46 protein-coding genes (2 of these 46 cut by a window edge) are annotated in these 57,671 nt (G+C 73.7%); 22 read left to right on the forward strand and 24 right to left on the reverse strand.

Annotated features, from left to right (window positions below; genetic code table 11):
- Positions 1-696, forward strand: the 3' portion of a protein-coding gene (locus Vau01_RS19060; protein WP_203994425.1) for a phosphotransferase enzyme family protein. 279 nt of this gene lie to the left of the window's left edge; the window shows 696 of its 975 coding nt (coding positions 280-975); its start codon lies beyond the left edge, outside the window; the stop codon is at positions 694-696.
- A 2-nt stretch (positions 697-698) separates the two neighbouring features.
- Here Vau01_RS19060 and Vau01_RS19065 read toward each other — a convergent pair whose 3' ends face one another.
- Positions 699-4,007 carry a diguanylate cyclase gene (locus Vau01_RS19065; RefSeq protein ID WP_203994428.1) on the reverse strand — a complete coding sequence of 1,103 codons (3,309 nt, stop codon included), beginning with the start codon at positions 4,005-4,007 and terminating at the stop codon, positions 699-701.
- Between the two features lie 185 nt (positions 4,008-4,192).
- On the opposite strand from Vau01_RS19065, the gene Vau01_RS19070 reads away from it, so the two are divergent.
- Complete coding sequence (locus Vau01_RS19070) at positions 4,193-5,767, forward strand: S8 family serine peptidase (RefSeq protein WP_203994430.1); 1,575 nt, start codon at positions 4,193-4,195, stop codon at positions 5,765-5,767.
- Positions 5,768-5,932: 165 nt separating this feature from the next.
- A complete protein-coding gene (locus tag Vau01_RS19075; protein WP_203994432.1) occupies positions 5,933-7,141 on the forward strand; it encodes an EAL and HDOD domain-containing protein in 1,209 nt (402 codons plus the stop codon).
- Positions 7,142-7,150: 9 nt separating this feature from the next.
- Here the strand turns inward: Vau01_RS19075 and Vau01_RS19080 are convergent, their stop codons facing one another.
- From Vau01_RS19080 to Vau01_RS19090, 3 genes are all read right to left on the reverse strand, one after another.
- Complete coding sequence (locus Vau01_RS19080; RefSeq protein WP_203994434.1) at positions 7,151-7,840, reverse strand: glycosyltransferase family 2 protein; 690 nt, start codon at positions 7,838-7,840, stop codon at positions 7,151-7,153.
- A 43-nt stretch (positions 7,841-7,883) separates the two neighbouring features.
- Positions 7,884-8,255, reverse strand: coding sequence for an STAS domain-containing protein (locus Vau01_RS19085; RefSeq protein WP_203994436.1), 372 nt, complete (start codon positions 8,253-8,255; stop codon positions 7,884-7,886).
- 111 nt (positions 8,256-8,366) lie between these two features.
- On the reverse strand, positions 8,367-9,170 hold the full coding sequence (locus Vau01_RS19090) for an endonuclease/exonuclease/phosphatase family protein (RefSeq protein WP_203994440.1): 804 nt from the start codon (positions 9,168-9,170) through the stop codon (positions 8,367-8,369).
- A 158-nt stretch (positions 9,171-9,328) separates the two neighbouring features.
- On the opposite strand from Vau01_RS19090, the gene Vau01_RS19095 reads away from it, so the two are divergent.
- Positions 9,329-11,563 (forward strand): catalase, encoded by a 2,235-nt coding sequence (locus Vau01_RS19095; protein WP_203994443.1) that lies wholly within the window; start codon positions 9,329-9,331, stop codon positions 11,561-11,563.
- A gap of 45 nt (positions 11,564-11,608) precedes the next feature.
- Here Vau01_RS19095 and Vau01_RS19100 read toward each other — a convergent pair whose 3' ends face one another.
- Complete coding sequence (locus tag Vau01_RS19100; RefSeq protein WP_203994446.1) at positions 11,609-12,793, reverse strand: zinc-dependent alcohol dehydrogenase; 1,185 nt, start codon at positions 12,791-12,793, stop codon at positions 11,609-11,611.
- 6 nt (positions 12,794-12,799) lie between these two features.
- On the reverse strand, positions 12,800-13,993 hold the full coding sequence (locus tag Vau01_RS19105) for an MFS transporter (protein WP_203994456.1): 1,194 nt from the start codon (positions 13,991-13,993) through the stop codon (positions 12,800-12,802).
- Between the two features lie 93 nt (positions 13,994-14,086).
- Here Vau01_RS19105 and Vau01_RS19110 point away from each other — a divergent pair, with 93 nt between their 5' ends.
- Positions 14,087-14,548, forward strand: coding sequence for a pyridoxamine 5'-phosphate oxidase family protein (locus Vau01_RS19110; protein WP_203994468.1), 462 nt, complete (start codon positions 14,087-14,089; stop codon positions 14,546-14,548).
- A 110-nt stretch (positions 14,549-14,658) separates the two neighbouring features.
- Positions 14,659-15,549: a hypothetical protein gene (locus Vau01_RS19115; RefSeq protein ID WP_203994470.1), complete on the forward strand. Its 891-nt coding sequence runs from the start codon at positions 14,659-14,661 to the stop codon at positions 15,547-15,549.
- 49 nt (positions 15,550-15,598) lie between these two features.
- On the opposite strand, the gene Vau01_RS19120 is transcribed toward Vau01_RS19115, so the two are convergent.
- The 4 genes from Vau01_RS19120 to Vau01_RS19135 are packed head-to-tail and all read right to left on the reverse strand — an operon-like array spanning position 15,599 to position 20,590.
- Complete coding sequence (locus tag Vau01_RS19120; protein ID WP_203994472.1) at positions 15,599-18,661, reverse strand: TIR domain-containing protein; 3,063 nt, start codon at positions 18,659-18,661, stop codon at positions 15,599-15,601.
- A gap of 3 nt (positions 18,662-18,664) precedes the next feature.
- Positions 18,665-19,723, reverse strand: coding sequence for an LLM class flavin-dependent oxidoreductase (locus Vau01_RS19125; RefSeq protein WP_239151703.1), 1,059 nt, complete (start codon positions 19,721-19,723; stop codon positions 18,665-18,667).
- A gap of 38 nt (positions 19,724-19,761) precedes the next feature.
- Positions 19,762-20,127 carry a DUF2203 domain-containing protein gene (locus Vau01_RS19130; RefSeq protein WP_203994478.1) on the reverse strand — a complete coding sequence of 122 codons (366 nt, stop codon included), beginning with the start codon at positions 20,125-20,127 and terminating at the stop codon, positions 19,762-19,764.
- Positions 20,128-20,152: 25 nt separating this feature from the next.
- Positions 20,153-20,590: a MarR family winged helix-turn-helix transcriptional regulator gene (locus tag Vau01_RS19135; protein WP_203994481.1), complete on the reverse strand. Its 438-nt coding sequence runs from the start codon at positions 20,588-20,590 to the stop codon at positions 20,153-20,155.
- 51 nt (positions 20,591-20,641) lie between these two features.
- On the opposite strand from Vau01_RS19135, the gene Vau01_RS19140 reads away from it, so the two are divergent.
- On the forward strand, positions 20,642-21,739 hold the full coding sequence (locus Vau01_RS19140; RefSeq protein WP_203994483.1) for an FAD-dependent oxidoreductase: 1,098 nt from the start codon (positions 20,642-20,644) through the stop codon (positions 21,737-21,739).
- A 3-nt stretch (positions 21,740-21,742) separates the two neighbouring features.
- On the opposite strand, the gene Vau01_RS19145 is transcribed toward Vau01_RS19140, so the two are convergent.
- Positions 21,743-22,369 carry a hypothetical protein gene (locus tag Vau01_RS19145; protein WP_203994486.1) on the reverse strand — a complete coding sequence of 209 codons (627 nt, stop codon included), beginning with the start codon at positions 22,367-22,369 and terminating at the stop codon, positions 21,743-21,745.
- Between the two features lie 75 nt (positions 22,370-22,444).
- On the opposite strand from Vau01_RS19145, the gene Vau01_RS19150 reads away from it, so the two are divergent.
- The 3 genes from Vau01_RS19150 to Vau01_RS19160 are packed head-to-tail and all read left to right on the forward strand — an operon-like array spanning position 22,445 to position 27,252.
- A complete protein-coding gene (locus Vau01_RS19150; protein ID WP_203994489.1) occupies positions 22,445-24,151 on the forward strand; it encodes an Hsp70 family protein in 1,707 nt (568 codons plus the stop codon).
- Positions 24,148-26,709: a hypothetical protein gene (locus tag Vau01_RS19155; RefSeq protein WP_203994491.1), complete on the forward strand. Its 2,562-nt coding sequence runs from the start codon at positions 24,148-24,150 to the stop codon at positions 26,707-26,709. Before Vau01_RS19150 ends, Vau01_RS19155 begins: the two co-directional genes overlap by 4 nt.
- A 51-nt stretch (positions 26,710-26,760) precedes the next feature.
- Complete coding sequence (locus Vau01_RS19160; protein ID WP_308440469.1) at positions 26,761-27,252, forward strand: VOC family protein; 492 nt, start codon at positions 26,761-26,763, stop codon at positions 27,250-27,252.
- Here the strand turns inward: Vau01_RS19160 and Vau01_RS19165 are convergent.
- A complete protein-coding gene (locus Vau01_RS19165; RefSeq protein ID WP_203994494.1) occupies positions 27,245-27,904 on the reverse strand; it encodes a class I SAM-dependent methyltransferase in 660 nt (219 codons plus the stop codon). The two genes, Vau01_RS19160 and Vau01_RS19165, sit on opposite strands and share 8 nt — an antisense overlap.
- A gap of 181 nt (positions 27,905-28,085) precedes the next feature.
- Here Vau01_RS19165 and Vau01_RS19170 point away from each other — a divergent pair, with 181 nt between their 5' ends.
- The 3 genes from Vau01_RS19170 to lepB all read left to right on the forward strand — a co-directional run bounded on the left by Vau01_RS19170 (position 28,086) and on the right by lepB (position 30,508).
- On the forward strand, positions 28,086-28,295 hold the full coding sequence (locus tag Vau01_RS19170; RefSeq protein WP_203994497.1) for a hypothetical protein: 210 nt from the start codon (positions 28,086-28,088) through the stop codon (positions 28,293-28,295).
- A 62-nt stretch (positions 28,296-28,357) separates the two neighbouring features.
- Positions 28,358-30,106, forward strand: a complete 1,749-nt coding sequence (locus Vau01_RS19175) for an ABC transporter ATP-binding protein (protein WP_203994500.1) — start codon at positions 28,358-28,360, stop codon at positions 30,104-30,106.
- Positions 30,107-30,508, forward strand: coding sequence for a signal peptidase I (gene lepB / locus Vau01_RS19180; protein ID WP_203994503.1), 402 nt, complete (start codon positions 30,107-30,109; stop codon positions 30,506-30,508).
- Positions 30,509-30,520: 12 nt separating this feature from the next.
- Here the strand turns inward: lepB and Vau01_RS19185 are convergent, their stop codons facing one another.
- Both Vau01_RS19185 and Vau01_RS19190 read right to left on the reverse strand, forming a co-directional pair.
- Positions 30,521-31,192 (reverse strand): response regulator transcription factor, encoded by a 672-nt coding sequence (locus Vau01_RS19185; protein WP_203994507.1) that lies wholly within the window; start codon positions 31,190-31,192, stop codon positions 30,521-30,523.
- Complete coding sequence (locus Vau01_RS19190) at positions 31,189-32,328, reverse strand: sensor histidine kinase (RefSeq protein WP_203994509.1); 1,140 nt, start codon at positions 32,326-32,328, stop codon at positions 31,189-31,191. The genes Vau01_RS19185 and Vau01_RS19190 overlap by 4 nt, the downstream gene beginning before the upstream one ends.
- 146 nt (positions 32,329-32,474) lie before the next feature.
- On the opposite strand from Vau01_RS19190, the gene Vau01_RS19195 reads away from it, so the two are divergent.
- Positions 32,475-33,143 (forward strand): hypothetical protein, encoded by a 669-nt coding sequence (locus tag Vau01_RS19195; protein WP_203994512.1) that lies wholly within the window; start codon positions 32,475-32,477, stop codon positions 33,141-33,143.
- Between the two features lie 17 nt (positions 33,144-33,160).
- On the opposite strand, the gene Vau01_RS19200 is transcribed toward Vau01_RS19195, so the two are convergent.
- Positions 33,161-33,703 carry an isochorismatase family protein gene (locus Vau01_RS19200; protein WP_203994518.1) on the reverse strand — a complete coding sequence of 181 codons (543 nt, stop codon included), beginning with the start codon at positions 33,701-33,703 and terminating at the stop codon, positions 33,161-33,163.
- A gap of 42 nt (positions 33,704-33,745) precedes the next feature.
- Between Vau01_RS19200 and Vau01_RS19205 the strand changes: the two genes are divergently transcribed.
- A complete protein-coding gene (locus tag Vau01_RS19205; protein WP_203994521.1) occupies positions 33,746-34,078 on the forward strand; it encodes a TfoX/Sxy family protein in 333 nt (110 codons plus the stop codon).
- Here Vau01_RS19205 and Vau01_RS19210 read toward each other — a convergent pair.
- Complete coding sequence (locus Vau01_RS19210) at positions 34,053-35,105, reverse strand: LacI family DNA-binding transcriptional regulator (RefSeq protein ID WP_203994524.1); 1,053 nt, start codon at positions 35,103-35,105, stop codon at positions 34,053-34,055. The two genes, Vau01_RS19205 and Vau01_RS19210, sit on opposite strands and share 26 nt — an antisense overlap.
- A 32-nt stretch (positions 35,106-35,137) precedes the next feature.
- Between Vau01_RS19210 and Vau01_RS19215 the strand changes: the two genes are divergently transcribed.
- On the forward strand, positions 35,138-36,334 hold the full coding sequence (locus tag Vau01_RS19215; RefSeq protein WP_203994526.1) for an MFS transporter: 1,197 nt from the start codon (positions 35,138-35,140) through the stop codon (positions 36,332-36,334).
- 1 nt (position 36,335) lies between these two features.
- Here the strand turns inward: Vau01_RS19215 and Vau01_RS19220 are convergent, their stop codons facing one another.
- Positions 36,336-37,208, reverse strand: a complete 873-nt coding sequence (locus Vau01_RS19220; protein WP_203994529.1) for a septum formation family protein — start codon at positions 37,206-37,208, stop codon at positions 36,336-36,338.
- A 173-nt stretch (positions 37,209-37,381) separates the two neighbouring features.
- Here Vau01_RS19220 and Vau01_RS19225 point away from each other — a divergent pair, with 173 nt between their 5' ends.
- Complete coding sequence (locus Vau01_RS19225; RefSeq protein WP_203994532.1) at positions 37,382-37,846, forward strand: SRPBCC family protein; 465 nt, start codon at positions 37,382-37,384, stop codon at positions 37,844-37,846.
- Here Vau01_RS19225 and Vau01_RS19230 read toward each other — a convergent pair.
- Both Vau01_RS19230 and Vau01_RS19235 read right to left on the reverse strand, forming a co-directional pair.
- A complete protein-coding gene (locus tag Vau01_RS19230) occupies positions 37,827-39,119 on the reverse strand; it encodes an alpha/beta fold hydrolase (RefSeq protein ID WP_203994535.1) in 1,293 nt (430 codons plus the stop codon). The genes Vau01_RS19225 and Vau01_RS19230 overlap by 20 nt on opposite strands.
- A gap of 29 nt (positions 39,120-39,148) precedes the next feature.
- Positions 39,149-39,781: a PQ-loop repeat-containing protein gene (locus tag Vau01_RS19235; RefSeq protein WP_203994538.1), complete on the reverse strand. Its 633-nt coding sequence runs from the start codon at positions 39,779-39,781 to the stop codon at positions 39,149-39,151.
- Between the two features lie 83 nt (positions 39,782-39,864).
- On the opposite strand from Vau01_RS19235, the gene Vau01_RS19240 reads away from it, so the two are divergent.
- Complete coding sequence (locus tag Vau01_RS19240; protein ID WP_203994542.1) at positions 39,865-40,359, forward strand: Lrp/AsnC family transcriptional regulator; 495 nt, start codon at positions 39,865-39,867, stop codon at positions 40,357-40,359.
- Here the strand turns inward: Vau01_RS19240 and Vau01_RS19245 are convergent.
- The 3 genes from Vau01_RS19245 to Vau01_RS19255 form a co-directional block, all read right to left on the reverse strand.
- Entirely contained in the window at positions 40,356-40,820 is a 465-nt protein-coding gene (locus Vau01_RS19245) for an SRPBCC family protein (protein WP_203994544.1), read from the reverse strand. The two genes, Vau01_RS19240 and Vau01_RS19245, sit on opposite strands and share 4 nt — an antisense overlap.
- Before the next feature lie 26 nt (positions 40,821-40,846).
- Entirely contained in the window at positions 40,847-42,211 is a 1,365-nt protein-coding gene (locus Vau01_RS19250) for a hypothetical protein (RefSeq protein ID WP_203994545.1), read from the reverse strand.
- A gap of 93 nt (positions 42,212-42,304) precedes the next feature.
- Positions 42,305-43,711, reverse strand: a complete 1,407-nt coding sequence (locus tag Vau01_RS19255) for an FGGY-family carbohydrate kinase (RefSeq protein ID WP_203994549.1) — start codon at positions 43,709-43,711, stop codon at positions 42,305-42,307.
- Positions 43,712-44,084: 373 nt separating this feature from the next.
- Between Vau01_RS19255 and Vau01_RS19260 the strand changes: the two genes are divergently transcribed.
- The 4 genes from Vau01_RS19260 to Vau01_RS19275 all read left to right on the forward strand — a co-directional run bounded on the left by Vau01_RS19260 (position 44,085) and on the right by Vau01_RS19275 (position 56,617).
- A complete protein-coding gene (locus Vau01_RS19260) occupies positions 44,085-44,966 on the forward strand; it encodes an LLM class flavin-dependent oxidoreductase (protein WP_203994552.1) in 882 nt (293 codons plus the stop codon).
- A 63-nt stretch (positions 44,967-45,029) separates the two neighbouring features.
- Positions 45,030-46,124, forward strand: a complete 1,095-nt coding sequence (locus Vau01_RS19265) for a thioesterase domain-containing protein (RefSeq protein WP_203994555.1) — start codon at positions 45,030-45,032, stop codon at positions 46,122-46,124.
- Positions 46,125-51,059, forward strand: a complete 4,935-nt coding sequence (locus Vau01_RS19270; RefSeq protein WP_203994569.1) for a non-ribosomal peptide synthetase — start codon at positions 46,125-46,127, stop codon at positions 51,057-51,059. It abuts the gene before it with no gap.
- Between the two features lie 2 nt (positions 51,060-51,061).
- Positions 51,062-56,617: a type I polyketide synthase gene (locus tag Vau01_RS19275; protein ID WP_203994579.1), complete on the forward strand. Its 5,556-nt coding sequence runs from the start codon at positions 51,062-51,064 to the stop codon at positions 56,615-56,617.
- Between the two features lie 12 nt (positions 56,618-56,629).
- On the opposite strand, the gene Vau01_RS19280 is transcribed toward Vau01_RS19275, so the two are convergent.
- Together Vau01_RS19280 and Vau01_RS19285 are read right to left on the reverse strand one after the other, a co-directional pair.
- A complete protein-coding gene (locus tag Vau01_RS19280; RefSeq protein WP_203994580.1) occupies positions 56,630-57,247 on the reverse strand; it encodes a hypothetical protein in 618 nt (205 codons plus the stop codon).
- Between the two features lie 18 nt (positions 57,248-57,265).
- Positions 57,266-57,671: the final stretch of a non-ribosomal peptide synthetase gene (locus tag Vau01_RS19285; protein ID WP_203994583.1), read on the reverse strand. It continues 3,674 nt past the right edge of the window; the window shows 406 of its 4,080 coding nt (coding positions 3,675-4,080); its start codon lies beyond the right edge, outside the window; its stop codon occupies positions 57,266-57,268.

The following is a 57,671-nucleotide window of genomic DNA, read 5'->3' on the forward strand; positions in this document are numbered from 1 at the left end:
ATGTCCGGCGCGCTGGTCGAGACCGTCGCCACCGCCATCGGCGACGTCCACGCCACCGCCGTGACGGCCGCGCCGGGCGGCGAGATCGAGGTCGACGCGCTCACCACGACCAGGGCCGCACACTGGGGCGCCGCCCTCGCCCGGCTGCACCGCGACGGCGGCGACGCGGCCGTGCGGCTACCCGGGCCGTTCCCGGAACTGGCCCGGGTGGCGACCACGTTCCCGGACGATCCGGAGTTCGGGTCCGCCGCCGACCGGATCGCGCGGGCCCTCGCCGCCCTCCCCAGGGACGCGGACCGGTTCGGAACCGTGCACGGCGACTTCGAGCTCGACAACGTGAGCTGGGACGCGGAAAGGGCCGTCGCCTTCGACTTCGACGAGGCGGCCCACTCCTGGTACCTGGCCGACATCGCGTTCGCGGTCCGCGACCTGGCCTCGCTACCGTCCGGCGAGCAGGAACTGTTCGCGGCGTTCCTGACCGGCTACCGGCAGGTCCGTCCGCTGCCGGCGGCCGACCTCGCGCACCTGCCGCTGTTCACCGCCGCGAATGCCGCCTGCTCCGCGGTGCGCGCCCGATCGGCCGTCGACCCCGCCCGGCCCGACGACCCACCCTGGCTGACCCGGCTCCGCGCGAACGTCCACGCCCATGCGGCCGGCCAACGCGCGATCGCCGTCGCCGGGTACACCTCGCCGTGAGGTCACACCGACACCTCGATGGCGTCGTCGACCACCGCGTCCAGGCCGACCCAGCGGCCCGTGTCCAGGGCCGCGCTCAGGCCGTCGGCGCCCAACGCCGTCCGGAGGTCGTCGACCAGCGACGTGCGGGCCACGCCTCCCGCCGTGGCCGGTTCGGCCAGCCGGTGCTGGTTGCGGAGCGCCGCGGCGGCGCCGAGGAGGCGGGCGGCGAGCACGGGTTGGTCGGCGCCGAGGAGCCACGCCAGCGCGTCGAGTGAGATGGCGAGGTCCTCGCGGTCGCCGATGTCGCGGCGCAGGGCGGTGGCGGCGGTCATGTGGGCCAGTGCCTCCCGCGCGTGCCCGTCCTGCGCCTCGACGACGCCGAGCTGGTGCCGGGCCATCGCCTCGCCGAACAGGTCGCCGAGGGACCGGGCCAGCGCGAGCGCCTCGGCCAGCGCGGTGCGGGCGGCCGGCCGGTCGCCCCGGAGCTGCTCGATCTCGCCCTGGCACAGGAGGCCGAGCATGATCCCGCGGGTGTTGCCCTGCGCCCGGTCCAGCGCCAGGCACTCCTCGGCGTGCCCGGCGGCGGTGCCGGTGTCGCCCAGCCGCAGGGCGACCTTGGTCAGGTTGCCGTGCGCCATCGCCGTTCCGAGCGGCTCGCCGAGGTCCCGCCACAGCGTGAGGGCCTCGGTGAAGAAGCCGCGCGCCGTGGGGTAGTCGCCGGCGGCGAGCGCCGCGATGCCCAACGCGTTGGCGGCCTGCGCCACCGTGCGCCGGTCGCCCGCGGCCCGGGCCAGGTCGTGGCTCTCGCCGGCGAGCCGGCGGGCGGTCTCGTGGTCGTCCTGTGCGGCGGCGAGCACCGCGGCCGCGTGCAGGACCCGCGCCCGCACGACGTCCCCGGGTCCGGTGTCGAGCAGCCGGTCCAGCCAGCGCCGCCCGTCGCCGAGGTAGGCGCCGCTGCGCCAGAACCGCCAGATGCCCAGCGCGATGCCGGCCGCGGTGTCGGAGCGATCGAGGGAGAGGGCATGGCCGAACGCGTGGCCCAGGTTCGCGTACTCCCGCTCCACCCGCGCCTGCCAGGCCCCCTGGTCCGGTCCGGTCAGCTCCGTGCCGGCCGCGGCCGCCAACGCGGCGAAGTGGGCGGCGTGGTGGTCGCGGGGGCCGCCCGCCGCGGCCGGCAGGTGTTCGGCGGTGTAGGCGACCATCGTCTCCAGCAACGCGTACCGGGTGCCGTCGGCAGTGTCGGGTTCGGCCCGGACCAGGCTCTTGTCGACGAGCGTGGCCAGTCGCTTGCCCAGTTCCGGTTCGTGCGGGCACACGGCGCCGATCGCGTCCAGCGTCGCGCCGCCGCGGAACGCGCCGAGGGACACGAACAGCTCGCGCTCCTCGGGCGTGAGCCGGTCCACCGACCACTCGATAGCGCCCCGGAGCGTGCGCTGCCGCTCGGGGACGCCGCGCAGCCCCGGCCCGGGCAGGTCCAGCCGGTTGGTCAGCTCGGCCAGCATCTCCGCCGGGTTCAGCGTGTCCGCGTGGGCGGCGGCGAGCTCGATGGCCAGCGGCAGGCCGTCGAGGCGGCGGCACAGGTCGATCAGCGTCCGGAGGTTCTCGATGGTCACCGCGAACTGGTAGGTCGCGGCGCGGGCCCGCGCGACGAACAGCGCCAGCGCCGGTGAGGCGGCCAACGCCACCGCGACGCCGGCCTGGCCCGGCGGCAGGTCGGCGGGGTCCGGCAACGCGAGCGGCGGCACGGCGTACACCTGCTCGCCGTACACGCCCAGCCGCTCCCGCGTCGACACCAGGACCGCCACGCCGGGCGCGGCGGCGAGCAGGTCGGCGATGACGTCCGCCGCGTCGGGCGACGCCTCGACGTTGTCGAGCACCAGCAGCGTCGACTGCTCGGCCAGGTGCGCGGTGAGCGCCTCGGCCGCCACCTGACCGGACAGTTGGGTGACGTCGAGCGCGTGCGCGAGCGCGGCCACCACGTCGTCGGCCGAGTGCGCCGCGGCGAGCGAGACGAACACCACGCCGTCGGCGTACGCGTCGGCGACCGTCGCGGCGGCCGCGAGGGACAGCCGCGTCTTGCCGATGCCGCCGGGTCCCACCAGCGTCACCAGGCGCCCCTCGGAGATCAGCCGCACCACCTGTGCCGTCTCCTGCTGCCGGCCGACCAGCTCGGTCAACGGGACCGGCAGCGGCTTGCGGGCGGGGCGGGACCGGCCGAGCAGCGCCGGCGCGACGGTCCAGCCGCCGCCGCTCTCGCGCACCAGCCCGCCGCTCTCGGACAACCGGTCGACCTCCGCGGCGACCCGTGCCGGCAGGCCGCCGGACCGGTTCAGCAACCAGTCCAGCAGGATCCGGCTCGGTTCGCCCCGGAGGCCGTTGCGCAGCCAGACCCGCAGCGCCGCCGACGACCAGGCGAGCAGTTCCACCGTTTCGACGAGCGGCAGCGGCGCGGCGTCGTCGGGCGCGCCGGCGTGGTGCACGACGCCCAGCGGTCCACCCGCACCGGCCACCCATCCGGCCATGACGTCGGCCCCGACCGGCCCGTCCACCACGACCAGCACGGCGCGGTCGGTGCGTGGAATCCGAACCTGTGCCGCGTCATCGGCCTCGACCACCTCGAACCCGCGCAACCGTCCGGAGCGGGCGACCTCCTCGAGGAAGCGGGTGTAGCCGGCACCGCGGTCGCCGGTGACGGCCATCGCGCCGCTCTGGTCGGCGATCAGCCGGGTGAGGAAGTCGCGGGCCGCGGTCATCGGCAGGTCGCGCTCCAGCAGCCGGGACGAGACCGGGCGGGCCTGGTCGGCGGTCTCCTCCGCGTCGTCGGCCACCGCGCACGCGCGGCCGCGGTGCTTGGCGAGGTAGTTGCGCCGGTCGGCGACGGCGATCAGCCCGTCCGGGTCCGTGGCGTCGTCCGGGAAGACGGCCACGCCGAGGCTGACCGACACGGTCAGCGGCGGGGTACCGGCGAACTCGGTGCCCTTGATGCCGTCGACCAGTCGTAGCGCGACGGCGACCGCGTCGGCCCGGGCGGTGTCGGGCAGGAGCAGGATCAGCTCGTCGCCGCCGTAGCGGAACAGGACGTCGTAGGCGCGCACCAGGCCGTGGACGCGGGCGGCCAGCTCGCGCAGCACCTCGTCGCCGCGCTGGTGGCCGTACGCGTCGTTGACGCTCTTGAAGTAGTCGACGTCGAACAGGAACAGGGCGCAGCCCGTGCTCGACCGGGACGCGCGGGCCAGCTCCTCGGTCAGCCGGGGCGCGAGGAGGCCCCGCGAGTACGCACCGGTCAACGCGTCGGTGATCGGCTCGTTGAGTGGCTCGTCGCCTGTCATTCCTGGTGCCTCCCTGTCCGTCCGTTGGGCACATCGGCACCCGCGCGGGGGGCATGAGCGCGCGGCTTGTCCCACGGACGGCCAGGTTCGGGCAACGGTCAGGTCAACCCGTCGTCATCGACTAACTACGGAACGTGTTCGCGCCGACATCGCCGGTGACAGAAACCCTGTGGCAAGGAGACGGCATGAGTCGGTGGAAGAGGGTCCGGACGGCGGGTGCCGGGCTGGCCATCGCGATCGGTGGAGTGTTCGGTGGCGCCCTGACGGTCGCCGCCCCGGCCGCGGCCGGCCCGCGGCCCGACACCCAGGACACGCGGCCGTCGTCCGCGCAGGCCAAGGGGAAGTGGCGGTTCGACGCCACGGCGACCACGATGACCAACGTCGGCGCGATCGTCGGCGCGGACGGCGCCTGGCGCTCCGGCGTCGACGGTCGCGGCGTCGGCGTGGCGCTGGTCGACACCGGCGTCGTCCCGGTGGACGCGCTGCGCGCCGGGCAGGTGGTGACCGGCCCGGACCTGTCCTTCGACAGCCAGGTTCCCGGCCTGCGCGACCTCGACACGTACGGCCACGGCACCCACCTGGCCGGCATCATCGCCGGGTCGCCCGGCCCGGACGGGTTCCGCGGCATGGCCCCCGGCGCGCGCCTGACCTCGGTGAAGGTCGGCGCCGGCACCGGTGTGGTCGACGCCGCCCAGGTGATCGCCGCGCTCGACTGGGTGGTCGAGCACCGCGACGACGACCCGACCAACCCGATCCGGGTCATCACCCTCGCCTACGGCACCAACTCGACCCAGCCCTACACGATCGACCCGATCGCGCACGCCGCCGAGAACGCCTGGCGGGCCGGCATCGTCGTGGTGGTTGCCGGCGGCAACGACGGCGCGGCACCGCTGACCAACCCGGCGATCGACCCGTACGTGCTGGCCGTGGGTGCCGCCGACTCGGCCGGCACGGTCCGGTCCGGCGACGACACCGTCATGGACTTCTCCAGCCGGGGCACCGCCGAGCGCCGCGTCGACCTGGTGGCACCGGGCCGCTCGATCGTGTCGCTGCGCGACGCGGGCGGCTACATCGACGAGACGTACCCGCAGGCCCGCGTCGGCGACGCGTACATCAAGGGCAGCGGAACGTCGCAGGCGGCCGCGGTGGTCGCCGGTGGCGTGGCGCTGCTGCTCCAGCAGCGGCCCGACCTCACCCCCGACCAGGTGAAGGGTCTGCTCACGGCCACCGCGTCGACGCTGCCCAGGGCGGACGCCGAGGGCCGGGGCGCCGGCGAACTGGACCTCGCCAGGGCGTTGCGCTCGCCGAAGGTCGGCGCCGCGCAGACGTGGGAACCCTCCCGCGGCACCGGTTCGCTGGAGGCCGCCCGGGGCAGCGCGCACGTCGCGTTCGGCGCCTCCGTGCTGACCGGTGAGAACACCCCGTGGGGTCCGTTCGACGGCGCGGCGTGGGCCGCGGCCAGCAGCGCCGGGACCGCGTGGAACGACGGCCGGTGGCTCGGCACCGAACTGGCCCGGCCGACCGTCGGCGGCAGCGGAGCCTGGTCCGGCCTGACCTGGTCGGGTCTGACGTGGTCGGGTCTGACGTGGTCCGGTCTCACCTGGTCGGGTCTCACGTGGTCGGGTCTCACCTGGTCCGGTCTCACTTGGTCCGGTCTCACCTGGTCCGGCCTGACCTGGTCCGGCCTGACCTGGTCGGGTCTGACGTGGTCGGGTCTCACGTGGTCCGGTCTCACCTGGTCCAGCGAGATCTGGGGCTGAGCGGCGGCTTGTATCAACGACGCTCGATCCGGTGTGGGTTCCGTCCGACGAACCGCACCGGATCGAGCGTCGTTTATGTCGGGGGACGGGGGCGGCACCCGGGTTGCAACCCGACCGCACCCAAAACCGGACACAACTGTCCCGTTCCCGCGCCAATCATGGGATGTGACCGTTGACGCACGTGGGATCCGTCCCGTCCATGTGGGCCGTCAGGCGATCTACGACCGGGAGGGCGTCGTCGTCGCCTACGAGCTCCTGTTCCGGGACGCCGCCGAGGCGGTGAGCGCCGCCGACCGCGGCAGCTACGCCACCAGCCAGGTCATCGTGGCCGCGTTCGCCGACTTCCACGTCGACGAGCTCGTCGACAACCGGGCCTGCTTCGTCAACGTCACGCGGGAGTTCCTCGTCGGCGAGCTGCCGGTGCCGTTCGACCCGGCCCGCGTCGGCGTCGAACTGCTCGCCGACGTGGTCGTGGACAACGACGTCGTCGCCGGCGTGCAGGCCCTGGCCGAGCAGGGCTACACCATCGCCGTCGACCAGTCCGGCACCGAACGCGGGCAGGAGTCGCTGCTCCCGTACGCCTCCTACGCCAAGATCGACATGCTCGTCGACGACCGCGACCAGACGCAGCGCGCCATCGAACGGTGCCGCCGGTACCCGCACGTCCAGCTCATCGCCGAGCGCCTGGAGACCGCCGCCGACGTCGAGGCGGCGATGTCACTGGGCTTCCAGCTGTTCCAGGGTCACGGGCTGGGACGACCGCACGTCGAGCGGACCACCACCGTCAACCCGGTGCGCATGCACCGCATCCGGCTGCTCGTCGAGCTCAACAGCGGCGAGGTGAGCCTCGACCGGGCGGCCGCGATCATCCAGCACGATCCCGGGCTCGCGATGCGCGTCCTCCGCCTGGTGAACTCCGCGGCGAGCGGCGTCCGCCGCACGATCGCCTCGATCGCCGACGCGGTGACGATGGTCGGCACCCGGAAGCTCCAGCAGTGGCTCACGCTCATGCTCCTCGCGGACCTCGCCGACGGCGACGAGGCCGCCCTCGAGGACACGATCATCCGGGCCAGGATGTGTCAGACCCTCGCCGAACGGCGCGGCGTCTCCGGCGACACCGCGTTCACCGCCGGCCTGCTGACCGGCGTCGGCGAGCTCCTCGGCCAGTCCACCGATCGCCTCACCACGCACCTACCGCTGGCCGTGGACCTGTCCGACGCGGTCACCGGGCGGCCCGGTCCGCTCACCGACATCGTCCGTACGGTCCGCGACTACCAGCAGGGCCCGACCGACAGCGACCTCGGCACCGACATGCTCGAGGCCATCAGCTGGACCACCAGCACCCTGCGGCCGATGGCGGGCGCGGCGGCGTAGCCGTCCTCGTCACCGACCGCCGGGCGTGAGGGCGTACCGCAGCAACGGCCGGTAGATGCGCACCGAGTCGGAGAGCGAGCCGAAGTGCGAGGACGCGTTGTCGGCGAGGTAGGTGGTGGCGATGTCGACCTGGTCGACCGGGTGACCGTCGCGGGCGCCGCGCAGCAGGACGTTCATCTCGTACTCGAACTGCTCACCCGGAACGGCGAGCAGCCACGGGAACAGGCCGGCGGGGTAGCCGCGCAGCCCGGTCTGGGTGTCGCGGACGTCGCGGCCGGTCGCGGCGCGGAACAGCAGCCGGGTGAGACCGTTGCCGAACCGGCTGCGCAGCGGGACGTCGGTGTCGAAGCTGCGCACCCCGAGCACCAGCCGGCCGGTGTCGCCAACCCGGCGGCCGACCCGTTCGATGTCGGCGACGCTGTGCTGACCGTCGGCGTCGGCGCTGACCGCGTCCTCTCCCGGGAACGCGTCGGCGATGTGCCGCAGACCGGTCTTCAGCGCGATGCCCTTGCCGCGGTTGGTGGCGTGGCGCAGCACCGTGCAGCCAAGGCCCTCGGCGGCGTCGAGCGGCTCCGCCGAGTCCGACCCGCTGCCGTCGTCGACGACCACCACCCCGGCCGTCGATCCGGTGCGGAGCAGCTCGGCGGCGAGCTCGGGCAGATGGAGACTCGGTCGGTAGACCGGTAGCAGCGCGATCACGACGAACGGGATACCCCGTGTGACACCTCGCGAAGCGTGGGGCTCACGTGACGACGTGTGCCTTCGGCACCTTCTCGATTCCGTCCGGCGCGAGCACGTCGAGCACTCCCGTCAGCCGCAGGACCTGGCAGACCATCGGCTGCGCCGCGACGACGACCAGGTCGCGGCCGTCCTTGGCGGCGCGCCGGCGGGCGTCGAGCAACGCGTGGATGCCCGAGGCGTCGAAGAAACGCACGCCGGCGAGGCTGACCTCCAGGCGCCGCCGCGGCCAGGACTCGATCGCGCCGGCCAGGGCCGCCCGGAGTTTCGGCGCGCTGGACATGTCGACCTCACCGGCGACGGATACCCGTACGGCGTCCTGCTGCACGGGCGTCACGGTGACCGTGACCACGGCGGTTTCGGGTTGCGGACGCATCGCACCTTCCCGGAAGGCATCCGGCCACGGTTCCCACCTGGACGTCGGCCGGCAGCCCACCATAACCCCGGCGATCGCTCTGCGGGGTCGCGCGCCACCCTACGGTGAGATTCAATGGCGGATCAGGTCGGCCGTGACGCCGAAGTGGTCACTGGCCCAGACCTCACCGACGGCATCGTCGAGGAAGCGGTCGCAGCTGTGGACCGCGAGCGTCGGCCCCCATCGGTCGTAGCGCACCAGGATGTAGTCGATCCGCCGGCCGATCTCGTGGCGGATCTGCTCCCGTTCACGGAGCGGATTCCAGGGGACGAAGGTGAGGCCGGCCGCCGTTCCGCGGACGCACTCCCACGAGTCGCGGTACACGACGCTGGTGTCACCGAGGCTCTGCCGGCCGGTCCAGAACCGCATCATCGACGAGTCCGGGGTCGAGTCGAAGTCCCCGGCGAGGATCACGTGGTCGGGCGGGTCCGCCGCCACCTCGTCCTCGATCATCCGGGCCGCGGCGACGGCCTGCAGTTCCCGTTCGTGGGCGAGGTGGAACTGCCACGACGGCTTGAAGTGGGCCAGCAGCACCACGCCCTCCGGCGCCTCGACCCGGGCCAGCACGACGCTGCCGATCCACGGCTCCGTCGCGTCGACGCGCGGCGTGACGTGCAGCAGTTCCCGCCGCACCACCCGCATCGGCCACCGGCTCGCGATCGAGGCGCCGGTGCCGTCCGAGTCGCGCCCGATCTGGTGGTCCACGTGAAAGCCGTCGCCGAGCAGATCGACCACCTGGTCGTAGCCGTCGTCGACGACCGTCTCCTGCAGCACGGCCAGGTCGGGCGCGAGCTCGCGCACCGCGGGCCGCATCGCCGCCCGCCGGGCCGGCCAGTCACCGTGCCGCCCGAACACGTTGTAGGTCAGTATCCGCATCTGGCGTTCCTGCCCGCGCGCGGCCGGTCTCACACGCGTGCGCCGCCCGCCGAGGTCCGGCATCCGCCGCGGTGAATCTGGAACGGTTCCGGTTTCGGGCCACCCGGGCCGGGTAGGCCGCGGGGGCTCGTCACGCCGTCGTCTGGAGGAACAGCTACATGGACCCCGTGCGCAAGGTCAAGGATGCCGTGGAGAAGGTCGCCGAGGCCCTGACCCCGGACGTACCCGGCTCGCCGGGCAGCGGCACGCCGACCGTCGCGGAGCCGACCGAGCCGCACGATCCGCTGCCGCCGAAGTCGGAACAGGGGACGCCGGAGACGCGCACGCCAACCGGCGACACCACCGGCGCGACGCCGGTCAGCCACGGCCAGCGGGGCACCTTCCTCACCACGGCACAGGGCACCCGCCTGCGCGACACCGACCACTCGCTCAAGGCGGGCCCGCGCGGCCCCGTGCTGCTGCAGGACCACCACCTGCGCGAGAAGATCATGCACTTCGACCACGAGCGCATCCCCGAGCGGGTGGTGCACGCCCGCGGCGCGGGAGCCCACGGCGTCTTCACCGCCTACGGCTCCGCCGAGCCGCTCACCCGCGCCGGGTTCCTCAAGAAGGGTAGGAAGACGAAGGTCTTCGTGCGGTTCTCGACCGTGCTCGGCTCGCGCGGTTCGGCCGACGCCGTGCGCGACACCCGCGGCTTCGCCACGAAGTTCTACACCGACGAAGGGACGTTCGACCTCGTCGGCAACAACATGCCGGTCTTCTTCATCCAGGACGCCATCAAGTTCCCGGACATCATCCACGCCGCCAAGTGGCACCCGGACCGGGAGATCCCGCAGGCGCAGAGCGCCCACGACACCTTCTGGGACTTCGTGTCGCTGCACACCGAGGCGCAGCACCACACGATCTGGAACATGTCCGACCGGGGCATCCCGCGCTCGTACCGGATGATGGAGGGCTTCGGCGTCCACACGTTCCGGCTGGTCAACGACGCCGGCGAGACGGTGCTGGTGAAGTTCCACTGGAAGCCGACGTTGGGCGTCCACTCGTTGACGTGGGAAGAGGCCCAGCTGACCAACGGCGTCGACCCCGACTTCCACCGCCGCGACCTCTACGACGCGATCGAGGCCGGCGCGTTCCCGGAGTGGGAACTCGGCCTGCAGGCGTTCCCCGACACCCCGGAGGAGACGTTCGCCGACATCGACCTGCTCGACCCGACGAAGCTCGTGCCGGAGGAGCTGGCGCCCGTGCAGGCGGTCGGGAAGCTGGTGCTCAACCGCGTCCCCACGAACTTCTTCGCCGAGAGCGAGCAGGTCGCGTTCCACCTCGGCCACCTGCCGCCCGGCATCGACGTCACCAACGACCCCCTGCTGCAGGGCCGCCTGTTCTCGTACCTCGACACCCAGCTGACCCGCCTCGCCGGGCCGAACTTCGGGCAGATCCCGATCAACCGGCCGCACGCGCCGGTGAACGACATGCTGCGCGACGGCTTCCACCAGCAGGCCGTGCACGGCGGCGTCGCGCCGTACCGGCCGAACTCGCTCGACGGCGGCAACCCGTTCGAAGCGACCGGGGACGGGTTCGTCGACGTCCCGGTGACCGTCGCCGAGGCGCCGAAGATCCGGGCGAACCCGGTCTCCTTCGACGACCACTTCAGCCAGGTGCGCCTGTTCTGGCTGAGCATGTCGCCGGTGGAGCGCGAGCACATCATCAACGCCTACACGTTCGAGCTCGGCAAGTGCTACGAGCAGGCGGTCAAGGAACGCCAGCTGCGGTGCCTGGCCAACATCGACCCGGTGCTGTGCGCCGAGGTCGCCGCCGGCCTCGGCCTGCCCGTGCCGGAACCGACGCTGCCGCTGGCCGACGTCGCGCCCAGCCCCGCGCTGTCCCAGCTCGGGAACCGGTGGCCGGTCGACGGCCGCCTCGTCGGGATCGTCGTCGACGCCGAGCCGGCGAACGGCGGCGCCGGGACCGACGGCGTCGACGCGGTGCGCCGGGAGGTGTTCGCCGCCGGCATGGTGCCGCTGGTGATCGCCCCGCACGGCGGCACGGTCGGCGACCTCGTGGTGCAGCGCTCGTTCGCCACCGCCCGGTCGGTCGAGTTCGACGCCCTGCTGCTCGCGGCCGCACCTGCGCTCGCGCAGGACGCGGTCGCCGGCCGCGACGCCAAGGTCGGCGCACCCGGCGCCGACGTCGTGGACCCGCGGGTGCTGCTCCTGGTGGAGGAGTGCTGGCGGCACGCCAAGGCGATCGGCGCGTGGGGCGCGGGCGTCACGGTGCTCGAACGGGCCGGCGTGGCCGACACGCCCGGCGTCGTCACCGGCAGGTCGGGATCGGAGACGCTGGCGGCCGTGAGCGCCCTGCTGGCCAACCACCGGGCCTGGGAACGCTTCTGATGGCGGCAGCGGAAAGGGGGCCCGCGGGCCCCCTTTCCGTCTCGGCTACGGCTTCAGGACGACCTTGATGCAGCCGTCCTCCTTCTGCTTGAAGATCTCGTACGCGTGCGGGGCCTCGTCCAGCGGCAACGGGTGGGTCATCAGGTCCTCGGTGCCGAGCGGGTCGCCGTCACCGGTGAGCGCCGGCATGATGTCGTCGATCCAGCGCTTGACGTGGGCCTGGCCCATCCGGATCGTCACGCCCTTGTCGAACAGGTCCATCATCGGGAACGGGTCGGCCTTCCCGCCGTACACGCCGATGATCGAGATCGTCCCCGCCCGCCGCACGCTCGCGAACGCGGTACGCAGCGCGGCCATCCGGTCGACGCCCACCTTCTCGACGGCCTTGCGGGCGATCGCGTCGGGCAGCAGCCCGGCGGCCCGCTGGGCGAACTCCTGCACCGGTGACCCGTGCGCCTCCATGCCGACCGCCTCGATCACGCCGTCGGCGCCGCGCCCGTCGGTGAGGTCGAGGATCGCGGCGGGGACGTCGTCGACCTGCGAGTCGTCGAGGACCTCGATGCCGTGGCGGCGGGCCATCTCCAGGCGCTCCGGGACGCTGTCGACGGCGATCACGCGTTCCGCGCCGAGGTAACGGGCGATCCGCGCCGACATCTGGCCGATCGGTCCCAGCCCGATGACCGCGACGGTGCAGCCCGGTTCGACGTCGGCGTAGGCGACCGCCTGCCACGACGTCGGCAGCACGTCGGACAGGTACAGGAACCGCTCGTCGGGGAACCCGTCGGGCACCGTGATCGGGCCGAAGTGGGCCTGCGGCACCCGCAGGTACTCGGCCTGCGCACCCGGCACCTGCCCGTACAGCTTGGTGTACCCGAACAGCGCGGCGCCCGTCCCCTGATCACGGACCTGCGTGGTCTCGCACTGCGCGAAGAAACCGCGTTTGCACATCCAGCAGTTCCCGCAGGAGATGTTGAACGGGACCACCACCCGGTCGCCCGGCTTGATGTGGGTCACCTGTGACCCGACCGCCTCCACGATCCCCATCGGTTCGTGCCCGAGCACGTCGCCCTCGTCGATGAACATGCCGAGCGTGTCCAACAGGTGCAGGTCCGAGCCGCAGATCGCGGTCGACGTCATCCGCACGATGGCGTCCGTCGGCTCGTGGATGGTCGGGTCCGCAACGTTCTCGACGGACACCTTGCCGGTGCCCTGGAATGTCAGTGCCTTCATGCCGGCCTACTGCCCGGAACCGACCAGATTACTCATCCTCGGCGCGACGACGGGGCGGCGCAGCGCCGGCGCGAGGAGCGCGGTCACCACCAGCGACCCCACCGCCATCACGGCCATCGCGGTGCCCACCGGCAGGAACTGCGCGACCGCGCCCGCCACCGTCGCACCGACCGCCTGCATCGTGAGCATGCCGGCCGAGTGCAGCGCGAGGGCCTGGCCGCGGATCGCGGTGTCGGTCTGCGCGAGGAGCCGGTCCTGCAACAGCAGGCTGCCGCCGTAGCCCACGGCGCCCAGCGCCGCCGCGGCCACCGCGACGCCGAGCGGCAGCGGCAGGGCGAACAGGACGAACGGCGCGGCGAGCAGCGCCTGCAACGGCGTGATGAACCGGTGCCGCACGGGCAGGATCCGGCCCACCAGCGTGTCGCCGACCAGCATTCCGAGGGCGGCGGCCATGAACAGGGCGCCGGCCGCGTCGGGGGAGTACGGGACGAACAGCGCCTCGGCGCCGACGATCAGGCCGTTCGGCAGCCACATCGCCGCGTACGTCGCGCGCCGCGCCGGCGACGACCACAGCATGCCGTTCACCCGCCACGTCCGCCGCACCGACGGCCGCCCGGGGGAGCGGGGCGGGCGCTCGGACAGTCCGAACCGCGCCACCGCCGCCGCGAGCAGATACAAGGTGACGGCGATGAGCAGCGTCCACCGTGCCGACAGCACCGCCACCAGCACCCCACCGACGGCGAACCCGGCGATCTGCATGACACCGACGGCCATGTTGAACACGGACCGGCCGAGCAGGTACCGCTCGGCCGAGACGATCTCGCCGAGCAGGCTCCAGCGCACCCCGCCGGCGACCGAGTTCACCAGTCCGATGCCGAGGATCACCAGGGCCGTCCCCCAGCCCGGCAGCCCGGGCACCGCGAGCATCGCCGTGCCGACGGCGAACAGCAGCGCGATGCCGGTCAACGCGGCCCGCGGCGGCAGCCGGTCGGCCGCGCTCAGCACGGTCATCGCGCCGATCATCTGCGCGAACGACGCGCCGAACATGCTGAGCGCGGCCAGCAGCGGCGACCCGGTCGCCGCGTACACCAGCGTGCTGAGCGCGAGGCCGCTGACCGTGGTTCCGGCGACGCCGAGCGAGGAACTGACGAACAGCGGCAGGAACTGCGGCGTGCGGAACAGGTCGCGGTAGGTGCTCATGATCCGAAGTGTCGACCGGCGGGCCGGCGCACGGTTAAAGATTCGCGTGGACGCGAAACCTCCGCCGGCGTGAGTGGTGGCAGGATCGCGGGCATGACGACATGGCGGGAGTTCGAACAGGCGGAACCGGAGTTCGCGGCGCGGGTGCGGGCGCTGTTCGACGCCCACCGGCACAAGACGCTGGCCACCCTGCGCGCCGACGGGTCGCCGCGGATCTCCGGGATCGAGACCGTCTTCGACGACGGCGACCTGGTCTTCGGCTCGATGCCCGACGCCCGCAAGGGCGCCGACCTCCGGCGCGACCCGCGGTTCGCGCTGCACAGCTCCACCGTCGACCCGGCCGAGGGCGGCGAGGCGCAGTGGCCGGGCGAGGCGAAGATCTCCGGCCGGGCACTGCTCGTCGACCGGCCCGCGCTCGTCGACGGACCGGAAGGCGACCGGTTCCGCGCCGACATCGCCTCGGTCGTACACACGCACCTGAACGAGAAGGCCACCCTCCTCGTCGTCGACTGGTGGACGCCGGCACACGGCCTCCGCACGCGCGAACGCGAATAGCCTGTCGGGTTGTCGACGTCCGGGCGTCCGCCCATCGGTTGCCCATCGTTTGTCCAGCGTCGTGTCTCACGGTTCTCCGCAGCCACAAGGGCTTCGACAGGAGGGCAGAGATGCGCGTATCAAGGATGTGGGCGGCGGCCGGCCTGGCCGTGGCCGCGGTGGTGGCGGCCGGGGCCGTACCGGCGCAGGCGGCGACGTTGCCGTTCGGCACGGTGCGGTCGATCGTCCAGCAGGTGCCGTTCAGCACCGCGAACCCGAAGACGTTCGCGCTCCCGTGCAACGCCGGCGAGCGGGTGCTCGGCGGCGGGGCGTTCACCGTCGGCGGCGTGCACGCCGTGATCACCGAGATGCAGCCGATCCACCCGGCCACCGGCCCGGACTCCTTCCAGGTCACCGCCGCCGCCGACCAGTTCGGCATCGCCGGGACCTGGAGCATGCAGGTGTTCGCGTTCTGCGCGGTGGTACCGGCCAGCGTGCAGCTGGAGATCAGGACGCTGACCAACCCGCCGACCTCGGCGACGGTCGACCAGGCGGTGACCCGGTGCTCGCCGGGCAAGGTGGTCATGAGCACCGGCGGCAGGATCGACAACGGCAACGGCCAGGTGGACCTCGGCACGGTCCCGACCAGCAGCGGCATCCTGGCAACCGGTAGCTCCGCGATCGCCAAGGAGGACGCCGACGGCTTCGCCGGCTTCTACACGGTCACCGGCTACTCGGTGTGCGGCCGGCCCAACCTGCTGGCCAGCGACTTCCAGATGCGGCGGGTGCAGGTCGCCGCGGCGGCGGGCGTGTCGAGCCTGAGCAACCTCACCTTCTGCCCGTCGGGGACGCAGTTGACCGGGTTCGCCGGGTACACCGACCTGTTCGGAACCCACCTGCAGCGGCTGACGCCGAACCTCGCGGGCGGCCGGACGGCGTTCGGTGGGACCTTCGGCGCCCAGTCGTCGGTGACACCGACGTTCGCGTGGAACATGGACACCACGATCTTCTGCGCGCAGTAGGTCCGGTCCAGCACCGGTCCGACCCACTGGCCGGACCGGTGCCGGGCTTCTACACCGGCGTACCGCTCTCGATGATGTTCCGCGCGGCGAGAACGGCGGGTTCCCGCCGGGAAATGCCGTACACCGACGTCACCAGGTCGAGCATCTTCCCGAAGTACCTCGACGGGTCGCGGAAGTCGATGTGGACCCGCCCCTGCAGCAGCGGGGGGAACGACTCCGACGGCAACCCGCGAAGGAGCACCGGATGCACCGTCTTCTTGGAGGTTTCCCCGCCGGTCATCCGCACGCCGATGAGGTCACCCTCCGCGGCCACCATCGTGCCCGCCTCGTCGCGGGTCTCGTGCTTCTCGCGGTAGCCCGGCGTGCCGATCACGATGATGCGGTCGGCGGTGGCGATCTCGGAGATGAACCGGGAGATGCTGGCGCCGGCCGCGGAGTTGTCCCAGACGTCGAGCAGCACGCTGACGCCCGCGTCGGAGAGGTCCACCGCCAGTTGTTCGACCCACCGGGCGTCGTCGGCCAGTCCCCAGGCATAGCTGATGAAGCAGGTCGGCGCGGCCAGTCCGTTGTCACGGGCCAGAGCCTTGATCTTGACCAGCGCGGCCTGGTAGGAAATTCGGATCCGTGCCGTCAGCTGCTCCTGGTCCACCATCGAGGCATCGTCGGCCGTGTGCCCGGAGAGCTCGACCGGTGTCGTCAGCTGGATCCTCGAGCCGCACTCCTCGCAGATCACGAACGTGCGACCCTCCAGCACCCGCCGCACCACCGTGCTGCGCTCCTGCGCGAACGAACACTGTCCGCACCTCGCGAGGGGATACCGGAGGACGTGGACGTTCCGGCGTCTGAGGAAGTCCTCGAACAGGCCCTGGAACAGCATTCGGACCGAGTCCGGCGAGCCGGCCGACTGGTAGATGACGAGTTCGACGAGACCGTCGGCATGACTTGACCGTCGGAACCCGCAGATCTCGCCGGGTCCGACCTCGTACTCGGCGTGGTCGCGCCACTGGTTGCTGCGCCGGAACGCGTTCGTGTACCCCAGCAGCACGACGAGTGCGGGGAAGACGTTCGCCACGTCCCCGGTGACCCGGTAGGTGGCGAACTCCTCGACGGGCACCGACCGCGACTCGGGTCGGCTCTGGTTGATCAGCGCCGGAAAGACCAGCAGCGCGTCCGCGCCCAGGGACTCGCGGAGACAGGCCTTGCGGCCGAGGAACAGCAGGATGACGGCGTCGAGCATGAGCCGCCGTTCATCCGCGCTGAGGCCGTCGAGCTCGGGAAAGCTGTACCTGCCTTCGAGAAGGTCGGCCTCCCGGAGCGCGCCCAGCCCACGCGGATTCCGCCGGGCCTCGAGGACGATCGACGACGCGAGGCCGACCAGGAGATCCGGCAGGAGCACCACGAAGTCGCGGCCGCGGGAGTCGGACACGAGTTCGACGTATCCGTGGTTCCGCAAGGCGCGCAGCGCCGACACGAAGACCGCGGCGTCCCGGGTCGCCGCCTCGTCCGTGTTGACGAGGGTGATCAGCTCGTCGACGGTCAGGATGGGCTTTCCCGATCCCTCCCGTTCGACCGCTTCCTTGATGCGCAGGACGGCGATCTTCACTTCCAGAAAGTGCTGGGACGTCACCGTCACGCGGGGTTCGCTCGCCGCGAGCGCCGACGCGGTCAACCGTTTGAGCTCCTCGATCCCCTCCCGGGTCTTGGCGCTGGTGCTGACGTAGCCGTGCGAGATGCCGTGCTCGGTGCAGAACCGCTGCAACTCGCCGTAGGTGAGGTTCGGGGTACCCCGATCGGCCCGTGCGCCCACCAGCACCGCCGGGGGCATGCTGTCGTCGGTTCTCCGCAGCTTGCGCACCCAGAACTCGACACCGCGCAACGGGTCCTCCTGATTCGACGCGTCGAAGAGGAGAAGCGCGCAGTCGAGGCCGTCCAGAAAGAGCGAGTGGACGAGGCGGTACTCCGGCTGGCCGGCGAAGTCCCACAACACCACCTCCACCGTGGTGTCGTCCTGATCCTCCGCGGCGAGGGCATCCAGGATCCAGAAGCGCTGTCCATGGGTCGACTCGTGCAGGATGAACTCGTCGTAGACGAGCCGGGAACCGAGCGTCGACTTCCCCACGCCGCTGTCGCCCACCAGGGCCACCTTCTTCGTGGCGTACCGGATGCTGAGGTCGCCGGTGACGGCGACCGGACGGTTCGGCAGGTTGAGGTCGAAGACGACGAGGCGTCCGTCCAACCCGGTCGTCACCAGGATTTCCCGGCTCGGATGCATCGACGCCGCGGGTTGCCGCCACAGTCCCCGGGCGTGCTGGTCGAAGAGCGCGGTGGCGAGGCGCCAGGTTGAACAGCTCCAGACATGGATTCCGCGGCTGCGCGCCACCAGATGCCGCCCGTCCGGCGTGAACGCCAGCGAAGTGACGCCGTCGACCGGTCCTTCGAGGCTGATCAGCGTTCTGCCGTTGGTCACGTCGAGCACGCTGACGGACCCGCTCGGCGTCCCGACGGCGATCGTCCGACCGTCCGGGCTGAAACAGATCGACTGCGTCCCACCCGGAATGGACATGTACGCGCCGTGGTCCGACGTCGCGCGGTAGACGACCAGATTCTGCGAGTCGGGACGGGGGTTGCCCGCCGCCCACCGCTCGCCGTCGGCCGCGATCGCGACGGCCGAGACGGGCTCGGAGAACGCGGCGAACCGCAGCACGTCCCGACTGCCGAACAGGTCCCTCAGGAAGACGTTTCCGTCGCTGCCGGAGTGGAGCAGGATGCGGGCACCGTCCGGTCGCTCGGCGGTGGCGATCGCGGTCACCTGGCCGGCACTCTGCCCGAGCGTGAAGTCGAGCCGTCGCCCGCTCTCCAGACTCCAGCCGTAGACCGATGCGCCGACGGCACCGCACACCAGGGTGCCGAGCGGATCGAACGCGACCCGACCGACAAAGTTCTCCGTGGCGAGACGCAGTCGCATGTCACCGGTCGGGAAGTCATAGATCTCTATCCCGGTATGGCCGGAGATCGCGAAGGTCGTTCCGTCGGGGGCCCAGGCGATCGCTGACGGATGCGTCCGGTCCTCCCGCTGGACGACCAGCAGTACCTGGGGTTCCTTCTCCGCCATCCGCTAATCAGAACGCGGACCCGTGCTCCGGAGCAACGGGAGCAGGTGCTCGCCCTGACGCCTGACCTCGGACAGGTACGGCGTGTCCGAGAGGACGAAGTGCGTGACGCCGAGCGCCTCGTAGCGCCGCAGCGACGCCGCCACCTCCGCCGCCGAGCCGACCAGCCACGTGGCGCCGGCGCCGACGCCACCGGACCGTCCCGGCGCGGTGTAGAGGTTGGTGTCCAGCACCTCGCCCCGCGCCGCGAGGTCGACCAGTCGCCGCTGCCCGGCCGCGATCTCCCACCCCGAACCGCTGGCCTCGGTGGCCGGCGCCATCCGGGCGACCCGGGCCGTCGCCTCGGCCCAGGCCTCCTCGGCGGTGTCGCGGACCACGGTGGTCACGCGCAGCCCGAACTCCAGCGGCGCGTGTTCGCGCCCCGACTCCCGCGCGAGCCGGGTGAGGCGCTCGATGCGCGCGGCCACGTCGTCGAGGGGTTCGCCCCAGAAGAGCTGGACGTCGGCCTCGGTCGCGGCCACCGCTTCGGCCGCGGCGGAGGCGCCGCCGAAGTACAGGCGCGGCGGTCGCGCCGGTCGCGGTTCGACGGTGGAACCGGTGACGTGGAAATGCTCGCCGCGGTACGTGACGCCGTCCTCGGTCCACAGGCGGCGCACGATGCGCATGAACTCCTTCGTGCGGGCGTACCGGTGGGCCTGGTCGCCCTCGCTGTCGCCGTAGGCGGCCAGGTCGTCCTTCCCGGACACGACGTTGACCAGCAACCGCCCGCCGGTGAGGTGGTCGAGCGTCGCGGCGGCCGACGCGAACTGGGCCGGCCGCCAGTAGCCCGGCCGCACGGCGACCAGCGGCCGGAACGTCGTGGTGCGGGCGGCCAGCGCGGTGGCGACGGTGAACGTGTCCGGCCGTCCCCAGCCGGTTCCGATCAGCGCGCCCGCCCAGCCGTGGTTCTCGATCGCGAGCGCCTGTTCGGTGAGCGTCGACAGGCTGTTGTGGCCGGTTCCGCCGTCGTCGCCCCGATGCCCGGCCCGGACCTCGTTCGGGATGTACCAGAGAAACCGCGCCATCAAGCCATCATAACGATCAAGAAGCTAGGACATCGAGGTCAGTCAGCGAGCCGGCGGCGGCCGGGGAAGCCGAGGTCGGTGCGGTGGTACCAGGTCAGTTCGGCTTCGCCCTCGAGCCAGCACAGCAGCACGGGCACGCCGTCGAGGTCGGCGGGAAAGTCGAGCAGCAGGGGTGCGACGCCCTTCAGGTCCGCGCCGGTCTCCTGGACCTCCGTCATCAGCTCGTTGAGCCGCGCCTCGGCCGCCTTGCGCTCCGGGAGCCCGCCGAGGTCCGTCGGCGGACCCCCGACGGCGAGCGCGGCGGTCAGCTCGACGAGGTCGGCCCGGACGACGACGATCTCGTCGAGCACCGGCCGCAGCCGGGTCAGCTCGGCGCGGGCCTGCGGCACCGTGAACAGTCCCATGGGTACACAGTCTGTCACCGCCGGGTCAGGACCTCGCGGCGGCGTACTCGATGAACCGGGCCAGCAGGTCGTGCAGGCGGCGGCGCTCCTCCGGGGTGAGCGGGGTCAGCAGGCCGGTCATCACCTCGCCGGCCGTGTCGGCGGCCGCGGTCAGGCGCTCGCGGCCGGCGTCGGTGATCCGGACGGCGTAGCTGCGGCGGTCGCGCTCGTCCTTCGTCCGGGTGGCGAGGTCCTGCCGTTCGAGCTCGTCGATGATGTAGACCATCGACGATTTGTCCAGCTGGAGGCGGTCGGCCAGGGCGCGCTGGCTCATCGGACCGGCCTCGGCGAGGGTTCCGAGCACGCCGAGATGGCGCAGTTCGACGCCGTGCGCCTGGAGGGCGCGGTTGGTCGCGGCGCGGGCGTAGCGGTGGGCGAGCATGAACTGCCCGCCGATGGTCCCGGCGAGGGGGTCGGTGTCCATGGACACATTATGGCCGATGACAGATCGTCTGAGTTCAGATAATCTCGGTTCATGAGAATTGTCGTCGTGGGGGCCGGGCTGTCCGGGTCCCTGCTCGCACAGGGCCTGTCCGGGGCCGGGGTCGACGTCGCGCTGTACGAGCGGGAGGCCCCCGGCCAGGCCCAGGGTTACCGGATCCACATCGCGCCCGAGGGCGACCTCGCGCTGCGGGCCTGCCTGCCGGCCGACCTCTACGAACGGGTCCTGGCCACCGCCGCCGGCCGGCGCGGCGCGGGATGGCGGGTGCTCGACCCGACGCTCAACGTCGTCCAGGAGACGCTCGTGCCGGAGACGGCGGGCGAGGCCGAGCACGGCCGCCACCTCACGGTCGACCGGCTGACGCTGCGCCGGATCCTCGTCACCGGCCTCGACGTTCAATACGCGACGCCGTTCCGGCGCTACGAACTGCTCGACGACGGCCGCGTGCGGGTCTTCCTCGGCGACGGCAGAGTCGACGAGGCTGACCTGCTCGTCGGCGCCGACGGCACGCACTCCCCGGTCCGCAAGCAGTTGCTGCCGCACGCCGAGGTGGTGGAGCTCGGCATCACGGAGATCTTCGGACGCACGCCGCTGACCGACGAGGTCCACGCGCTGGCACCGGCCGTGGCGATCGACGGCTTCTGCGCCGTCACCGGCACCGACGGCCGCTTCATGCCGCTCGCCGCGCACCGGTTCCTCCCCGGCGCCGCCGGGGAGGACTACCTCATGTGGGTCGTCGCCGGCCCGGCCGCGATGTTCCCGGCCGATCTGTCCACAATGGACAAACCGGCGCTGCGGAAGACCGCCGCCGACCTGGTGTCGGACTGGCACCCCAGCCTGTCCGCGATCGTCGGGCTCGGCGACCCCGGCAGCGTGCACACCACCACGATGCGCACCGCGCAACCGGTGCCCCCGTGGGACACGGTGCCGGTGACGCTGATGGGCGACGCCATCCACACGATGGTGCCGCAGGGCACCAGCGCCTCCGTCGCCCTGCGCGACGCCGCCCTGCTGTGCCGCCGCGTCACGGAAGGTCCGTTGCTCAAGGCCGTGCACGCGTACGAGGCCGAGATGCTCGAGTACGGCTTCGCCGAGGTGGAACGCTCCCTGCGGTCCGCGTCGAACCACTAGCGGTCAGGCGAACCGTTCCGTGGTGACGGGCACCAGGCCGTGCCGCCGTACCGCGGCGGTCAGGTCGCGCAGCACCGGGCCGACCGTGTCGTCGGCATCGTCGGCATCGTCGGCATCGCCGGCATCGCCGGTGTCGCCGGCCAGCAGGACGGTCACGTCGAGTGCCCAGGCGACTCCCCGGCCGACCCGCCGCACGTCCCAGGAGAAGTGGTCGCCACCGACCGTGCGCGAGCCGGCACCCGGCGCGGCACCGGCCGGTTCCTTGGCGAACAGCACCCGGTAGACGCGCTTCTCGCGGAAACCGGCGGGCGGGTCGGTCGGGCCGAGGCGCAGCGGCGGCGCGGTCGCGAACGGCTCGTGGCCGACGAAACGGGCGCGGAGGGCGGCTTCGTCCGGAAGCTCACCGCCGGCCAGGGCGCGGTACGCGCGCTCCGCGCCGGCGCGGTCGGTCGGCGTCACGCCGGCCAACAGGTCGGGATCCGTGCGCACGGCGCGGCCGAACGACGGTGTGCTGAGCCAGCGTGGGTCCGCTCGCGTCCAGGTCAGGACGCGCAGGCCGACCGTCGTGTGGTCGTCGCCGTAGACGAACTCCTCCACCAGCAACCCGTGGGACAGAAGGGAGTAGTCCACGTCGCGGGACTGTAGTGGCGCCCGGTGCCCGACACGGTGCAACCCGCCGTGGACTCCGCACGCTAAAGTTCCGCCATGTCGCGCAGTAGAACCGAGTCCACGGGGGCCGTGTACGGCATCGACCTCGGTACCACGTACAGCTGTCTGGCCGGCATCGGCACCTCGGGCCAGCCCGAGATCATTCCGATGCTGAACGAGGTGGCCACGCTCCCGAGCGTGGTCCTTTTCGTGGGGCCGAACGATTATCTGACCGGTGAGCCCGCGCGCGTACAGGCCCGCGCGTTGCCCGAAGACGTCTGCACGCTGGTGAAGCGTCGCATGGGCGACGGTGACTGGCGGTTCGTGAGCCACGGCAAGGCGTGGTCGGCACCCGCGGTCAGCAGCCTGATCCTGAAGGCGCTCGTCAACGACACGGCACTGGCCGCGCCCACGCCCGTCCACGATGTCGTGATCACCGTGCCGGCATACTTCGGTGACGAGGAGCGACGGTCGACCAAGCTCGCCGGCGAGTACGCCGGGCTGACGGTCGTCGACGTCATCAGCGAGCCGATCGCCGCCGCCCTGTCGTACGGGTTCGCCCGGATCGATCGCACGACAACGGAAGGCGCCGCCAACGAGGAGGTCGCGCTCGTCTACGACCTCGGCGGCGGCACGTTCGACGTCACCGTGGTGGAACTCGCCGAGAAGCGCGTCGCGGTCGTGTCGATCGACGGCGATCACGAGCTCGGCGGCGCCGACTGGGACGAGAAGCTCGCCATCCACCTGTCCCACGCGTTCACCAAGGCGCACCCCGACGCCGAGGACCCGCTCGACGACAGCGCCGGCTCGCAGGCGCTGATCCTGGCGGCGGAGAACGCGAAGCGGAACCTCACGCGGCGTCCGCAGACGACCGTCAAGGTCGCGCACGACGGCCGCGAGGTCGACGTCACGGTGACCCGCGAGGAGTTCGAGACGCTCACCCGCAGCCTGCTCGACCGCACGATGGAGCTGACGAAGCAGGCGATCGAGGCGGCCCGCAAGCGCGGCGTGCAGAAGATCGACCGGGTGCTGCTGGTCGGCGGCTCCAGCCGCATGCCGGCCGTCGCCGAGCGGCTCGCCGCCGAACTGGGCGTGCCCACCCAACTCGCCGACCCCGACCTGGCGGTCGCCAAGGGCGCGGCCGTCTACGGCCAGAAGAAGGCGATCGAGCGGCTGGTCGTCCGCGACCTCGTCACCCGCGGCCAGCTCATCGACGGCGCCGAGGTGGGCTCGGCGGCACCGGGCGCGCTCGACGCCGCCTGTGCCCGCATCGCGAGCGCGTTCGACATGACGCCCGAGCAGGTGCGCCGCACGGTCGAGATCCAGGTGCTGAACGTCTGCTCGCGCGGCTTCGGCGTCCTGGCGATCGGCCGGGGCGACCTCGAGGCGGTCTTCCTCGTGCACCGCAACGACCGGCTGCCGGTGGCCGTGCGCCGCTCGTTCGGCACGGTGCGTGACAACCAGGACGTGGTGACGGTGCGCATCATCGAGCAGGGTGGTGGCGTCGAGTCGACCGACCCGCTCGTCAACAAGATCATCGCGGAGGCGTCGATCACCGGGATTCCGCACGGCTACCCCGCCGGCAGCGAGATCGAGATCACGCTGGCGATGGGCTTCGACGGGATCCTGACGCTGAGCGCGGTGCACGAGGGCATGCGCGACCGACCGCTGCAGATCCAGATCGAGACGAGCGCGGCGCTGAGCCAGGCCGAGGTGGCCAGGGAACGGGCGCAGGTCGCGAACATGTGGCGCAAGAGCTCATGACGTTCGACGCCAACGACTACCGCAAGCGCGTCCTCGCCGCGGTCGAGGCGCGCGGCGGCATGCCGGCCAGCGATCCGTTCGAGTGGTACGACGTGCCGCTGGACAAGGCCGACCTCATCAGCGACGACGAGGTCGTCACGCAGGTCGAGGCGGTGTGGGCGTTCTGGCAGAAGAACCGGAACCACCCGAAGTACCGCGGCCTGGTCACCGCGCTGCTCGAGGCCCACGGCGAGATCGCGCCGGCCATGTGCGAGCGGCTCACCCGGCTGCAGCTCGCCGGGAAGACCCGCACGTCGCGCGCCGAACGCGACGAGGAACGGTTCGTCGACCTCGACGCCGCGATCGAGCGGCTGGTGGAACGGTTCGGCGGCATCCCCCGGTCGAAGCGGGCGGGTGTGCTCGCGTTCGCCGCGCAGGCGGGCGTCGACCAGGCCAGCGCCGAGGCGCGGATGGCCCGGCACCCGGTCATCGACGACGAGCCCACGGCGGGCCAGCCGGCACCGATGTCGGAGGTCGTCTTCCGGCAGGTGAAGGCGAACCTCGAGGAGCTGGGCCGGATCCTCGGCCGGCCCGCGTTCGTGAGCCTCTACGACCTGCTCGGGCTCGACCCGACCGCGCCGCGGCCGGTGCTGGCCAACGCGCGCGAGGTGTACGCGGCCCGCAACCGCGAACTGCGTCCCGACCGGCGCCGCGCGCTCGTCGACGACCTGCTCGCCTCCGTCACCGCGCTGCTGCTCGACAGCGACCCCGAGGCGTACCTCGACATGCTCCTCCAGGACGTCACCGCCCGGCTGCGGCCGCGCGTGTCGGCGGCGGTGCTGGTCGAGGACGAGCTCACCGCCGACGACTACGAGCACATGGTCAGCGAGGCGGAGGCGCTCGGCCTCGACCACGGCCGCGCCGTCAAGGCGGTGTCGACGCTGGCCCGCGAGCTCGGCGTGGCGGTGCCGCAACCGGCGACGCAGCCGGCCCGGACGCCGTCGTCGGGCGTCCCGCGGCCCGGAAGCGTGCAGCCGCCCGTCGGTCAGACGATCCGGCCGCCGTCGACGTACACCCCGGCACCGTCGACCCCGCCACCACCGCCGCCACCGTCACGGCCCGACCGGTTCGCCCGGCCCGGCCGCACGCCGGCCGGCGGCGCCGCGCCGACCGCCTCGCCGCGGGCGTGGCACGACAAGCTCTCCGAGGCGCGGGCCGCGCTGCGGGCCGGCCGCGTCACCGAGGCGCAGGCGAAGGTCGAGGAGGCCCGCCAGCTCGCCGGCGGCACGATGCCGCCCATCCGGGCCATCGCCGACGAGGCGGCCAACGTCCTCACCGAGGCCACCCAGCGCTGGGCGGCGGCCGTCGCCGCGCTCGCCGCCCGCCGGTACACCGAGGCGACGGGCATCCTCGAACGGATCCAGGCGATCGCGGTCGACGTCGCCGGTCCGAACGGACGCTCGGTGGCCGACGCCCTCGCGGAGGCCCACCGGGGCACCGAGACCGCGTCGGCCGCGCTGGAGCACGCGGCGACGCTGCCCGGGCAGGCCCGGGAACTGGCGCTGCTGTCCGCGCTCAACGCCGCGCCCGACCATCCGGGCCTGATCGCCGCGCTGCACGAGATCGGCGTCCAGCCGCCCGGTGACGTCCGCACCCGCATGGTGAGCGGCGGGCTGGTCATCAGCTGGGCTCCGTCGACGTCGCCGGGGCAGGTCGAGTACCGGATCCAGCGGGTCGGTCCCGACGGGAAACTGCTGCCGGTCGGCACCACGCACCGTCCGGAGCTCGAGGTGGCCGCGCCGCGCCCGGGCGAGCCGACGCCGGTGTACGTCGTGGTCGCCCGCCGGGCCGGGGTCGTGTCGGCCGAGGTCCGCTCGGACGCGCCGGGCCGCGCGTCACAATCCCCGGTGACGCCCGCAGCGTCCCCGGCCACGTCGACTCCCGCCGCACCGTCCGCCACCGTCGCCCAGGCGGCGGCGGTCGCCCCGGTGTCGGTGCCGCCCGGCCCGTTGCCGGTGCCGGTGGAGTCGCTGGCGGTGCTCCCGCACGGCAAGCGCGTGCGGCTGGTCTACCCCGTGCCCGCCACCGGGCACGTGGAGATCCGCCGGCTCCCCGACGGCGTGCGCCCGCCGACGGCCGGTTCCCTGGTGTCCGACCCGTCGACGTACGGCGAGGTCGTGCCGGGAATGGGGCCGGGGCTCGCGGTCGACCGGCGCCCGTCCGGCCCCACCCGGTACCTCGCGCTGACCGTCGACGGCGCCGCCGTGGCCGGACCCGTCACGTGGTACCTCGAACTGCCGCCGGTCACGAACCTGCGCGTCACCGACGCCCTCGTCCAGTGGGACTGGCCGGCCGGCTGCACCGAGGTCATGCTCGTGTGGCGGGCCGACGCACCACCGGAGAGCGCCGGCGACCCGGCCGCGGCCGGCACCCGCAAGGTCACCAACACCCGCTACACCCTCGACGGCGGCTTCGCCCTCCCGGCGGACCGGCCGCTGCACGTGGCGGCGTTCTCCTGCACCCGGATGGGCGGCACCCTGGCCGTGGCCACGAACGCGGCGGTGCTGAGCGTCAGCTGAGGGAGCATCGACCGACAGGCGATTGTGACCACGGATGTCGAGAATCGTCGGGTGGCTCCGTCCCCGGGGTCGACACCGCCGTACGACACCAGGGAGATCAGCATGGCGATCAAGCGGATGGACAACGTCCTCATCGTCGTCGAGGACCTCGACGCCGTCGTTTCGTTCTTCGTCGAACTCGGGATGGAACTGGAGGGCAAGGGGCCGGCCGAGGGGGAGTGGGTCGACAAGGTGATCGCGATCGACGGCACCCGGCAGGACGTCGCGATGCTGCGGACGCCCGACGGGCACGGCCGGATCGAGCTGACGCAGTTCCACGCGCCGAAGGCGATCCGCTCCGAGCCGACCGACGCGCCCGTGAACACGCTGGGCATCCGCCGCGTCATGTTCGCGGTCGACGACATCGAGGACACCGTGGCGCGGCTGCGCGGCACCGGCGTCGAACTCGTCGGCGAGATCGTGCGGTACGAGGACGTCTACCTGCTCTGCTACGTCCGCGGGCCCGAGGGCATCATCGTCGGGCTGGCCGAACAGCTCAGCTGACCCGGCGGGCGAGCAGCACCGTGTCGTGCGTGTGGTGGGTACCCGGCGGCGCCGGCACGGTCCGTGGCCGGGTCTCGTCGACCAGCACGGTCCAGCCGTCGTCGAGCAGCGCGGCGATCTCGTGCGGCTGGTAGAAGCCGGTCGGGTCGATGCCGAGTTCCGTCGCCGGCGGCAGGCCGGCCAGGTCGTGGCCCGCGAAGAGGAACGTGCCGCCGGGCGCCACGGTGTCGAGCAGGCGGCGCAGCGCGGCGTGGTCGGGCGTGCGCGGCAGCGGAAGATAGTGGACGGACACCAGGTCGAACGGTCCGGCCGGCGGCGCGTCGACGGTGAGGTCGGCTCGCACGCACACCATTCCGCCAAATGAGCCGCTGGCGCCGGCCGGGCCGTCAGCGCCGGCGCCGTCAGCGGAGCCGCCGGTCGCGGCGGTGTACGCGGCGGCGGCCCGGTCCAGCGCGACCTGCGAGATGTCCACCGCGGTCACCCGCCACCCGCGCCGGGCCAGCCAGATCGCGTCGCCGCCCTCGCCGCAGCCGACGTCGAGGGCGCGGCCCGGTGGCAGGCCGGCCGCCTCGGTGACGAGCACCCCGTTGGGGTTGCCGCTGAACATGTGCTCGTGGTTGCGGTACCGCTCGTCCCAGAACTGCGCGTCCATTGCCGTCTCCTCCGCTCGGTCGGCCACGACCCTGCCCCGCCCACGGCCGCCCCGCAACATCCGTTGCCGGATCGGCAAAAGTTAGTGGATTCTTAGCGGTCGTCGTTAACGTCCGCCGCGGTCGGTGCGCCGCGCCGGCCGCACTCGGCCGGTGCCCGGAACGACCACCAGGGAGACATCCATGAAGACGATCAACAGTGCCGTCGATCGGCTCCTGGCAAGGCTGCTGCGCGGTGACACCGCGGGCGCGTGCGTGCCGGACCACGGTGACAGTTGCGGCGCGACCAAGTACGTCTGCCACCTCGGCCGGCTGTACAAGACCGTCTACGGCCGGGTGCAGTGCAACGGCAGCTGTCCCAACCCGGTGACCACGAACGCCGGCACCTGCTAGTAACGGGGGGGCGGGTGACGGGGCCACGGTCCCGTCACCCGCGCGTTGATCGGGAGGCCGCGATGCTGCCCACGGTGGTCGCCTGCCTGGCGACGAGCTGGCGGGCGGGCCGCGCGACGACCGCCGCGGTCGGCGCCCTCGCCCTGACCGTCGGGCTCCTGCCGTCCGCCGCCGTATGGCTGGGCACGCTGATGATCGACGAGCTGACCACGGGCCGGAACGCCGCCCGGGTGGTCGCTCTGGCCCTGGCGGCCGCCGCCGCGGCGGCGCTGACCGCCGGGCTCGGCCAGCTCGGCGCCTACCTCGCCGCCCGGCTGCACCGCGCGATCACGCTGACCGTGCAGTCCGACCTCTACGCGAAGGTGAGCGGGTTCGGCGGGCTCCGCCCGTTCGAGGACCCGCGGTTCCGCGACCGGCTGCGGCTGGCGCAGAACGGTGCGCGGGAGGCGCCGCTGAGCGTCACGGCACTGCTGTCGGACGGTCTGCGCGGCGCGGCGACCGTCGGCGGGTTCGCGATCGCGATCGGCCTGCTGTGGCCGCCGATGCTGCTCCTGCTGACGGTGGCGGCGGTGCCCGCGTACCTGAGCCACCGGTCGCTCGGCCGCAGCGCCGCGCGGACCGACCGGGCGACCGCCGCGCAGCTCTACTACCGGACGCTGCTCACCGACCCCGGCGCCAACCGGGAGATCCGCCTGTTCGGCCTCGGCGACCTGTTCCGGGGCCGGTTGCACCGCTCGCTCGAGGAGACCACGGCCGCCGAACTCGGCGTGCACCGGCGGCGGGCCGTCGTGCGGGCGCTGCTGGGCGTCGCCGGTGTCGCGGTGTCGGCGCTGGGCACGGTGGTGATGGCGCTCGCCGTCGTCGACGGCCGGCAGACGCTCGGCGGGCTGACGATGGTCGCCGCCGCCACCGTCGGCGTGCAGGCGACGCTGACCGCGCTGCTCGGCCGGCTCGGCGACACGACCCGGTCGCTGGCCGCGGTCCGGCACCTCACCGACGTGCTCGCCGCGCCCGACGACCTGCCCGACGGGCACCTGGACGTGCCGCCGCTCGCCGGGACCGTGGAGTTCGAGGACGTGTGGTTCCGCTACGACGACGACGGACCGTGGATCCTGCGCGGCGTCACGTTCACGCTCCACGCCGGCTGGTCGACCGGGCTGGTCGGCCTGAACGGCGCCGGCAAGAGCACGCTGGTGAAGCTGCTGTGCCGGTTCTACGACCCGCAACGCGGCCGGATCCGGTGGGACGGCACCGACCTCCGCGCTCTGCGCGTCGACGACCTGCGGCGCCGGATCGCGGCCACGTTCCAGGACTTCTGCCGCTACGAACTCACCGCCGCCGAGAACATCGGGCTCGGTGACGTCGACCGGTTGACCGACCGCCGCGCGATCGCCCGTGCCGCGGTGATGGCCGGCGTCGGCCAGGCGGTCGCGGCGCTGCCCCAGGGCTACGACACGACGCTTGTCGACGGCGTGCTGCTGTCCGGCGGCCAGTGGCAGCGGCTGGCCGTCGCCCGGTCGCTGATGCGCACCGATCCCGACCTCGTCATCCTCGACGAGCCCAACGCCGGCCTGGATGCCGAGGCCGAGCACGCCGTGCACACCGCACTGCGGCAGAGCCGGCGCGGCCGCACCACGCTGCTGATCTCGCACCGGCTGGGCGCTATCCGGGACGCCGACCTGATCGTGGTGCTGGCCCAGGGCCGCGTCGCCGAGCAGGGCACGCACGACGGGCTGATGGCCGCGGGCGGCGGCTACGCGCGGCTGTTCCGGTTGCAGTCGGCGAGCTACGGCGTGCCGGTGGCGACGTAGATGCCCTTCGTTCTGGTGGCGGCGCTCGTCGTGGTCGCGGCCGCGGCGCTGGCGCGGCGTTCGTACCGGGTCATCAACGTGACGGGACGCAGCATGCTGCCCACGTTCCGCCCCGGCGACCGGGTGCTGGTCCGCTGCCGGCCCGGCCGCACCCCGGCGCGCGGGTCGGTGGTGGTGTTCCGGGCACCGCCCGACCTCGATGTCCCCTGGTACGTCAAGCGGGTGGCCGCGGTGCCCGGCGACCCGGTGCCGCCCGAGATGCGCGCCGCCGTCCCCGACGACGTGGTGCGGTCGGGCTGCGTGCTCGTCCTCGGCGACAACCCGCACAGCGTCGACTCCCGCCTCATCGGCTACGTACGGTGCGGTTCGGTCCTCGGCACGGTGGTCCGCCGGCTGGCCTGACCCCTCGGCCCGCTACCCCTGGTCTCCGGGACGGATGAGGCCGCTCTCGTAGGCGAACGCCACCGCCTGTACGCGATCGCGCAGGTCGAGGCGGGTGAGCATCCGGGAGATGTAGGTCTTCACGGTCGCCTCGCCGAGGTAGAGGTCGGCGGCGATCTCGGCGTTGGAGCGGCCGCGGGCGGCCAGGCGCAGCACGTCGAGCTCGCGGTCGGTCAGGGTGGCGAGGCGGGCGGCGGCGGCCGGGTCCGGTGCGGGGGCGCGGGCGAACTGCTCGATGACGCGCAGCGTCACGGCCGGGTCGAGCAGCGCCTGCCCGCCGGCGACCGTGCGGACGGCCCGCACCAGCTGCTCCGGCGGCGCCACCTTGAGCAGGAAGCCGCTCACCCCGGCCCGCAGCGCACCGGCGACGGCGGCCTCCTCGTCGAACGTGGTCAGCATGATCACTTTCGCGGGGACGGACGCGACGATCTCGCGGGCGGCGGCGATGCCGTCGGAGCGGGGCATCCGCACGTCCATCAGCACGACGTCGGGTTGCTCGCGCCGCACGACGTCGAGCGCCTGCAGCCCGTCGGCGGCCTCGCCCACGACGGTGATGTCGGGCTGGTGGTCGAGCAGCATCCGCAGGCCGGCGCGCACCATCGCCTCGTCGTCGACGAGCACCACCCGGATCACGCCGCCACTCATGCCGTCACCGGAAACCCGGCCCGCACCAGGAAGCCGCCGTCGGCGCGGGCCGACGCGGCGAACTCGCCGTCGAACATCGCGACCCGCTCGCGCATCCCCACCAGGCCGTGGCCGCCGCCGGTGCCGACCCGCCCCGGCGCACCCGGTTCGTTCTCGACCACGACCGTCACCCGGCCGGCGTCACGCCGCACGGCGACGGTCGTGGGCACGGTTCCGGCGTGGCGCAGCACGTTCGTCAGCGCCTCCTGGACCACCCGGTACGCGGAGGCGTCGAGCGCCCGGGGCAGGCTCACGACGTCACCGTGTATGTGCATTTGGACCGGGAGCCCGGCGGCCCGGACCTCCGCGACCAGCTCGGCCAGTCGCGCGAGCGAGGGCTGTGCCGTCGGGTCCGGCTCCGCGCGGAGCATGCCGAGCAGCGCCCGCAGTTCGCGCACCGACTCGCGGCCGAGTCGCTCGACGCCGAGCAGCATGTCGGCTTGCGGCGTGCCGGACGGCAGGGTGCTGCGGACGGCACCGAGCTGCAGGACCATCACGCTGAGCGAGTGGGCGACGGCGTCGTGCATGTCGCGGGCGATGCGCTGCCGCTCCTCGACCACCACCGCCCGCTCCCGCGCCGTGCGCTCGGCGTCCTGCGCGGCCGCCAGACGCGCGAGCAGGTCGGCCCGTTCGCGCAGCCGGCGCGCGACGATGCCCACGCCCCAGGCGCCCCACGCCAGCAGCCCGAAGAACAGGTTCTCCCAGGCCATCGCGCCGAGCCCGGCCACCGTCGACCCGGCCGCCCGGCCCGCGATCCAGGTGCCGAGGCTCGCCATCACCTGCGCGGCCAGCGGCGCCGCCCACGATCGCCGCGGCGGCTGGCGGTAGCCGGCCCAGCCCGGCGCGAGGAAGAACGCCAGCACGACGACCCCGGTCGGGCCTGTCAGCCCGCCGACGGTGGCGATCGGGAACCCGGTGGCGACGACCGCGGTGCCGGCCACCGGCAGCCACGCCGCGATCACGGCGCCGGCGACCACGGCGGCGAGGACCGCCACCGGCGCCGCCGGGGCCCGGGAGAAGGCGCCGTCGAGCGCGATCTCCGCGACCCCGATCAGGCCGAGGACGGCGGCGGCAGCCAACGGGATCAGCTTGCTCATCGCGGGAAAGCGTAAAGGCGCAGGTGGACGGGCCGGGTCCACCCTACGGCGGACAGGTGCCGGACCGGGCGTCCGTCGTGCGGCGGGCCCGGATCGAGCCGCTGCGCAGCAGACCGGTGGGGGTGCCCGCCCCTAACTTTTCCGGCATGACGAACACGATGACCCCTCCCGTTACCACCTCCGTTCACCGCCTCCTCGGCTACGCCGCCGGCGGATCGCTGATCGCCGGCGCCGCCGCGTTCTTCGCCGGCCTGGCCACCTCGCCGGTGCAGAACGGCGACTCGAAGATCGCCTACCTGGAGTCGCTCGCCCGCGACCCGTTCCAGACCCAGCTCTCCGCGCTGTTCCTGCACTACGGCAACCTGCTGATGGGCGTCGGCCTGCTGGCGGTGCCGCTGCTGGTGCGCGGCCGGCGCGGCAGCGTGGTGACGCTCGTCGGCGCGCTGTTCGCCGCGCTCGGGCTGATCCAGAACTCGGGTGCGCTGCTGTCCGACTGGTTCCACATGGAGATCGGGCGGGGCGCACCGCCGGAAATGGGGGCGGCGATCTCGGACCGGGTGCTGGCCCACCCCGCGGTGACGCTCGCGTTCAACCCCGGCCCGCTGATCGCGATCGCGTTGCTGGTGACGTTCGCGGGGCTCGCCCGGGCCGGTGTGCTCGGCTGGTGGACGCTGCCCGCGATCGTCGCCGGCTACGCCGGCCTGCTGATGCTGCCGTACGACGTCCCGATCCTGCCCGCCCTGGGCACGGTCCCGATGCTCGCCGTCCTGGGTGCGGCCGGCGCCCGCGTGATCTCCCGCGCCCGCCTCACCTGAAGTCGACCGCGCCAGCCTCACCTGAAGGCGACGTCGGCGGCCCTCGGGACCACCTCGACCTCGTCGCCGAGGGCCCACTCCGCCACCCGCGACACGTGCGCGGCCGGCACCGCCCCGCTGATCCCCGCGGCGGCCGGGATGTCGTAGGTCGCGTGCGCGTCGTGCGGCAGCACCACGCCGTACCCCCGGCGCAGCGCGGTGCGGGCCGTCGCGCTGACGCACATCTCCGACATCACGCCGCCGACGACCAGCCGGCGGGCCCCGCGCCGGGTGAGCAGGTCACCGAGGTCGGTGCCGGCGAAGCCGTCGTCGGTGGTCTTCCGCAGGACGACGTCGTCGGGGCCGACCGGCAGGTGCAGCCGCCAGCCCGGCGTGCCGGGTTCGTCGGGCGTGCCGGCGGCCCCGTCGTTCTGCAACTGGACGACCAGCGCACCGGCGGCGCGGGCCCGGGCGGCCAGGTCTGTGAGCACCTCCAGCAGGTGGCCGGCGGCCGGTACGGCGTCGGGGCCGGTCACGAGGCCCACCTGGACGTCCACCAGGATCAGCGCGTCCACGATCATGCTCGTCATCTTCGCGCGGGCCGGTCGTGCCAGGATGACCGGATGGCGTTCGACGAGGATCTCGCCGACCGGGTCCGCGAACTGGTCGCACACGAGTCCGGGTTCGCGGAGCGGCGGATGTTCGGCGGCGTGGCGATGTTGCTCGGCGGCAACATGGCGGTTGTCGTCCGCGGGAAGGGCGGCCTGATGGTCCGCGTCGACTCGGCCGCGGCGGAGTCGTTGCGGTCCGAACCCGGCGTCGAGGCGACGGTCATGAGGGGACGCCCACTTCGCGGCTGGCTCACCGTCGACGCCTCCGCGTGCGCGACGGACGCCGCCCTGGAGGAATGGGTCGACCGCGGGGTCACCTTCACCCGGGGTCTGCCACCGAAGTAGTGCGGGTGCTCGTGCGCCGGACGAGCGTCCACGGTGCGGTGGGGGAGCCGGGCGTGCCGTCGAGGGCGGCGGTCGCGCACGCCGAGCCCTGCTCGCGCAGGGACTGGGCCACCGTGGTCAGGCCGAGTTCGGTGGCCACCGCCGCGTCGTCCCAGCCGGTCACCGCGAGGTCGGCGGGGATCGCGCGGCCGGCGGCGTGGGCCGCGCGCACCACGCCGGCCGCGATCCGGTCGCCCATCGCCGCGACGGCGTCGGGCGGGTCGGGCGCGGCGAGCAGCCGCCCGGCGAGCTGTTCGGCCTCCGCCCCGTCGTTGCGGGAGCAGACCGCCACGGTCACGTCGGCCCAGGCGACGCCGAGGTCGGCGGCCGCGTCGCGGTAACCCTCCAGCCGCTCCCGCGTCACCGGGAACAGCGCCCCCGCCGGGTCGACGCCGCGGGCGACCGTGCTGACCCGGTCGCGCGACAGCGGGAAGCTCAGGACCGCCGGCCGGCGGGCGCCGGTGAACGCCGCGACGCCCACCGCCCGGGCGGCCGACCGGTTGTCGATGGTCACCAGGCCCAGGCCGGGTACGGCGGGCCCGCCGTGCACCACGGACGGACGCTTCGTCGCGCGGACCGCGGCGAGCACCGGGTCGTCGTCGGCGGTGGTCCAGACGACGAAACCGTCGACGGCCGCCGCCCGGATCCGCGGGACGTCGTCGACCGCACCGGTGATCGGCAGGATCGTCATGCCGAAGCCGCGGTCGGCGCACACGTCGGCGATCCCGGCCAGGAACGTCACCGCCTGGGGATCGTCGAACGCGTAGGTGAGGTGCTCGCCCATGACGACGCCGAGCGTGCGGGTGCTGCCGCGGCGCAGCGACCGGGCGCTCGGGTCGGGGCCGCCGTACCCGAGGCGTTCCGCCGCGGCGAGCACCTTCGCCCGTGCCTCGCCGGAGACCCGGCCGGGCCGGTTGTACGTGTACGAGGCGGTCATCACGGACACACCGGCCAGCTCGGCCACCTGGGCGAGGGTCACGCGCTTCACGGGCGCCAGTGTATCTGTGTATCGTTACACAGGTGGTTTTGGTCAAGCAGCTGCCCGTGCGAGGCATCGTCGTCCCGGCCTTCGTGGCCTTCGCCGCCTTCGGCGCGTTCTGGGGTGTCTGGGGCGCGTCCGTCCCGCGGATCCAGGACCGGGCCGGCGTCACCGACGGCGGGCTCGGCGTCGCCCTGCTGTTCGTCGGTGCCGGAGCGCTGCCGGCGATGCTGCTGGTCGGCCGGGCGATCGACCGGTGGGGGCTGCGGGTCGCGGCATGGACGATCGGCGCGCTCGGCGTCGCCGGCGCCGGCCTCGCGCTGACCGCGGGGAGCCTGGCCGGGCTGTGCGCCGGCCTGGCGCTCGTCGGCGCGACCAGCGGCGCCGCCGACGTGGCCATGAACTCGGTCGCCGGACGGGCCGAACGGGACGCCGGCCGGCCGGTCATCACCCGGGCGCACGGCGTCTTCTCCAGCTTCGTGGTGCTCGGCAGCCTGGCCACCGGGCTGGCGTCGGCCGTGGCCCTGCCCGTACCGGTGCCGTTCCTGGCCGTCGCGGTCCTGTCCCTGCTGGCCGCGGCCATGCTGGCCGGGACGCTACCGGCCGCCCCGCCGGTCGCGCCGCCGGCCATGACCCGGCCCGCCGACGCGGACCCGACGCCCGACCCGCGCCCCTGGCGGGTCGGACCGATCCTGCTCGTCGGCGTCCTCGGCGCGCTGGCCTTCGCCAGCGAGAACGCCCACCAGAGCTGGAGCGCGGTCTTCGCCGACGGCGAACTCGGCTCCGGGCCCGGGTTGAGCGCCGTGGCGCCCGCCGTGTTCGCGGGAACCGTCGCGGTCACCCGGTTCGCGGCCGGTGGGCTCGGGTCCGGTCACGCCCGCACCGTCCTCCTCGCCGGCGCGACCGCGGCCGCCGCCGGCGCGGTGGGCATCGCCGCCGCGCCGACCCTGGCCGTCGCCGCGCTCGGGCTGGTCGTGGCGGCGGCGGGCACGGCGGTGCTGTTCCCGACGCTGGTCGGCGTCGTGTCGCGCAACGTCGACGAGGCCCGCCGGGGCCGGGCGACGTCGGTCGTCACGACCGTGTCGTACCTGGGCTTCCTGCTGGGACCGGTGTACGTCGGCCTGTTCGCCGACGCCGTCGGGCTACGGGGTGCGATGGTGGCCGTCGCCGCGCTGGCCGTGGCCCTGGTCGTCCTCGCGCCGCCGCTGCTGCGCCTGAGCGGACTCCGGACCGGATGAATCAGCCGCGCGGGAGTGCCGCGTTGCCCTTGCCCTTGGCGCTGCCGACGGTCTTGTAGTCGTCGGACCACAGCCAGCACCGCACGTACCGGTGGCCGCGCGTCCAGTCCTTCTGCACGAGGCCGAACGGGATGTACCCGGCCTGGATCCCGTCGACGGTGCCGCCCATGTAGAAGGCGATGGTGTTCCAGCACCGGTCGAGGACCGACTCGATCTGGTCGTCCTTGGGGAAGTCGGTGCCCGGAACGATGAACGCGCCCGCGAACTCGGCGTCGTGCGGCTTGGCGCAGTCGATCGCGGTCATGTCGTCCCAGTCGGTCTCCTTCAGACCGACCACGTTGGTGCACCCGTGCGCCAGCGGGCCCGGGCTGGCCAACGCGTTCTTCAGCGACCCCGACCGCTGCACGATCAGGCTGGTGGTGACGTTCTGCGTCTCCATCGCCTGGCAGGCGTACCACCGGGCGCCGGACTCCCACTGCGCCTTGGTGGGGACGAACACGGTGATGTAGATCCGCGCGCCGTACCACTCGCCGCCGAGGAACGTCTTCGAGACCTTCTCGCAGTCCTCGAACGCCGTCCGGTAGTCCCGGTCGCCGTCGGCCGGCGGTTGCGTGATCGACGCCGCGAACTCCCCGACGTGATACGTCTCGACGCCGTGGTTGCCGGTGCACGGGAGGCTCGACCGCCACTTCGGCGCGATCGAGTCGCGCGCGCGGCTCGACGCGTCGTAGCAGGCGCTGGCCGCCGGCACCAGCGGCGCCGCCGACGCCATGGCCCCCCAGTCGTCGGCCAGGTCGCCGTCGCCGGCCGACGCCGAACAGCCGCCCGTCGCGAGCATGACAACGAGCGCGAACGCGAAAACCCCCCGCTTCACGCTGCGTAGTGTGGTGAAATCCGGCCGCTCAGGCGATGGTCGATCCGACTGTTCCGACCAACCGGGTCGCCACCTTCGGGGTCAACCTTTCGGTCAACCGCCTGGTGGCGATCGGTTTCACCGAACCGGTCGAAAAGACGTTAGGACGCCGGCAGAGCGGGCAGGGTGGGGCAATGGCGACGACTACGCGGCTGATCAACGCCCACCCCGACCGCGTGTTCGCGGTCCTGGCCGACGGCTGGACCTACAGCGACTGGGTGGTGGGCACGGCGCACATCCGCAACGTCGACGCCGGCTACCCGGCCGTGGGCACCGCCGTCCACCACAAGGCCGGCCCGTGGCCGGTGTCGCTCCGCGACCGGACGACGGTGCTGGAGTGCCGCCCGGGCCGGATGCTCCGCCTGAAACTGCGGCTGTGGCCGCTGGGCGCCGGGCAGGTGCGGTTCATCCTGGACCCGGTCGGCTCCGCCGCCACCCGGCTCACCATGGTCGAGCAGTTCACCGAGGGCCCGCTTCTCGGGCTGCGCAACAAGGTCAACGACGTCATGCTGCACCTGCGCAACAAGGAGAGCCTGCGCCGCCTGGCCGACCTCGCCGTCAACCGTCGTCCCGCCGTCCTCACAGGTCCGGAACGCTGACCGAGATGCGGTCGGTGTCCGACGGCCAGTTCGGGACGACGAAGCGGTGCGTGCCGCCACCCGCCCGCGACTGCGCGACCACGGTGACGCTGCCGCTTCCGCCCGGGCTCGCCGGGACGTAGATGTCGGCGGCCGTGATGAACGTCTCGTCGAAGTCCGGGATCGCGACCGCGAGGTTCGTGCGCCGGTCGGTGTTCTGGTCGTGGGCGAAGATGCCGATCGCCCGCTTGTCGCGCGGCGCGGTGACGGCGTTGACGATGTTCGTCCCGTTGATGCTCAGGGCGTCGCCGGACGAGCCCTGGTCGCCCCACCATTCCTTGTACCGGCTGATCGACAGCGCGCTGTGCGCCGGTGAGACCGGTACCCGCGCGCCGATGCCCTCGCCGGGCCGGTTGGTCAGCAGCCGCACCAGGCGATCGGTGCGCTGCGGGGGCTGGTAGTAGTGGTGCTGGGTCTGGCCCTGCCCCTGCGCGAGCGCGAACTCGTAGCGGGTGGCCGGGTTCGCGGTGAACGGGCCGAACGATCCGTCCGCGCCGAGGGCGAACGTCGCGACCGGGCCGCCGGTCCGCTGCCCGGTGGCGTCCGCGACCTCGTAGACGGTCAGCGTCATGCCGCCCGCGCCGGCGTTGGACGGGAACAGCACCGCCCGTCCGGACACCTGCACCGGGCCGGCCTGCGGCACGACGGCGGTGGTCTGCGGCGCGGACCCGGTGAAGAACCGGTACATCTGGCTGAAGCTCTGCACCGACGTGACGGTCTGGGTGTGTGACTGGTCGCGCTGGTACACGTTGGTGGCGCCGCCGATGCGCCGCAGGATCGAGCCCTCGCCCCAGATCGCGAGCGTCGGCACGCCGCCGGGCTGGCGCAGCGCGGTGGCGCCGTCGAGGTTCACGTAGTGCGCCACCCTGGCCGCCCGTGCCGGGGTGTCGAGGTAGGACTGGCTCAGGAACGTGCCGAGCGAGTGGGCGACGAGGTCGACCTTGTCGGCGCCGGTCTGCTGCAACAGGGCGGTGATGCGCTGCTCCAGCCGGTTGAGCACGGCCGCGCTGGACTCGGTCGCGAAGCTGAAGTCGTAGTCGATCCCGTCGACGACCGTCACCGGATATCCGTTGCTGGCGAAGCGTTTCGCCTGCGTCTCGAACTGCGCGGCCGAGCCGGCGGCGCCGTGCACGAACACGATCGGCCGCGGTGCGGCGGCCCGCGCCGCCGATCCGGGCAGGACTATCGAGAACGCGGCGACGATCAGGACGACCGCGGGATGGATGCGGATCATGTCGGACCTCCCGAGGGGGTGTGGGTCCGTCAGCGTCGCGTGCCGCCGCCGTGGTGGGCATCGGCAGAATCACCGGTGTCGATGGGCGTGAGACGGGGGTCCGCGCGGGTGCGGGCCAGCATGAGCAGGCTCGCGATCACGCCGGTGCCACCGAGGACGGTCAGCCGCGGGTCCGACTCGGCCAGACCGTAGGCGCCCCAGCAGGCCAGTTCGCCGAGGATGAGCAGCCAGGTGCCGCGGGAGATGCCGGTCGGTCGGCGGGTGCGGTACGCGGTCCACACCGACGGCGTCACCTGCAGCACGAACGACGCGGCCAGCGCGGTGCCCAGCCCGGCGCGGCCGGCGATCATCCAGGCGGCGGCGAGGACGGTGGTCCAGCCGGCGACCATCACGACCGGCCGGCGTCCGACGCCGTCACGGCCGAGCAGGATCGCGAGCACGCCGGCGAACACGGTCGCGGAGATCGACGGCACCAGCGCGGTCCACATGCCCGACAGCGCGAAGTACACCGTCCACGCGGCGTTGCCGACGCTGGTGAGCGCGGCCCACGACCAGGAGACCCCGGCCGCGTCACCACGTCGCCACACGCCCACGAGTTGGGGCAGGAACTGCGGTGCGGCGAGCGCGGCGGCGGCCACCGGCAGGGCGTCGACCAGGTTCATGGCCTGCGAGACTATGCCTGTTGTGGCGCCGGTTTCCGTCAATCTCTGGCCGTTTGTCGGCGCTCGATGAAAGGATCGTGCGCGTGGATCAGACCGATCGGCAGATTCTTGCCGAGCTGCAGGTCGCCGGCCGGCTGACCGTGGCCGAACTGGCCGACCGGGTCCGGCTCAGCGCCGGCCCGTGTCACCGCCGGTTGCGCGAACTGGAGCGCACCGGCGTGATCACGGGGTACCGCGCGGTGGTCGACCCGGCCGCGGTGGGCCTGGGGTTCGAGGTCCTCGTCAGCGTGACGATGGAGCGCGAGGACTCGGCGACGATCCGGGAGTTCGAGACGGCGCTGGCGGCCGTGCCGGCGGTGCGGCACGCGGAGCGGTTGTTCGGCGACCCCGACTACCTCGTGCGCGTGGTCACCGCGGACCTCGCCGCGTACGCCGAACTGCGGGACGAGACGCTCGCGGCGCTCCCGGGCGTCCAGCGGCTCACGTCGACGATCGTGATGCGACGGATCGTCGAGAACCGGCCGCTGCCGCTGGCTCCCGTCCCCGACGGGCCGGCCGCCCGGCCGCGCCGCCGTTAGTGCGCCTCGACCTCGACCAGAGCGGCAAGGCTGTCCAGGGCCATGCGCGTGCCGGTCTCGTTGTCGGCGGCGGAGACCCCGGCGGGAACGCCCTCGTGCACGACGACGATGTCGGTGCCGCCGTCGGCGTCGGTGAGCGTCGTGGTCATCGTCATGACGCCGGCGAACCCGGGGTCGGTCGTCTCGAACTCGATCACCTCGATCACGCGCTCGTCCGGCACGAGCGTCACGAAGTGACCGTGGTAGGTGTCGGTGTGCGCCGTCGACTTCCCGGAGCTGTCCGGCGTGTCGTAGGTGAGCGAGACGCGGAACGAGCCACCCTCACGCGCGTCGAACTCGTGCACGTGGCTGGTCATACCGTCCGGCACCCGCCACCGGGCGACCGCGTCGGCGTCGAGCAACGCGCGGTAGACGGCCGGACGCGGGGCACGCACGTGTCGGGAGACCCGGGTGGAGCTCATGGAACGAACCTACCCGGCGCGGCCGGTCAGCCGGTCTCCCGGAGCAGCCGGCCGGGTTCGAAGCGGGTGTACGCGGCGTCGCCGAGTCGCTGCGCGGCGCGCTGCAACGCGTCGGCCGACGTGCGCCCGTCCCAGCGTCCGGTGCCGACCCGGTGGTCGAGGGCGAGCACCGCGGCGACGAGTTCGGCCGGGGTGAAGGCACAGTGGCCCGGGCGGGCCACGTACGCCTGGCGCAGCAGCGCGGAGCGGCCGGCCCGGCGCACGGCGTTGCGGTAGGCGTCCTCCTGCTGCACGGGGACCAGTTGGTCCGCCGTGGTGTGGACGGTGAGGACGGGCATCCGGAGCCCACCGAACGGCACGGAGGTGGCGAAGATGCGGGCGACCGCGGACGGGTCGGCGGTGACGCGTGCGGTGCGCGTCAACTGATCGAGGTCCGCCCGGAGGTCGAGGCCGGCGGCGCGGTACGCCGCCGCGACCGTCTCCCGGTCGGCGGACCGCTCCAGCAGCCGCCGGTAGTCGACGCCCCGGTTCCAGGCCGCGTTGCCGCCGACCGCCGTCTCGATGTCGAAGCGCGCCGGGGTGGTGAACTGCAGGCTGCGGATCAGCCACTCGTACTGCCCGCGCTGCACCGCGTCGGGGTCGCCGGGCGGCGGCTGTCCGGGGAGCCACGAGGGGGCGTGGTGGAACGCGGCGGCCAGCGCCACGCGGGCCCGTCCGGCGGGTGTCGTCTGCGCCCGGGTGACGGCCGCGACCAGGGCCGCCGTCGTGGCGAACGCCTCGGTGAGCGTGGCGTACCCGGCGAGCGTGATGGGCTCGCCCGGTGCCAGCAGCTGGGCGATGGCGAACTCGGCGTCGAGCTGGTAGTTGTTCAACGCCGCGCCGCCGGCGACGATCCCGCAGGTGGCCAACGCGCCGTCGATCCGGCCGCCGGCCGTCTCGGCCAGCTTCGCGGTGACCAGGCCGCCCATCGACGTACCGATCGCCAGCACCCGCCGCGGCCGGTGCCCGATGGCGTGGATCGTCGCGGCGAGGGTGTCGAGCTGATCGCGGGGGGCGGTGTTCAACGCCCATCCGGCCGCCGCGTACGACGAACCGGTCAGGCCGTAGCCCGCCGCCAGGAGCGCGGCCGCGGTCTGCGGGTCGGGGGCGTTCTGCGGGAGGTTCGGTGCCCCGGCGAACGTGGGCAGGTAGCCGTGGCTGTACAGCAGGAGCGTGCCGTTCCAGCCGGCCGGGATGTCGGCCTTCCAGGTGGTTCCGTTCGGCAGGGCGCCGGAGTACGCGGCTGCTACGGCCGGTGGGGCGGGCGCGGCCACGGCCGGCGGCGCCGCGCCGAGGACGGCGCCGAGCATCACGAACACGGCTAGCTGACGTAGGACTGGCGACCGTCGCATCATGCCTCCCGGTGGCTCGCCGCTGACGTTAGGCGAAAGCGTGACGCCAATCAATATTTTGCCGAATGATCGTCGCCGGCGGCCGATGCGCTGTCATGACCTCTCCCGTGCCGCGGCCACGAAGCGGGCGTACATGTCGTCGTACCGGGTGTCGGGGGCGGCCGGTGCGGTCCCGGCGGCGAGGGCGGGCCCGGGCGGGGTGGCGTGCCCGGACCGCACGGCCGCGAGGAGCGCGGCGCCCGCCGCCACCGGCTCCACGGCCGGCACGGTCCGGAGCGGGGTGGGCAGGACCTGCGCCTTGATCCGGGTCCACGCCGGGTTGGCGGCGACCGCGCCGCCGAACAGGTAGACCGTCGTCGCGGGGCCGGCGAGGCGGGCCTGCTCGGCGAGCATCCAGCGGGTGTGCAGGCACAGCCCTTCGAGGGTCGCCTTCGCCAGCACGGCGGGACCGTGCGCCGGCTCGCGCCCGACGATCCGGAACCCGGCGGCCGGGTCGGGCGCGGGGGTCTGCCGCCCCTGCAGGTAGGGCAGGACCAGGACGCCCGTGGGGCCGGCCGGAAGGTCGTCGAACACGGCGGTTCCCCGCTCCAGCCACGGTGCGAGCACGGCACCGGCGCTCGACGACCCGGCGAGGACCGCCCGGTACCGCCCGCCGACCGTGACGACCGTGCTCATGCCCGCCCGTCCCACCGCCACCGGATCGGGCACCCCGGCGACGACGGTCATCACCGCCTCGGCCGTGCCGAGCGAGTCGGCCACGTCGCCCGGTTCCCGCACACCGCAGGCGTACGCGCCGACGGCGTGGTCGTGCCCGGCCACCACCACGGGCGTCCCCGCGCGAAGTCCACAGTGGACGAAGTCGGCATCGGTGACGCCCGCGGCCGGACCGCCGACATACGGCAACTGTTCGGGCCGCAACCCGACCTCCGCCAGCAGCTCCGCGTCGAAGGTCTCCGGCAGGGTGGATTCCGGCAGGCGGTAGGCCATGGTGCGGCCGGCCAGCGTGTGGTCGGTGGTGAGCCGGCCGGTGAGCAGGAACGCGGCCAGGTCGGCGACGCCCGCCCAGCGCGCCGTGGCCCGCCACCGGTCGGGCCGGTTCGCCCGCAGCCACGCCCACATGGCCAGCGGCACCTTCGCACTCGGCCGGACGCCGGTGGCGGCGACCAGTTCGGCCCAGCCGAGCCGCGCCGCCAGCACGTCGGCCTCCGCACCGGCCTGGTGGGCGTTCCACCGCACCCACGGACCGAGCGGGGCGCCGTCACGGTCGAGCGGAACGCCGGTCTCCGCCATCGAGGCGATCCCGATGGCACCGGGTGGCGGCGACCCGGCGAGCACCTCTCGGATCAGGCGGAGCAGCACCCCCTTCACCGCACCGGGGGCGGGCGTCGGCGCGCTGGCGACCGCCCGCACGTCCAGCCTCGACGCGCCGACCGCCACGAGGGCGACCTTGGTGTTGGTCGTCCCCAGGTCGATGCCCAGGGAACACTGTTCCTGATCCACGTCTATACGATGCTGCGTCATGGTAGCTGTGAGGCCGTGGCACCTGCTGGTGCTCTGTTTTCTGGTGATGATGGTCGTGGTGGTGGGTGCCATCGTCGTCGCCGTGATCCAGTCCCAGAAACGCCGCTGATCGGCACCAGTTGATCTCTGGACTGGGCACTCAGGCACGTCTCCCCGCGTCGACGAGGTGCCTCAGTGCCCGGTCAGAAGATCAACTCTAAATGACCCGCGAAGACGCCGAGCCGCTACAGATCAACGCGAACACCGGCGGTCTTGACGAGGCGTGGTTGGGGTCACACGGCGGTCGGCGCTTCGCGGGGCTAGCCTCGGCATCAAGTGGACACAGCGTCCACTTGGCCGAGGAGGTGGCACCGTGATCGGGGTCGTATTCGGGAGTCTGACGCCGCCGGAGGAACTCGCCCGTGGGGCGGCCCTCGCCGAGCAGTTGGGATTCGGTGAACTGTGGTTCTCCGAGGACTGCTTCTTCACCGGCGGACTGTCCGGCCTCACGCAGCTGCTCGCCTCCACCACGACGATCCCGGCCGGGCTCGGGCTCGCCAGCGTCATGACGCGGCATCCGGCCATCCTGGCCATGGAGCTCGCCGGCCTGGCGCGCATGCACCCGGGCCGGGTCAAAGCGGCCGTCGGGCTCGGCAACCGGCAGTGGCTCACCCAGATGGGACTGGTGCCGCCGCGTCCGCTGAGCACCGTCCTCGACCGGCATGACACGGTCCGCCGCCTCCTCGCGGGGCACGAGCACAGGGGCATCCAGCTTGCCTACCCGCCCGCGGAGCCCCCACCCCTCTGGATCGGCGCCGTCAACGAGAAGGCACTCCGCGCCGCCGGCGCCACCGCCGACGGTGTGCTGCTGTCGGTGCTGTCCGGGCCGACCTACATCCGGTGGGCGCGCGAGCAGGTCGCCATCGGCGCGGCGGCCGCGAACCGGGACGTCCCACCCATCACCGCGTTCGTGCTGGCGTCGGTCGGCGAGGAGGCCGCCGCACGGGACGCGGTCAGCGACGCCGTGACGTTCTTCGCCACCGCCGAGGCGCACACCGCGCTGGTCACCCGGTCGCGCGCACCGGGCGAGTTCGCCGTCGCCGGCAGCGCGACGCAGGTCCGCGACCAGTTGGCCGCACTGCTCGACGCCGGCGCCGACTCCCTCGGCCTGTGGCTGTTCCCACCGGAGAAGCTCGCCGGGCAACTGGAACGGATCGCGCAGGACGTGCTTCCCCGGCTGACAACGGCGAATTGATCTTCCACGCTACTTCCACGCCGGTCCCGGATTCTGTCACGGGACGTCCGGCGAGGGAGGCGAGTGGAGACAGCAGCGCTCTTCTGCCTTCCGTACGCGGGCGGCGACGAACTCGCCTACTGGCGCTGGGCCGATCTGCTCGCCGGCACCGCGCGCGTGCACGCGATCGGCCGCGAGGGCGCGCCGTCGGTCGACCGGGTTTGCGACCGGATCGCGGCCGAGGACGGCCCGTTCGCCATCTACGGCCACAGCATGGGCGCGCGGCTCGGGTTCGAGGTGGCCCGCGAACTCCGCCGTCGCGGGGCGCCGCTGCCGGTGCGGTTCTACGTCGGCGGCGCGCACCCGCCCGACGTCCGCGAGCCGATCGCCCGCGTGGCGCACATCGACATCGGCGAGTTCATCGATCAGCTCGTCACCCGCGCCGACACGCCGGCCGCCGTCCGCGACGACCCGGACATCCGCGCGGCCGTCGAGCCCGCGCTGGCGGCCGACCTCGCCTGGCTGCAGGCGTACCGGTTCCGGCCCGAGCCGCCGCTGCCGGTCCCGATCGTCGCGTTCGCCGCCACCGACGACCACGAGGTTCCGCGCGACCTGATGCTCGGCTGGGCCCGGCACACCTCGGCCTGGTTCCGGCACCACACGCTTGCCGCGGGGCATTTGTTCGTGGGCACCCACGCGGCGGACGTCACGGCTTTGGTCGAAAGATCCGGGGATACGGGCACAGCGCCACCCGGGTACGACGAGGTGCACCTGTGGCGGGTCGAACCGTCCACCATGGACAAAGCGGAACGCCTTGTCCTGGAACGGTATCCGAGCGGCACCGCCGGTTCCCGGGTCGTGACGGCGGCCGGCGGCGGCACCGTGCTGGTCGCGATCGGCCCGTCGGTGCGGGCGGTCGCCGTCGAGCGGGTGCGCCCGATCGACGACCTCGACGCGCTCTGCGCCCGCCTCGACCCCGACGAGCGCGCAGCCGTCCTCGGCGAGCCCGAGGAGGACCAGGTGCGCGCCGCCCTCCAGGCCCTCACCGCCCACGCGGTGCGCGCGGCGGGCGCGGTGCGCCGTCTCGACCTCGGCAACGCCGTCGCGGCGATCGCCACGGCGGGCGCTCCGGATCCGGTGCGCATCCGGTACGAGACGACCACGGGGGACGCGCGGTAGATGGACGCACCGTTACCCGACGCCCCGAACCCCGAGTGGACGCGCGGCCCCGGCCACGATCCGCCGGACGTCACCGTCTGGGACCTCGTGGTGGCCCGCGCCACCGAACGGCCGGACGCCGAAGCCGTGCGGCAGTGGGAGTCCCGGCTGAGCTACGCCGACCTCGTCGGCGCCGCGTCCGCGCTCGCCGCCCGGATCCGGGCGCACGGCGCCGGACCGGGTGCGCTGGTGGGGGTCTGCGTGGCGCGCACGCCGCTGATGCCGGTGGCCGTGCTCGGCGTCCTCGCGAGCGGCGCGGCGTACGTCGTGCTCGACCCGGCGCACCCACGCCGCCGGCTCGACGACGTGCTCGACGACGCCGGGATCGCGGTGGTGGTCGCCGACGCGCCGGGTGCCGCGCTGCTGGCGGGCAGCGGCCGCACGGTGCTCGTCCCGGAACCCGACGACCGCGCGCCGACGGCAGGACCTCCCGACCCGGCCGGCACCGCCTACGTCCTCTACACGTCGGGGTCGACCGGGCGGCCGAAGGGCGTGCAGGTCGGCCACCGCAGCGTCACCGCGTTCGTCACCGCCGCGGGTGTCCACTTCGGACTCGACGGCGACACCCGCGCGATCGCGTTCGCCGCGCTCGGGTTCGACGTGTCGGTGCTCGACCTCCTCACGCCGTTGACGCGGGGATCGAGCGTGCGGCTGGTGCCCGACGCCGACCGCGTGGATCCGGCGCGCCTGCAACGGTTCCTGGAAGCTCACGACGTCACCTGGGGGTTCCTCCCACCGGCGCTGCTGCCGCTCGCCGATCCGACCCGGCTGCCGCACCTGCGCGACCTGGTGACCGCCGGCGAGCCGCCCGGCCCGGAACAGGTCGCCCGGTGGACGGCCACCGGCACCCGCTTCCACAACTGGTACGGCCCGACCGAGACGACCGTGTGCGTGGTCGGCACCGAACTGACCGGCACCTGGGACCGGCCGGTGCCGATCGGCCGGCCGCTGCCCGGCTGCACCGCGTACATCCTCGACGGCGACGGGGCGCCGTGCCCGCCCGGCATCGCCGGCGAGTTGCACATCGGCGGCCCGCAGGTGGCCGTCGGCTACTGGCGGCGCCCCGACCTCACCGCCGAACGGTTCGTGACGCGGCCGGACGGCGAGCGCCTCTACCGCACCGGCGACCGCGCCGCGTGGGAACCCGACGGGCGCATCGCGTACCTGGGCCGGCTCGACCGGCAGGTGAAGATCCAGGGGCAGCGGGTCGAGATCGGCGAGGTGGAGGCGGTCGTCCGGGCCCACCCGGGCGTGCTGCAGGCGGTGGTCGACGCCGTCGACGACGGGCTCACCGCGTACGTCACGCCGGCGGGCGCGCCGGACCTCGCCGCGCTGCGCGAGCACTGCGCGCGGCGGCTGCCGGGCTACATGCTGCCGACCCGGGTCGTGCGGCTGGCCGCGCTCCCGCTGACGACGGCGGGCAAGACGGACACGACCGCGTTGCGAACCGTCCACGATGGACGGTTGGCACCGGTCGCGGCCGTGTGGGCGGAGATCCTGGACGCGCCGGATCCCCGGCCGGACGACACGTTCCTCGACGCCGGCGGCCACTCGCTGCGGGCGATGCGGCTGGTGTCGGCGTTGCGGCAGCGCCTCGGGCGCGACGTGTCGGTCGAGGACGTCCACGCGGGCGGCACGCTCGACGGCCTCACCCGTCGGGTCCTGGCGGCACCCGCCCTGCCCGAATCTCACCCGGTGCGTGCCGCCACGCCGACGTTGTCGACGGCCCAGCGGCGGATCTGGTTCGTCGAACAGGTCTCGCCCGGGACCTCGGCCCACGTGGTCGCGTTCGCGCACCGGATCCGCGGCCCGCTCGACGTGGCGAGACTCCGCGGCGCGCTCGCGACCGTGGTGGCCCGGCACGAACCGTTGCGGTGGCGGGTGCCGCAGCGCGACGGCGTCCCGTACGTGCGGGTCGAGCCGCCGGGCCCGGTTCCGCTGCCGGTCGTCGACGCGACGGAGGACGGCCTCGACCGCTTTCTTGACATGGCCGCGACGACCCCGTTCGACCTCGCTGACGGTCCACTGTGGAGGGCGGCGGTGGCCCGCCTCGGCTCCGCGGACCACGTGCTGGTGACCGGCGTGCACCACATCGTGTTCGACGGCTGGTCGCAGGACGTGTTCCTGCGCGACCTCGCCACCGCCTACACCGGTGTCCACAGTGGACCCCTGGTCGCTACGTTCGACACCTACGTCGCGACGCTCGCCGCGCGGGCCGCCCGCACCGGCGCGGCCGACCTCGCCTGGTGGACCGACCGGCTCGCCGGCGCGCCGACCGTCTGCGACCTGCCCCGCGACCGCCCGCGGCCACCCGCGCAGACGTTCCGGGGGCTGCGCCGGAGCACCACGCTCGACCCGGCGACCACCGACGCCGTGCGGGCGCTGGCCCGGCGGTGCGGTGCGACCCCGCACGCGGTGCTGCTGGCCGTGTTCGGGTGCCTGCTCCGGCGCCTCACCGGAAGCACCGACCTCGTCGTCGGCGTCCCCTACGCCGACCGCGAGGACGCCGCGTTCGAGCCGCTCGTCGGGCTGCTGCTGCACATCCTGCCGGTCCGGCTGCGGATCGACGACGACGAGCCGGTGACCGTCCACATCGGACGGTGCGCCGAGGAGGTGCGGGCGGCGGCCGCGCGCCGCGCCGCGCCGCTGGACCGCGTCGTGGAGGCGCTGCGGGTGCCCCGCGACCTCGGCCGCAACCCGCTGATCCAGGTACTGTTCAACCAGCACGACGACGCGGCCGCCCGGCTCCACCTGCCCGGCTGCGCGGTGACCCCGGTGTCGGCCGGCCTGCCGGGCTCGCTCTTCGACCTGACGGTTTACGTGGGCGGGGACGCCGATCGCGTCCAGGTGGTGGCGAACCCCGACCTGTACGACGCCGCCCGGGTGGAGGCGTTCCTCGCCTCGTACGTCCACCTCCTGCAGCGGCTGACCGCCGAACCGGACGCGCCGGTCGGCGCCGCCGCCGCGCGCCCACCGTTCACCGTCGAGGCGCCGGTGCCGCCGCCCGCCCGGCCTGTCGCCGCCCGGACCGCCCGCCGCGTCGCGGCGCCAGCGGTGTCCGTGCCGGTGCCGCCGCCCGCCGGGCCCGTCGCCGACCGGATCGCCCGCCGCGCCGCGGCGACTCCCGACACCGTGGCGGTCGACGGCGCGGGTGGCCCCGTCACCTACCGGGACCTCGACCGGCAGCGGCGACGCGTCGCCGCCGGGGTGGCCGCGGGGTTGGCCGCCGCCGGCATCGCGCCCGGTGCGACCGTCGCGGTCCTGGCGACCCGCCACACCGCGCTGCCGGCGCTGCTGCTCGGCATCCTCACCGCCGGCGCCCGCTGGGCGGTCCTCGACACCGCGCACCCCGCGCCGGCGCTCGCCGCACAGGCGGTGGCCGCCGACGCCACGGCGCTCGTCGCGACCCCGGACGCGACGGTCCCCGCCGACCTGGCCCACCTGACCCGACTGTCCCCGATGGACGGTCCCGACCCGGCCCGGGCACCGGCGGGGTACCTCTCGTTCACGTCCGGCACGACCGGCCGGCCGCAGGTCGTCGTCGCGCCGGCCGAACCGCTCGCCGCGTTCCTCGGCCACTACCCGGCCGCGTTCGGGCTCGGACCGGGGGACCGGTTCGCGATGCTCGCCGGGCTCGCCCACGACCCGCTGCTCCGCGACGTCTTCACGCCGCTGGTGCTCGGCGCCACGCTGGTCGTTCCCGAGCAGGCGTGGATCCGTGACCCGGTGCGGCTGCACGGGTTCCTGGCCGCCCGCGGGGTGACGGTCGCGCACGTCACCCCGCAACTGGTGCGGATGCTCGGCACCGTGCCCGCCGCCGCGTTGCCGGCGCTGCGCCTCGTCGTCTCGGCCGGCGACCATCTCACGGCCGCCGACGTCGCGCGGATGCGGGCGCTCGCGCCGAACGCCCGGCTGGTCAACGGGTACGGCACCACGGAGACCCCGCAACTGCACGCCTGGCACGAAATCGAGAGCGGCGGGACGCAGGAGACGGTGCCGGTCGGCCGCGGCGTGCCCGGCAGCACGCTGACGGTCGTGGACGCCCACGGCCGTCCCGCCGCCGTCGGCGAACTCGGCGAGGTGGTGGTGCACAGCCGCAACCTCGCCACCGGCTACCTCGACCCGCGCCGCACCGCCGACCGGTTCCCGGCACCCGGCACCTACCGCACCGGCGACCTCGGCCGGCACCGCGCCGACGGGTCGGTGGTCCTCGCCGGGCGGGCCGACCAGCAGGTGAAGGTGCGCGGTCACCGGGTGGAACTGGCCGAGATCGAGGCGGCGCTGGCCGCGCACCCCGACGTGCGCACGGCCGCCGCCGTACCGGTCGAGACCGGCGGCGAGCGGGCGATCCGGGTGTTCGTGGCACCGGCGCAGCCGGACCTGTCCGTCGCCGACCTGACCGACCACCTCCGGCGCCGGTTCCCCGAGCCCGCCGTGCCGGCCGACATCCGGCTGGTGCCGGCGATCCCGCTCACGGCCAACGGCAAGGCCGACCGGGCCGGGCTGGCCGCCCTCGCGCCGCCACCGGTGCCGGGCCGGGCCGCCGACGACGAACTGCGGACCCGCACCGAACGGCTCGTCGGCGGCGTGTGGCGGTCGGTGCTCGGCCGGCCCCGGATCGGCGCCGAGGACAACTTCTTCGACGCCGGTGGGCACTCGCTGGCGCTGGCGACGGTCGCCGCCCGGCTGTCGGCGGCGCTCGGCGCCGAGATACCGATCGTCGAACTGTTCAACCGCCCCACGATCCGGTCGCTGGCCGGATATCTCGACGGCGCCACCACGCGGCCGGGACTCGACCGGGCCGCCCGCCGGGTCGCCGCGCGTCGCGGTGCGATCCACCGCGACCGGGCCCGCCGCGGGAACCTCACCACCACGGAACCGACAGGAGATGGTTGACCATGACCGCCACTGATGAACCGACCGTGGAGCCGATCGCCGTCATCGGCCTGGCCTGCCGGATGCCCGGCGCCGCCGACGCCGACGCGTTCTGGGAGATGCTCGCCGACGGCACGGAGGCGGTGCGGTTCTTCACCCTCGACGAGCAGCGGGCGCTGGGCGTCCCCGAGTCGATCGTCACCGATCCGAACTTCGTGCCCGCGGCGGCGATCCTCGCCGACCACGACGCGATCGACACCGGCGTCTTCGGGATGTCGATCCGGGAGGCGGAGATCCGCGACCCGCAGCACCGGCTGCTGCTGGAACTGAGCCACACGGCCCTCGAGGACGCCGGCTACGACCCGTCGCGGTACGCGGGCGAGATCGGCAACTACGCGACCGTCGGCCCGGACGTGTACCAGTGGCTGAACATCCGCAGCAACCCGAAGGCGTACGCGAACGCGGGCTGGCTGGCCGTGATGGTCGGCAACCATCCCGACTACGCGGCGACGCTGACGTCCTACAAGCTCGGCCTGCGCGGGCCGAGCCTGACGATGAACACCGCCTGCTCCAGTTCGCTGGTGTCGCTGCACCTGGCCTGCGAGGCGCTGCGCAACGGCGAGTGCGACATGGCCCTCACCGGCGGCGCCACGATCGACATCCCGGCCGGGCACGGCTACCTCTACGACGAGGACGGCATCACCGCGCCCGACGGCCACTGCCGCCCGTTCGACGCCGACGCCCGGGGCACGATCTGGGGCAGCGGCGGCGGTGTGGTGGTGCTCAAGCGGCTCGCCGACGCGATCGAGGACGGCGACAACGTCCGCGCGGTGATCCTCGGCAACGCCATCAACAACGACGGCGACACGAAGGTCGGCTTCTCCGCGCCCAGCGCCGAGGGCCAGGCGGCGGTCATCGCGCAGGCGCTCGGCGTCGCGGGCGTCGACCCGCGCACGATCACCTACGTCGAGGCGCACGGCACCGGTACCGCGCTCGGCGACCCGATCGAGGTGTCGGCGCTGTCGGGCGTCTACCAGCAGGACACCGACGAGGCCGGCTGGTGCGCGATCGGCTCGGTGAAGTCGAACATCGGCCACCTCGGGCAGTCGGCCGGCGCCGCGGCGCTCATCAAGACCGTTCTCGCGCTCGAACACGGCCAGATCCCGCCGAGCCTGCACTACCGCAGCCCCAACCCGAAGATCGAGTTCGGCCGCAACCCGTTCCACGTGGCCACCGCGCTCACCAAGTGGGAGCCCGACGGCGTGCCGCGCCGCGCGGCGGTGAGCTCGTTCGGTATCGGCGGGACGAACGCGCACGCCATCCTCCAGGAGGCGCCGGCCCGGTCCGCCGGGACCCGGGAGACCCGGCCGGCGCACCTGCTCATGCTGTCGGCCCGCACCGACACCGCGCTCGCCGTCCAGCGCGAGCGGCTCGCCGCCCACCTGGCCGCGCACCCGGACCTCGACCTCGCCGACGTCGCCCACACGCTGCGGGTCGGCCGCCGCCAGCTGGCGCGGCGGGCCGCGGTCGTGGCGACCGACGTCCACGACGCCGTGCGGGCACTCGCCGACGACAAGCGGGTCGTCACCGGTGTGGCCGGCCGCCGCGCGCCGCGCGTGGCGCTGCTGTTCTCCGGCCAGGGCGCGCAGTACGCCGGCGCGGCGGCCGGCCTGTACCGCACGGAACCGGTGTTCCGGGCGGCGGTCGACGAGTGCGCAGCCGCACTGTCTAATGTGGACCTTCCCGACGTGTTGTTCGGCGCAGGAGACGGCGCGGAGGAGCGGCTGCGCCTGACCGGCAACACCCAGCCGGCGCTGTTCACCATCGGCTACGCGCTGGCCCGGCTGTGGCAGTCGTGGGGCGTCGAGCCGGCCGCGATGCTCGGCCACAGCATCGGCGAGTACGTCGCGGCGACGCTCGCCGGCGTCTTCGAGCTCGCCGACGCGGTGCGCCTGGTCGCGGACCGGGGCCGGCTCATGCAGCGGATGCCGGCCGGGTCGATGCTGGCCGTGTCGCTCGACGAGGCCGAGGTGCGGCCGATGCTGCCCGACGGGCTGTCGGTGGCGACCGTCAACGCGCCGGGGTCGTGCGTGGTGGCCGGCCCGACCGACCTGGTGCGGGCGTTCGCCGAGCGACTGAGCGGTGACGGGACCGGCGCGACGATGCTGCGGACGTCACATGCCTTCCACTCGCCGATGATGGAACCGATCCTGGCCGAATTCCGCGACCTCGTCGCCGCGACCGCGCGGACCGCGCCGCGGCTGCCGTTCCTGTCGAACGTGACCGGTACCTGGATCACCGCCGACGAGGCGACCGACCCGGGGTACTGGGCCCGGCACCTGCGCGAGCCGGTGCGCTTCGGCGACGGCGTCGCGACGCTTCTCGCCGACGGCGAGTGGGTGTTCGTCGAGTGCGGCCCGGGTCGTCAACTGGCCGGCCTCGTGCGGCGCCAGCTGTCGCGCGACGCGGTCCCGCCGCAGCCGAGCCTGCCCGGCCCGGCCGACGGTGTCGACGACCTCACGGTGCTGTACAAGGCGGCCGGAACCCTGTGGGCGCACGGCGTTCCGGTCGACCGGGACGCGATGGGGCCGTGGGCGCGGCGGGTTCCGCTGCCGACGTACCCGTTCGAGCGGGTGCGGGCGTGGGTCGAGCCCGACCGCGCCGTGGCCGGGTTCTCCGCGCAGACGTCGGCGGTGGCGAGCCGGTCGGAGCGCGGGGGAGTGCTGCCGGTCGACGGCTGGGCGTGGGTGCCGACGTGGCGGCAACTGCCGCCGGGGCCGTCGACGGAACAGTTGCCGGCACGCTGCCTGGTGTTCGCCGATGACAACGGCCTTGCGGCCGCCCTGCGCGGCAGGGGCACCGAAGTGGTCCTGGTCCGACCGGGCACGGCGTTCGGGCCAACGGGGGACGGCTACACGGTGCGGCCGTCGGAACGGGCCGACTACGACGCGTTGCTCGCCGTGCTGGCGGGCGACGGCGGGGTACCGGCCCGGGTCGTACACGCCTGGACGGCCGGTCCGCCGGCCGTCCAGGCGGATCCGTGGACCGCGCAGGAGCACGGCTTCTTCAGCCTGCTGACCCTGGTGGGGTCGCTGGCGGCCGCCGACCACCCGGACACCGTGCGGCTCGACGTCCTCACCCGCGGCACCACCGACGTGACCGGCACCGACCTGGTGCGTCCCGAGCACGCGACGGTCGCCGGCATCGTGCGGGTGGCGCCGCTGGAACTGCCGTGGCTCGACGTCCGGCACGTCGACCTGGATCCGTCCACTATGGACGGTTGGGATCTCGCCGCCGACGAGCTGGCCCGCAAGCCGGAGACCGACGAGGCCGGCCTGTGCCCGCCCACCGCGCTGCGCGGCCACCGCCGCTGGACGCCCGGCTACGAGCAGGTCGCGCTCCCCGACCGGTCCAACGCCGGGCTGCGCACCGGCGGCGTCTACGTGATCACCGGCGGGCTCGGCGGCATCGGCATCACCGTCGCCGAGGATCTCGCCTGGCGGTGCCGCGCCAAGGTCGTGCTCGTGTCGCGCGGCGGCCTGCCGCCCCGGGTGCGCTGGGAGGAGCACCTGGAGGCGCACGGCAGCACCGACCGCGTCGGCCGCGCGATCGCCGCGGTGCGCCGCATCGAGGAGGCGGGCGGGGAGGCCCTCGTGCTCGCCGCCGACGTCACCGATCCGCAAGCCCTGCGCCGGGTGCGGCGCGAGACACTCGCGATGTTCGGCGCGGTGCACGGCGTCATCCACGCGGCCGGTGTGCCGGGCGGCGGCGTCGCCGAGGTCAAGGAGCGCGCGGACGCCGAGCGCGTCCTCGCGCCCAAACTGCGGGGGACGCTCGCGCTCCGCGAGGCGTTCGGCGACCTGCCGCTGGACGTCGTGCTGCTGTGCTCGTCGGTGACCGCGGTGGCCGGCGGCTTCGGGCAGGTGGACTACTGCGCCGCGAACGCATTCCTCGACGCGCACGCCCGCGGTGCGCACGGCTGGCAGGCCCGGGTGGTATCGGTGAACTGGGGTGGTTGGCTGGAGGTCGGCATGGCCGCCGAGGTGGCCGCGCCGGAGGCGATCCGGGCCGCTGCTCCCGCGTCCACTGTGGAGGGACCACCCGAGACGGTGACCGTCGTCGACCACCCGGTGGTGGCCGGGCGGCACGACCGCGGCACCGGCGCGCTGCCGTGGTGCGGCGGCCCGGTGTCGGCCGCCACCCACTGGGTCCTCGACGAGCACCGCATGTCGCCGACGCCGCTGATGCCCGGCACCGGCTACGTCGAGATCGCCCGCGCCGCCGCCCAGGCGACCCTGCCGCCGGCCGCCGAGGGCCAGGTGATCGAACTGCGCGACGTCGTGTTCGTGGAGCCGATGCCGGTGCCCGACGGCACCTCCGCCGACCTGAAGGTCGTGTTCGAGGCCGACCCCGACGGCGTGGAGTTCCAGGTCCGTTCCGTCGCAAGTGGACGGACGTCCACGCACGCCCGCGGCACCGCCGGCTGGTCCGACGCCGGGGAAGCCCCGCTGGTGGACCTCGACGCGATCCGCGGCCGCTGCGCGCAAGCCGGCGGGCAGGGCGGCGTGGCGCTGTCGAGCCTGCTCACGTACGGCCCGCACTGGCAGAACCTGCGCACCTGGTACACCGGCGACGGCGAGGCGCTGGCGTACCTGGAGGCCAACGACGTCGTCGCGGCCGATCTGCACCGCTGGGTGCTGCACCCGGGCATCCTCGACGAGGCGACGTCGTTCGCCCGGTTCAGCGTCGAGGGCCATTACCTGCCGCACAGCTACGGGCAGGTGGTGGTGCGCGGGCCGATGCCGGCGACGATGTGGAGCCACCTGCGGTTCCGCGACAGCGCGAGCGCCGAGGTGATCGTCGCCGACGTGTCGCTGATCGACGAGTCCGGCCGCGAGTTCGTGACCATCAGCGACTACGTGCTGCGCCGCATCGACCCGGACGCCGTGCACGCGACGGTGTCGGTCGCTCCGTCGCCGTCCACTGTGGACGTTCCCGCCCCGGATGCCGCTCCGGGTCGGGTCGGCATCCGTCCGGCCGACGGCGCCGAGGCCCTCGCCCGGCTGATCGCCGTGCCGCTGGGGCCGCAGGTGGTCGTCACCGCGACGCCGTTGCCCGATTACCTCGCCGAGGTCGGCGGCTTCACCAGCGACGCCGTGGAGGAGCTGACGGCCGACACCCGTTCGGCGCCGGCCCGGCCACGGCCGGACAGCTACGTCGCGCCGCGCACCGACCTGGAGACCACGGTGGTCGGGCTGTTCGCCGAGGTGCTGGGCGGCGAGGCCATCGGCGTTGAGGACGACTTCTTCGACCTCGGCGGCAACTCGCTGGTGGCGGTGCAGCTGATCGCGTTGATCCGCAAGCGGATCCAGGTGAAACTGCCGATGCGCAGCCTGTTCGAGGAGCCGACCGCCGCCGGGGTGGCACGGCTGGTCGAGCAGGTCCGCGCCGAGGACGGTGCCGGTGCCGCCGACAGTGCCGCCGACAGTGCTGCCGCCGCGGCCGGGAGCGAGGGACCGGCGGGCGGCATGGCGATCAAGCGGCAGCCGCGCCGCGCCGACACCGCCGGGACCGGATGACCCGGCCGGCCACTACCCGAACAGTTCGTGGGTGGGTGGGGTCTCGCCGATCGGGTACTCGGCGCCGACCGCCCGCCACCACGGCTCGAGCGGGGTGAACACCACGCCCAGTTCCTCGTGCGCCACCGCGGCGTACGGCCCGGTCGCCGCGACCCGGTCGATCGGGACCGCGTATGCGTCGGCGACGGCGGCCCAGGCGACCGGGCCGTCGACGGTGCCGTCGTCGAGGACCTCGGCGCCGTCGGCCGCGGGCACGTCGAGGAGCGACGGTTCGCCCTCGCTGTCCCGGTCGCCCTCGGGGTACACGTAGACGTGCTGGAGGCGGCGCAGGCCGGCCGGCGTCCGCGCGAGGATGAGGTGTTCGGCGCCGTACTCGTCGTGGTCGAGGCCGATGATCATGCGGCGGACGCGGCCCGCCTCGGCGGCGGCGGCCAGGGCCTCGGCGAGCCACGCGTTGCCCCAGGTGGCGAACAGGCTCACCCGGTCGTTGTCGGCGAGCCAGACGGCCACCGGCGACACGCGCTTCGACAGCGGCGGTTCCTGGACGGCTGCCGCGAGGCCGTCGAACAGCGCCTGCGGATCGGTGCCGGGCTCGAGGTCCACCACGGCGAAACCCATGAAGGTCGACATTCCGGCGACCGTACCGGATCAGGGACCGGCCCGGCGGCGCCCCGCCGGGACGGGGAGCACGCCGGTGGCGACGGCCGTCGCGAGGTAGCGGCGCATGAGCGCCTCGTCCACCGGCGGGCAGTCCGACCCGGACCGTCCGATGTGGACGGCCGGGACGTCGGCGGAGGCGGCGGTCAGCGGGATCGCGACGGCGGCATGGTCGGGATGGCGCAGCGCGACCCCGGCCCACTCGTCGGCGGGCAGCCGCGGCAGGTCGAACCCGTACCCGGCCACCCAGTCGACGACGTCGCGCAGGCTGGTCGGCCTGGTCGGGAGCAACGTGGCCACCGGCGCGTCGGCGGCGGCGCCCCGGGTCCGCGACAGCGACACGAGGGTGCGGGCGACCCAGTCGACCGGGGTCCACGGCTCGGCGACCCGCAGGTCG

Origin of the sequence: Virgisporangium aurantiacum (assembly GCF_016863635.1) — a bacterium.
Classification (GTDB): Bacteria; Actinomycetota; Actinomycetes; order Mycobacteriales; family Micromonosporaceae; genus Virgisporangium; species Virgisporangium aurantiacum.

Excerpts from the sequence above, each read along its gene's own strand:
- Vau01_RS19065 (WP_203994428.1), bottom strand. The coding sequence starts at position 4,007 with ATGACAGGCGACGAGCCACTCAACGAGCCGATCACCGACGCGTTGACC.
- Vau01_RS19070 (WP_203994430.1), top strand. The coding sequence starts at position 4,193 with ATGAGTCGGTGGAAGAGGGTCCGGACGGCGGGTGCCGGGCTGGCCATC.
- Vau01_RS19085 (WP_203994436.1), bottom strand. The coding sequence starts at position 8,255 with ATGCGTCCGCAACCCGAAACCGCCGTGGTCACGGTCACCGTGACGCCC.
- Vau01_RS19090 (WP_203994440.1), bottom strand. The coding sequence starts at position 9,170 with ATGCGGATACTGACCTACAACGTGTTCGGGCGGCACGGTGACTGGCCG.
- Vau01_RS19095 (WP_203994443.1), top strand. The coding sequence starts at position 9,329 with ATGGACCCCGTGCGCAAGGTCAAGGATGCCGTGGAGAAGGTCGCCGAG.
- Vau01_RS19100 (WP_203994446.1), bottom strand. The coding sequence starts at position 12,793 with ATGAAGGCACTGACATTCCAGGGCACCGGCAAGGTGTCCGTCGAGAAC.
- Vau01_RS19105 (WP_203994456.1), bottom strand. The coding sequence starts at position 13,993 with ATGAGCACCTACCGCGACCTGTTCCGCACGCCGCAGTTCCTGCCGCTG.
- Vau01_RS19110 (WP_203994468.1), top strand. The coding sequence starts at position 14,087 with ATGACGACATGGCGGGAGTTCGAACAGGCGGAACCGGAGTTCGCGGCG.
- Vau01_RS19115 (WP_203994470.1), top strand. The coding sequence starts at position 14,659 with ATGCGCGTATCAAGGATGTGGGCGGCGGCCGGCCTGGCCGTGGCCGCG.
- Vau01_RS19120 (WP_203994472.1), bottom strand. The coding sequence starts at position 18,661 with ATGGCGGAGAAGGAACCCCAGGTACTGCTGGTCGTCCAGCGGGAGGAC.
- Vau01_RS19125 (WP_239151703.1), bottom strand. The coding sequence starts at position 19,723 with ATGGCGCGGTTTCTCTGGTACATCCCGAACGAGGTCCGGGCCGGGCAT.
- Vau01_RS19130 (WP_203994478.1), bottom strand. The coding sequence starts at position 20,127 with ATGGGACTGTTCACGGTGCCGCAGGCCCGCGCCGAGCTGACCCGGCTG.
- Vau01_RS19135 (WP_203994481.1), bottom strand. The coding sequence starts at position 20,590 with ATGGACACCGACCCCCTCGCCGGGACCATCGGCGGGCAGTTCATGCTC.
- Vau01_RS19140 (WP_203994483.1), top strand. The coding sequence starts at position 20,642 with ATGAGAATTGTCGTCGTGGGGGCCGGGCTGTCCGGGTCCCTGCTCGCA.
- Vau01_RS19150 (WP_203994489.1), top strand. The coding sequence starts at position 22,445 with ATGTCGCGCAGTAGAACCGAGTCCACGGGGGCCGTGTACGGCATCGAC.
- Vau01_RS19155 (WP_203994491.1), top strand. The coding sequence starts at position 24,148 with ATGACGTTCGACGCCAACGACTACCGCAAGCGCGTCCTCGCCGCGGTC.
- Vau01_RS19165 (WP_203994494.1), bottom strand. The coding sequence starts at position 27,904 with ATGGACGCGCAGTTCTGGGACGAGCGGTACCGCAACCACGAGCACATG.
- Vau01_RS19170 (WP_203994497.1), top strand. The coding sequence starts at position 28,086 with ATGAAGACGATCAACAGTGCCGTCGATCGGCTCCTGGCAAGGCTGCTG.
- Vau01_RS19175 (WP_203994500.1), top strand. The coding sequence starts at position 28,358 with ATGCTGCCCACGGTGGTCGCCTGCCTGGCGACGAGCTGGCGGGCGGGC.
- lepB (WP_203994503.1), top strand. The coding sequence starts at position 30,107 with ATGCCCTTCGTTCTGGTGGCGGCGCTCGTCGTGGTCGCGGCCGCGGCG.
- Vau01_RS19185 (WP_203994507.1), bottom strand. The coding sequence starts at position 31,192 with ATGAGTGGCGGCGTGATCCGGGTGGTGCTCGTCGACGACGAGGCGATG.
- Vau01_RS19190 (WP_203994509.1), bottom strand. The coding sequence starts at position 32,328 with ATGAGCAAGCTGATCCCGTTGGCTGCCGCCGCCGTCCTCGGCCTGATC.
- Vau01_RS19195 (WP_203994512.1), top strand. The coding sequence starts at position 32,475 with ATGACGAACACGATGACCCCTCCCGTTACCACCTCCGTTCACCGCCTC.
- Vau01_RS19200 (WP_203994518.1), bottom strand. The coding sequence starts at position 33,703 with ATGATCGTGGACGCGCTGATCCTGGTGGACGTCCAGGTGGGCCTCGTG.
- Vau01_RS19205 (WP_203994521.1), top strand. The coding sequence starts at position 33,746 with ATGGCGTTCGACGAGGATCTCGCCGACCGGGTCCGCGAACTGGTCGCA.
- Vau01_RS19225 (WP_203994532.1), top strand. The coding sequence starts at position 37,382 with ATGGCGACGACTACGCGGCTGATCAACGCCCACCCCGACCGCGTGTTC.
- Vau01_RS19230 (WP_203994535.1), bottom strand. The coding sequence starts at position 39,119 with ATGATCCGCATCCATCCCGCGGTCGTCCTGATCGTCGCCGCGTTCTCG.
- Vau01_RS19235 (WP_203994538.1), bottom strand. The coding sequence starts at position 39,781 with ATGAACCTGGTCGACGCCCTGCCGGTGGCCGCCGCCGCGCTCGCCGCA.
- Vau01_RS19245 (WP_203994544.1), bottom strand. The coding sequence starts at position 40,820 with ATGAGCTCCACCCGGGTCTCCCGACACGTGCGTGCCCCGCGTCCGGCC.
- Vau01_RS19250 (WP_203994545.1), bottom strand. The coding sequence starts at position 42,211 with ATGCGACGGTCGCCAGTCCTACGTCAGCTAGCCGTGTTCGTGATGCTC.
- Vau01_RS19270 (WP_203994569.1), top strand. The coding sequence starts at position 46,125 with ATGGACGCACCGTTACCCGACGCCCCGAACCCCGAGTGGACGCGCGGC.
- Vau01_RS19275 (WP_203994579.1), top strand. The coding sequence starts at position 51,062 with ATGACCGCCACTGATGAACCGACCGTGGAGCCGATCGCCGTCATCGGC.
- Vau01_RS19280 (WP_203994580.1), bottom strand. The coding sequence starts at position 57,247 with ATGTCGACCTTCATGGGTTTCGCCGTGGTGGACCTCGAGCCCGGCACC.